Origin of the sequence: Bradyrhizobium centrolobii (genome assembly GCF_001641635.1) — a bacterium.
Lineage (GTDB): Bacteria > Pseudomonadota > Alphaproteobacteria > Rhizobiales > Xanthobacteraceae > Bradyrhizobium > Bradyrhizobium centrolobii.
In genome coordinates, this window is sequence record NZ_LUUB01000022.1 from 57,672 (window position 1) to 104,546 (window position 46,875).

55 protein-coding genes and 1 pseudogene (1 of these 56 cut by a window edge) are annotated in these 46,875 nt (G+C 63.8%); 19 read left to right on the forward strand and 37 right to left on the reverse strand.

The window, feature by feature from the left end:
* Positions 1-118 carry the 5' portion of a hypothetical protein gene (locus AYJ54_RS48855; protein ID WP_136623405.1) on the reverse strand. 173 nt of this gene lie to the left of the window's left edge, so only the first 118 of its 291 coding nucleotides appear in the window; it begins with the start codon at positions 116-118; its stop codon lies off the left edge, out of view.
* 142 nt (positions 119-260) lie between these two features.
* Between AYJ54_RS48855 and AYJ54_RS03055 the strand changes: the two genes are divergently transcribed.
* Entirely contained in the window at positions 261-1,865 is a 1,605-nt protein-coding gene (locus tag AYJ54_RS03055) for a glycoside hydrolase family 26 protein (RefSeq protein ID WP_063696397.1), read from the forward strand.
* 354 nt (positions 1,866-2,219) lie between these two features.
* Here AYJ54_RS03055 and AYJ54_RS53380 read toward each other — a convergent pair whose 3' ends face one another.
* Positions 2,220-2,444, reverse strand: coding sequence for a translocation/assembly module TamB domain-containing protein (locus tag AYJ54_RS53380; protein WP_063696398.1), 225 nt, complete (start codon positions 2,442-2,444; stop codon positions 2,220-2,222).
* Positions 2,431-2,859, reverse strand: a complete 429-nt coding sequence (locus AYJ54_RS46635; RefSeq protein ID WP_063696399.1) for a translocation/assembly module TamB domain-containing protein — start codon at positions 2,857-2,859, stop codon at positions 2,431-2,433. The genes AYJ54_RS53380 and AYJ54_RS46635 overlap by 14 nt, the downstream gene beginning before the upstream one ends.
* A gap of 407 nt (positions 2,860-3,266) precedes the next feature.
* Between AYJ54_RS46635 and AYJ54_RS03070 the strand changes: the two genes are divergently transcribed.
* Together AYJ54_RS03070 and AYJ54_RS03075 are read left to right on the forward strand one after the other, a co-directional pair.
* Entirely contained in the window at positions 3,267-3,545 is a 279-nt protein-coding gene (locus AYJ54_RS03070) for a hypothetical protein (RefSeq protein ID WP_063696400.1), read from the forward strand.
* 187 nt (positions 3,546-3,732) lie between these two features.
* Entirely contained in the window at positions 3,733-4,467 is a 735-nt protein-coding gene (locus AYJ54_RS03075) for a metallophosphoesterase family protein (RefSeq protein WP_063696401.1), read from the forward strand.
* Positions 4,468-4,512: 45 nt separating this feature from the next.
* On the opposite strand, the gene AYJ54_RS03080 is transcribed toward AYJ54_RS03075, so the two are convergent.
* From AYJ54_RS03080 to AYJ54_RS51090, 5 genes are all read right to left on the reverse strand, one after another.
* Positions 4,513-4,935, reverse strand: a complete 423-nt coding sequence (locus AYJ54_RS03080; protein WP_063696402.1) for a hypothetical protein — start codon at positions 4,933-4,935, stop codon at positions 4,513-4,515.
* A gap of 50 nt (positions 4,936-4,985) precedes the next feature.
* Positions 4,986-5,270: a hypothetical protein gene (locus AYJ54_RS03085; RefSeq protein ID WP_063696403.1), complete on the reverse strand. Its 285-nt coding sequence runs from the start codon at positions 5,268-5,270 to the stop codon at positions 4,986-4,988.
* The gene (locus AYJ54_RS53385; RefSeq protein WP_283808625.1) at positions 5,263-5,388 is read right to left on the reverse strand and encodes a hypothetical protein; all 126 of its coding nucleotides are present in this window, start codon (positions 5,386-5,388) and stop codon (positions 5,263-5,265) included. Before AYJ54_RS53385 ends, AYJ54_RS03085 begins: the two co-directional genes overlap by 8 nt.
* Before the next feature lie 168 nt (positions 5,389-5,556).
* Positions 5,557-5,727, reverse strand: a complete 171-nt coding sequence (locus tag AYJ54_RS50515; RefSeq protein ID WP_161491799.1) for a hypothetical protein — start codon at positions 5,725-5,727, stop codon at positions 5,557-5,559.
* 158 nt (positions 5,728-5,885) lie between these two features.
* On the reverse strand, positions 5,886-6,041 hold the full coding sequence (locus tag AYJ54_RS51090; RefSeq protein WP_201724115.1) for a hypothetical protein: 156 nt from the start codon (positions 6,039-6,041) through the stop codon (positions 5,886-5,888).
* Positions 6,042-6,608: 567 nt separating this feature from the next.
* On the opposite strand from AYJ54_RS51090, the gene AYJ54_RS51675 reads away from it, so the two are divergent.
* The 6 genes from AYJ54_RS51675 to AYJ54_RS03110 all read left to right on the forward strand — a co-directional run bounded on the left by AYJ54_RS51675 (position 6,609) and on the right by AYJ54_RS03110 (position 10,128).
* A complete protein-coding gene (locus tag AYJ54_RS51675; protein WP_161491800.1) occupies positions 6,609-6,767 on the forward strand; it encodes a hypothetical protein in 159 nt (52 codons plus the stop codon).
* A 275-nt stretch (positions 6,768-7,042) separates the two neighbouring features.
* Entirely contained in the window at positions 7,043-7,216 is a 174-nt protein-coding gene (locus AYJ54_RS51100) for a hypothetical protein (RefSeq protein WP_201724117.1), read from the forward strand.
* Positions 7,217-7,738: 522 nt separating this feature from the next.
* Entirely contained in the window at positions 7,739-7,903 is a 165-nt protein-coding gene (locus AYJ54_RS50525; protein ID WP_161491801.1) for a hypothetical protein, read from the forward strand.
* Positions 7,904-8,068: 165 nt separating this feature from the next.
* A complete protein-coding gene (locus AYJ54_RS54280) occupies positions 8,069-9,097 on the forward strand; it encodes an EAL domain-containing protein (RefSeq protein WP_283808626.1) in 1,029 nt (342 codons plus the stop codon).
* Positions 9,052-9,657 carry an EAL domain-containing protein gene (locus AYJ54_RS54285; RefSeq protein WP_283808627.1) on the forward strand — a complete coding sequence of 202 codons (606 nt, stop codon included), beginning with the start codon at positions 9,052-9,054 and terminating at the stop codon, positions 9,655-9,657. Before AYJ54_RS54280 ends, AYJ54_RS54285 begins: the two co-directional genes overlap by 46 nt.
* Before the next feature lie 105 nt (positions 9,658-9,762).
* A complete protein-coding gene (locus AYJ54_RS03110) occupies positions 9,763-10,128 on the forward strand; it encodes a VanZ family protein (protein WP_063696642.1) in 366 nt (121 codons plus the stop codon).
* A 62-nt stretch (positions 10,129-10,190) separates the two neighbouring features.
* Here the strand turns inward: AYJ54_RS03110 and AYJ54_RS03115 are convergent, their stop codons facing one another.
* The 13 genes from AYJ54_RS03115 to AYJ54_RS03175 form a co-directional block, all read right to left on the reverse strand.
* Entirely contained in the window at positions 10,191-10,619 is a 429-nt protein-coding gene (locus tag AYJ54_RS03115) for a CHRD domain-containing protein (protein ID WP_063696407.1), read from the reverse strand.
* A gap of 186 nt (positions 10,620-10,805) precedes the next feature.
* Positions 10,806-11,090, reverse strand: coding sequence for a hypothetical protein (locus tag AYJ54_RS03120; protein ID WP_063696644.1), 285 nt, complete (start codon positions 11,088-11,090; stop codon positions 10,806-10,808).
* A gap of 126 nt (positions 11,091-11,216) precedes the next feature.
* A complete protein-coding gene (locus AYJ54_RS03125) occupies positions 11,217-11,663 on the reverse strand; it encodes a hypothetical protein (protein ID WP_063696645.1) in 447 nt (148 codons plus the stop codon).
* A gap of 152 nt (positions 11,664-11,815) precedes the next feature.
* Positions 11,816-13,549, reverse strand: a complete 1,734-nt coding sequence (locus tag AYJ54_RS03130) for a hypothetical protein (protein WP_063696408.1) — start codon at positions 13,547-13,549, stop codon at positions 11,816-11,818.
* Positions 13,550-13,554: 5 nt separating this feature from the next.
* Positions 13,555-14,646, reverse strand: a complete 1,092-nt coding sequence (locus AYJ54_RS03135; RefSeq protein WP_063696409.1) for a protein-glutamate methylesterase/protein-glutamine glutaminase — start codon at positions 14,644-14,646, stop codon at positions 13,555-13,557.
* A 16-nt stretch (positions 14,647-14,662) separates the two neighbouring features.
* A complete protein-coding gene (locus tag AYJ54_RS03140; RefSeq protein WP_063696410.1) occupies positions 14,663-15,517 on the reverse strand; it encodes a CheR family methyltransferase in 855 nt (284 codons plus the stop codon).
* A 138-nt stretch (positions 15,518-15,655) separates the two neighbouring features.
* Complete coding sequence (locus AYJ54_RS03145) at positions 15,656-17,464, reverse strand: methyl-accepting chemotaxis protein (protein WP_063696411.1); 1,809 nt, start codon at positions 17,462-17,464, stop codon at positions 15,656-15,658.
* 60 nt (positions 17,465-17,524) lie between these two features.
* Positions 17,525-18,013: a chemotaxis protein CheW gene (locus AYJ54_RS03150; RefSeq protein ID WP_063696412.1), complete on the reverse strand. Its 489-nt coding sequence runs from the start codon at positions 18,011-18,013 to the stop codon at positions 17,525-17,527.
* Between the two features lie 60 nt (positions 18,014-18,073).
* A complete protein-coding gene (locus AYJ54_RS03155) occupies positions 18,074-19,771 on the reverse strand; it encodes a methyl-accepting chemotaxis protein (RefSeq protein ID WP_063696413.1) in 1,698 nt (565 codons plus the stop codon).
* Positions 19,772-19,825: 54 nt separating this feature from the next.
* Positions 19,826-20,287 carry a chemotaxis protein CheW gene (locus AYJ54_RS03160; protein WP_063696414.1) on the reverse strand — a complete coding sequence of 154 codons (462 nt, stop codon included), beginning with the start codon at positions 20,285-20,287 and terminating at the stop codon, positions 19,826-19,828.
* Positions 20,287-22,368 (reverse strand): chemotaxis protein CheA, encoded by a 2,082-nt coding sequence (locus tag AYJ54_RS03165; protein ID WP_063696415.1) that lies wholly within the window; start codon positions 22,366-22,368, stop codon positions 20,287-20,289. Before AYJ54_RS03165 ends, AYJ54_RS03160 begins: the two co-directional genes overlap by 1 nt.
* Positions 22,365-22,730, reverse strand: a complete 366-nt coding sequence (locus AYJ54_RS03170) for a response regulator (RefSeq protein WP_063696416.1) — start codon at positions 22,728-22,730, stop codon at positions 22,365-22,367. The genes AYJ54_RS03165 and AYJ54_RS03170 overlap by 4 nt, the downstream gene beginning before the upstream one ends.
* Positions 22,730-23,053 (reverse strand): STAS domain-containing protein, encoded by a 324-nt coding sequence (locus AYJ54_RS03175; protein WP_063696417.1) that lies wholly within the window; start codon positions 23,051-23,053, stop codon positions 22,730-22,732. The genes AYJ54_RS03170 and AYJ54_RS03175 overlap by 1 nt, the downstream gene beginning before the upstream one ends.
* Positions 23,054-23,322: 269 nt before the next feature.
* Between AYJ54_RS03175 and AYJ54_RS03180 the strand changes: the two genes are divergently transcribed.
* The 5 genes from AYJ54_RS03180 (at position 23,323) to AYJ54_RS03200 (ending at position 28,575) form a co-directional block, all read left to right on the forward strand.
* Positions 23,323-24,462, forward strand: a complete 1,140-nt coding sequence (locus AYJ54_RS03180) for a response regulator (RefSeq protein ID WP_063696418.1) — start codon at positions 23,323-23,325, stop codon at positions 24,460-24,462.
* 179 nt (positions 24,463-24,641) lie between these two features.
* Positions 24,642-25,310 (forward strand): hypothetical protein, encoded by a 669-nt coding sequence (locus tag AYJ54_RS03185; protein ID WP_063696419.1) that lies wholly within the window; start codon positions 24,642-24,644, stop codon positions 25,308-25,310.
* 18 nt (positions 25,311-25,328) lie between these two features.
* Complete coding sequence (locus tag AYJ54_RS03190) at positions 25,329-27,479, forward strand: adenylate/guanylate cyclase domain-containing protein (RefSeq protein ID WP_063696420.1); 2,151 nt, start codon at positions 25,329-25,331, stop codon at positions 27,477-27,479.
* 265 nt (positions 27,480-27,744) lie between these two features.
* Positions 27,745-28,038 carry a GYD domain-containing protein gene (locus AYJ54_RS03195; protein WP_063696421.1) on the forward strand — a complete coding sequence of 98 codons (294 nt, stop codon included), beginning with the start codon at positions 27,745-27,747 and terminating at the stop codon, positions 28,036-28,038.
* A 180-nt stretch (positions 28,039-28,218) separates the two neighbouring features.
* On the forward strand, positions 28,219-28,575 hold the full coding sequence (locus tag AYJ54_RS03200; RefSeq protein WP_063696422.1) for an Mth938-like domain-containing protein: 357 nt from the start codon (positions 28,219-28,221) through the stop codon (positions 28,573-28,575).
* Positions 28,576-28,616: 41 nt separating this feature from the next.
* Here the strand turns inward: AYJ54_RS03200 and pobA are convergent, their stop codons facing one another.
* On the reverse strand, positions 28,617-29,789 hold the full coding sequence (gene pobA, locus AYJ54_RS03205) for a 4-hydroxybenzoate 3-monooxygenase (RefSeq protein WP_063696423.1): 1,173 nt from the start codon (positions 29,787-29,789) through the stop codon (positions 28,617-28,619).
* A gap of 51 nt (positions 29,790-29,840) precedes the next feature.
* On the opposite strand from pobA, the gene AYJ54_RS03210 reads away from it, so the two are divergent.
* Positions 29,841-30,746 (forward strand): helix-turn-helix domain-containing protein, encoded by a 906-nt coding sequence (locus AYJ54_RS03210; protein WP_063696647.1) that lies wholly within the window; start codon positions 29,841-29,843, stop codon positions 30,744-30,746.
* A 32-nt stretch (positions 30,747-30,778) separates the two neighbouring features.
* Here the strand turns inward: AYJ54_RS03210 and AYJ54_RS03215 are convergent, their stop codons facing one another.
* The gene (locus tag AYJ54_RS03215; protein ID WP_063696424.1) at positions 30,779-31,162 is read right to left on the reverse strand and encodes an SPW repeat protein; all 384 of its coding nucleotides are present in this window, start codon (positions 31,160-31,162) and stop codon (positions 30,779-30,781) included.
* Between the two features lie 505 nt (positions 31,163-31,667).
* On the opposite strand from AYJ54_RS03215, the gene AYJ54_RS03220 reads away from it, so the two are divergent.
* Positions 31,668-32,282, forward strand: coding sequence for a LabA-like NYN domain-containing protein (locus AYJ54_RS03220; RefSeq protein WP_063696425.1), 615 nt, complete (start codon positions 31,668-31,670; stop codon positions 32,280-32,282).
* A 24-nt stretch (positions 32,283-32,306) separates the two neighbouring features.
* Here the strand turns inward: AYJ54_RS03220 and pcaG are convergent, their stop codons facing one another.
* On the reverse strand, positions 32,307-32,933 hold the full coding sequence (pcaG, locus tag AYJ54_RS03225; protein ID WP_063696426.1) for a protocatechuate 3,4-dioxygenase subunit alpha: 627 nt from the start codon (positions 32,931-32,933) through the stop codon (positions 32,307-32,309).
* A 4-nt stretch (positions 32,934-32,937) separates the two neighbouring features.
* Positions 32,938-33,732, reverse strand: coding sequence for a protocatechuate 3,4-dioxygenase subunit beta (gene pcaH / locus AYJ54_RS03230; RefSeq protein ID WP_063696427.1), 795 nt, complete (start codon positions 33,730-33,732; stop codon positions 32,938-32,940).
* Positions 33,733-33,837: 105 nt separating this feature from the next.
* Between pcaH and AYJ54_RS03235 the strand changes: the two genes are divergently transcribed.
* Both AYJ54_RS03235 and pncB read left to right on the forward strand, forming a co-directional pair.
* Positions 33,838-34,758, forward strand: coding sequence for a LysR family transcriptional regulator (locus AYJ54_RS03235; protein WP_063696428.1), 921 nt, complete (start codon positions 33,838-33,840; stop codon positions 34,756-34,758).
* Positions 34,759-34,837: 79 nt separating this feature from the next.
* Complete coding sequence (gene pncB, locus AYJ54_RS03240; protein ID WP_063696429.1) at positions 34,838-36,142, forward strand: nicotinate phosphoribosyltransferase; 1,305 nt, start codon at positions 34,838-34,840, stop codon at positions 36,140-36,142.
* A gap of 302 nt (positions 36,143-36,444) precedes the next feature.
* On the opposite strand, the pseudogene AYJ54_RS54290 reads toward pncB, so the two are convergent.
* From AYJ54_RS54290 to tcuA, 5 genes and pseudogenes are all read right to left on the reverse strand, one after another.
* Positions 36,445-36,555 (reverse strand): annotated as a pseudogene (locus AYJ54_RS54290) (hypothetical protein); the annotation flags it as partial.
* Positions 36,556-36,566: 11 nt separating this feature from the next.
* The gene (locus AYJ54_RS03245) at positions 36,567-37,088 is read right to left on the reverse strand and encodes a disulfide bond formation protein B (protein WP_245328860.1); all 522 of its coding nucleotides are present in this window, start codon (positions 37,086-37,088) and stop codon (positions 36,567-36,569) included.
* A gap of 61 nt (positions 37,089-37,149) precedes the next feature.
* On the reverse strand, positions 37,150-37,308 hold the full coding sequence (locus AYJ54_RS51105; RefSeq protein WP_201724118.1) for a DUF5993 family protein: 159 nt from the start codon (positions 37,306-37,308) through the stop codon (positions 37,150-37,152).
* A 226-nt stretch (positions 37,309-37,534) separates the two neighbouring features.
* Positions 37,535-38,638, reverse strand: coding sequence for a tricarballylate utilization 4Fe-4S protein TcuB (gene tcuB / locus AYJ54_RS03250; RefSeq protein ID WP_063696430.1), 1,104 nt, complete (start codon positions 38,636-38,638; stop codon positions 37,535-37,537).
* Positions 38,616-40,016, reverse strand: coding sequence for an FAD-dependent tricarballylate dehydrogenase TcuA (gene tcuA / locus AYJ54_RS03255; RefSeq protein ID WP_063696431.1), 1,401 nt, complete (start codon positions 40,014-40,016; stop codon positions 38,616-38,618). The genes tcuB and tcuA overlap by 23 nt, the downstream gene beginning before the upstream one ends.
* A 157-nt stretch (positions 40,017-40,173) precedes the next feature.
* Between tcuA and AYJ54_RS03260 the strand changes: the two genes are divergently transcribed.
* Positions 40,174-40,857, forward strand: a complete 684-nt coding sequence (locus tag AYJ54_RS03260) for a GntR family transcriptional regulator (protein ID WP_063696432.1) — start codon at positions 40,174-40,176, stop codon at positions 40,855-40,857.
* A 9-nt stretch (positions 40,858-40,866) separates the two neighbouring features.
* Here AYJ54_RS03260 and AYJ54_RS03265 read toward each other — a convergent pair whose 3' ends face one another.
* From AYJ54_RS03265 to AYJ54_RS03295, 7 genes are all read right to left on the reverse strand, one after another.
* A complete protein-coding gene (locus AYJ54_RS03265) occupies positions 40,867-41,634 on the reverse strand; it encodes an IclR family transcriptional regulator (RefSeq protein WP_063696433.1) in 768 nt (255 codons plus the stop codon).
* Positions 41,635-41,642: 8 nt separating this feature from the next.
* On the reverse strand, positions 41,643-42,527 hold the full coding sequence (locus tag AYJ54_RS03270; RefSeq protein ID WP_063696434.1) for an NAD(P)-dependent oxidoreductase: 885 nt from the start codon (positions 42,525-42,527) through the stop codon (positions 41,643-41,645).
* Between the two features lie 58 nt (positions 42,528-42,585).
* Entirely contained in the window at positions 42,586-43,782 is a 1,197-nt protein-coding gene (locus AYJ54_RS03275; protein WP_063696435.1) for an ABC transporter substrate-binding protein, read from the reverse strand.
* A gap of 16 nt (positions 43,783-43,798) precedes the next feature.
* The gene (locus AYJ54_RS03280) at positions 43,799-44,656 is read right to left on the reverse strand and encodes an alpha/beta fold hydrolase (RefSeq protein ID WP_063696436.1); all 858 of its coding nucleotides are present in this window, start codon (positions 44,654-44,656) and stop codon (positions 43,799-43,801) included.
* The gene (locus AYJ54_RS03285) at positions 44,653-45,096 is read right to left on the reverse strand and encodes a hypothetical protein (RefSeq protein ID WP_136623409.1); all 444 of its coding nucleotides are present in this window, start codon (positions 45,094-45,096) and stop codon (positions 44,653-44,655) included. Before AYJ54_RS03285 ends, AYJ54_RS03280 begins: the two co-directional genes overlap by 4 nt.
* Positions 45,097-45,306: 210 nt before the next feature.
* Positions 45,307-46,398, reverse strand: coding sequence for a HupE/UreJ family protein (locus tag AYJ54_RS03290; protein WP_063696437.1), 1,092 nt, complete (start codon positions 46,396-46,398; stop codon positions 45,307-45,309).
* Positions 46,395-46,875, reverse strand: a 481-nt coding sequence (locus AYJ54_RS03295; RefSeq protein WP_161491802.1) for a DUF4340 domain-containing protein, incomplete at its 5' end; no start/stop codon positions are given. The genes AYJ54_RS03290 and AYJ54_RS03295, both read right to left, overlap by 4 nt.

The following is a 46,875-nucleotide window of genomic DNA, read 5'->3' on the forward strand; positions in this document are numbered from 1 at the left end:
GGCCTCGTTGCGAATCTTTGCTCGCAAGGATTCGTCTGCCCGCAGAACAGCCAAAGCCCGCTGTGTCTGGTGGCACCTGATAAGGCAAGCTTGGCTGAAATCCCTTCCGCGTCGGCATCTCAATTGCTCCATCGGCGCCGCGATTGAGCTGCCAGATACGTGGCGGAGTCGCGGCGGCTGGATGTCGAAGGACGACATCACTATTTCGCAATCGCCGTTTAGACGCGGATGAAAGAAAATAGCAGCAAGGGCACCAAGCAATGAGTCAGAACACTGCCGGCGCAACGCCGTTTCCTCTCGGCGTCTTTGTGGGAAACCCAAACTATTTTGATTCGAAGGAGGAGGCGAGTTTCGAAGCAAACTTCAACGCCTTCTCAACGCTGATGAAGAGCACGCCGCAATTCCTCGACCAGTATGGCGATCAGCGACTGCCTATCTCGGAATGGGTTGGTCAATCGAGCTGGAATGCCGCCTCGATGGCGCAGTCGCCAGTGCTCAAAGATGTTACGCCGGTGATCGGCTTGCCGATGACCTCGACGGCGTCAGGTTCTGGAACCCCTGATCAGTTCTACAAGGACTTCGCGGCCGGGAAATACGATTCCGTTCTGCAGGGCATGGTCAAGGCCTGGGCCGACAACGGCTTCACGACACAGATCTGGCGGCCCGGCTGGGAGATGAATATCGACACCATGCCGTCCTATGCCGGAAATGACGCCACAACGCGCGCTGATTGGGTCAAGGCCTTCCAGCACATCTATACGGTGTTGCACGCTGCGGGTCAGGCTGATGGGGTGAACATCCAGGTGGCATGGAACCCGAGCGTCGTGAATTACAGCCACGCCGGCAACGTGATCGAGACGGCTTACCCCGGGAATAAGTACGTCGATATCATCGCCGCTGACGCCTATGGCGATGTCTTTCCCTACGGCTCGCCGACACATCTGTATGACTGGGACAAGAGCGGGCAGGTCCTCAACTCGTCCCACCCGGTCTACGACTCGAGCGTTCAGCAATGGGCGGCGGATCCGGTCAACCTCCAGCACTACTACACCTACCCGGCCTCCAACCAATGGTCACTCGATGGCAGCGAGGGCCATGCGACCACGCTGCAGCAGCTGATCGATCTCGCCAAATCGGCAGGCAAGCCATTCGCAATTGCCGAGACCGGCGCCGGCAATACGCACGACGGCGCGGGTCTCACCGACAATCCGACCTTCGCAAAGTGGCTCGCCGACACGCTGCATCAATCGGGCGTCAACGTCAGCTTCGTGAATATCTGGGATTCGAACTCCGGCGGAAATTATCAGTTCACCAGTTCCGCCGACCACAAGCCGCTCGAGGCTGCGGCATGGGCAAAATATTTCGGCGACCCGCCCACATCCGCATCCGAATCTACGCCAACTGAGTCGTCAGCTTCTTTAGATGGCCATGTGGCTGGCGACAACACCGTGAGCGCCAGCCATCCGGCCTCGACTCAAACCACCGCTCCCGGAAGCACCGCGCCAATGTCTGTCGGCACGACCGGGATCAGCAACGCGACTAGCACCATCGCAATCGATGCTGCCCACGACAGTCTTCATTTCAATTCCACGCCCGCCGTAACCAATGGAGCGACCACTCTCTCCCTCGCGACTAGAGTCTCTGGCAACGATGCATTTGATTTCCACCAGCATGCTGGCACAAATTCCGGAACCCCGGGCAGTTTCTTGGCGGACGGGGATACTGTGCACGGTAACATGACCGCGCTTGTGAACGAATCCCACGCCACTGCTGGGCACGGCGCAGTCTTCGGTCCTTCCCTCGAGACGAGTCCAGCAAGCGCTCATAACGCGGCGCTTCACTTTAGCGACTTCGTCATTTTCTAGTTCTGCCACTCCACCGTCAGGTGACACACAACCCTGTTCGGTCAAGGCAAGAGCCAGTGTGTCCAGGTCGACCATCGGAGCGCGCAAATGCGCGCTCCCCGTCTTGAGGCATGCCGTCGTCAAAATTCATCGAAAGTTCTTCAAGAAATTTGATTGATCCGGAAGCCCGGACGTAGAGGGCAAGAGGTCCAAGCTGTGGTCGACGCCAACGGGCGCTTTGAACGGCTCGTGGCAGCGGCTTACCATTCGAATCGCGTGCCGACCCCGACGGATGTCGAGCCCTTCGCATCGACATCCGACTCGACGCGGATGTGGCGCGTCACGTCGACATTGGCCGACACCGCACGCCAACGCTCAGCCTGTCGCCGAGCGCGCGCGAGGGCCGACCATCGGACCGCCCGCCCCGGCGCCGACGTTCAGATTGTCGACCCCAAGCGAGCGGCGCATGCGGTCCACGGTTCCCTCACCACCGCTTGCAAACTGGGCCGCGGCCCCTGCGAGCTGCACGGCCTGCGAGGTCGTCAGGCTGCCCGAAGCTTTCTGAAAGAGAATGCGCGACAGGATCTCATCCTGCGGCAACTCGGGCTGCGAGTGGAAGGCGAAGACCGGCGCGGCCCGCCGGTCCCGAGATTCCGACCTGTGCGGTGATGTCGGAGGCCTGTATCTCTGCCGCGAAATCGAGCTCGGGCGCGAGATCTCCGTTGAAGGAGAGATTGCCCTTGGTGAAGGTCAACGTCTTTCCGAGCACCGCCATCTTGCCCTGGAAAAGCGAGAAAGCGCCCTTCGGCACCGGACCGTTGGTCGTGCCGCCCACGTGAACGGAGCCGCCGAGCTCCGCAGTCACCCCGCGGCCGTGGATGAAGACGTGGTTCGGCGCCGAGACCGTCACGTCGAGCCCAGCGTTGAAGAGCGCCTGGCGCCCCTTGTTGCCTTTCGGCGTCTCGGCCTCGCGCGCAGCCGCGAGGCGTGCAGCGGCCTGGCCCGAGGCATTCACATGGTTGATGCCCTCGAGAGCCCGTTCGCGATCTCTTATTGATTGAACAAAAACCACTTGATTGAACAAAGACCACGGCGTTCAACAATTCTCCACGATTCAAATACGCTCCGCGAAAAATGTTCTACCGATCGTGCGGCCCCCGTTCGGGAGGCACGGCGTGCTACCCTTGCCATTGTGGTGATGAGACGGCGTTTCGGAAACGATCCGCGAATTATACGAAGGCCTGGTGCGCCGCAATCCGCGTTGACCTCCTCTACGGAGGAAGGTCATGCGGCGATCCGACGCCGACTTTCGCGTCATTTCCGCACATTATCGCGCGAGTTTGAACGATTATTCAACTCTATCGTTTAAACCGTTGTTAGGTCGCCGCCATTAACACTCGTGGCCATTTCGAGGAGTTTTGCGTGAGTACCGTCGTTGTCTTCAGTCTGTTGATCGGATCGCTGCTGGGGGGCCGATTCCGAATCTTTATCCTGCCGCCCGCCATCATTCTTGGCGCTGCGATCCTCGGTGCAGTCTCTGCCTGGCACGGAGATGGTGCAGCTCACACCGTTGTTATGATCCTTGTCTTTGCAGCGGTGCTTCAGCTTGGCTATTTCTGCGGCGCGCTTCTGGTCCGCACTCGCGCGGCGGTCTATCGCGGCAAGGCCGCGCCGTCGCTCGACAGCCAAGGTATCGGCTAGGCAAGCCGGAGCGTGACGGGTCGACGATTCGTAGAGGCGTGCGGTGATCCGTCAGGCGCACAAATGGGCATTCGCCCCGCATGCGTGGGAAAAAAGCGGCTCACGGCGTCCCGATTTCGTCGATAGCATGATTTCGTCGATAGCATATTGACATCTCGGGCGAAGCTCTCTGAAAGACTTCAACGCCATGCTCACGACCGCGCCCCAAAATTCGCCCCGGCCGAAACTACCGAACGGCGTGCGCATCTATGCAATCAGCGACATCCACGGTTGCGCGCACCTGCTCGAGCAGATGTTCGCCGTCATCGATGCCGACATGGCGAATAGCCGGCCGTATCGCGCCATCGAGGTCTTTCTCGGCGACTACATCGACCGCGGACCGGACTCGCGTCACACCCTCGATCTCCTGATCAGGCGCAGCCGCCGCCGCAACACGGTCTTCCTCAAGGGCAATCACGAGGCGTATTTCACCTCGGTGCTGGAGGATCCCTCGCGCGTCACCGAATGGTTTCAGTTCGGCGGGCTCCAGACCATGATGTCCTACGGCGTGTCGGCCGCGCCGGGCCTCAGCAAGGACGAGCAGTCCGATCTCGTGCGCGAGCTCGCGTCTGCAATGCCCCTACAGCACGTCGCGTTCTTGCGCCAGTTGCGGCCGACGTTCACCTGCGGCGACTTCTTCTTCGTTCATGCGGGGGTTCGTCCGGGGATCCCGCTTTCCGAACAGCGCGAATCGGATTTGTTATGGATCAGGGACGAATTTCTTCAGAGCAAGAAGCGCTTCGGCAAATATGTCGTGCACGGCCATACACCGGTGCGCCAGGCCGAGCTGCTTGAAAACCGGGCCAATATCGACACGGGGGCATATGCCACCGGCAATCTGACCCTGCTGTTCATCCAGGGCGACAGCATGCTCGCGATCTAGGCGCGGCATCCCTCGCAGCGAGGCGTCCGCGCACCGCTCCAGCCGTCAATTGGTGCCGCCCATCGGCGGCCTGTATTCCGGAAAGCGACTGAGCATTGCCGCCTTGATGAATTTGAAATGGGCAATCGAGGCGCCGAGCTCCTTGAGCCTGCGCTGGCCGTTCAGGATCTCCTTGTCGAACAAATCCTGGTGATGATTGTCCAGCGGCTCCCGCTCGAGATATTCGTCGTCGCCATTGCCGAAGGTCACGGCCGCCCGCGCCAGCACGTCTTCAACCCGGCGGTTCAACCCTGACTGCTCCCGCTCGGCCGCGTGCAACGCGTTTTCAATCGCCAGCATGATGGCTTCGATGCGCGTGCGATCCGTTTCGGCGTCGCGCTCGGGGGATCGCGCACGAAACACCTGTTCCCCCCGGAAGTGATCTCTCAGGAAGTTCTGGGTGCGGGCCCGCAAGAACAGTTGGAACATGCGTGCACTTTCCGGTTGAAACGCCAGACCAGAAAATGGGCCGACGATGGTTAATAAATGTTAAAGCCCTCGGGCTGCTCCGCGCGACTTTGTGCCATCCAGGCCTTCCAGGCGCCCTCGTGCTTCTCGTACAGTTCCAGCCAACGTTGCTCCCCGGCGGCCTGCCACAGAGTATCCCCGTCGCGCGCGGCCGGCCTGCCCAGCTGACCCGTGGACGACTCGCTATCGAGCCGCTCAAACTCGAAGGTTTCCTCGAGCGTCAGACCTATCAGGACGCGCCGCCCGACCGCATCGACGAAATATCGCCGCGGAGCATTGTTCCTCGAACTAACCATGGCGCGCCACCTCTCTCGCCATCCACTGCCCGCTGAGGGTGTCGAGATGACGACCGTAGAACCAGACAAAAAGCGATGCGCCCGCGAGCGGAACAATCAGGGCAATCAGCCAGAGCATCGACCAAAGTCCTCAATCCATCACAGGGAGGGCTATCACTTCACTGCTTGCAAGATCTGCTTGGATCGCTCTTGCAAGATCCATGCGCAGTCCTGTGCGATGGCCCCGAAGACGGAGGCGATCTCGAGCAGGCAAGGACAGACGCGATCGCCGCTCGGTTGCAAATCCTCAGAATGCACGCCGCACCCGCGCCAGTGACGGGTTCTGCCGAGCCACGGTCGGACCATAGGGCCGATACAGCGGTTGACGCTCCCTCCGCATGCGGGATCGCCACGCGCGCGTCGCATAGCCTGCGACGAAGCCTGCGAAGATCGAGACGATGATCACGAATAGCGTCATTCGGAATTCTTCCCAGTTACGGAGCGCCATCTTCTTTCTAATGCGGCATTCTCAGCTTCGAGTTGTGTCGACATCATGAAGTGCGCCGCCAATTTTCTTGTCAGGCGCGAGAAATTTTGGACAGCATCATGCTCGCGAAGTGATCGCGCATTCGCGCGTCAACCGAGGAACCAGAGGAACAATCGCACCAGCAGCAGCGTGATGAAGTACACCCAGCCTGCCATCGCGATCAGCGCAACGCTGAAAAACGCGCCTTCGAATGCCCGCTCCCTGATCTTTGTAAGAGGGAGTGCCGCTCGCGCTTTTTGAAGCATCTCGGTCTTCTGATTGGCTCGTGTCGTTTGCGCGATCATAGCCGAACGAATTCGACGATCTCGTGACGACTCGTCTGAGGGAAGCGCAACGCCATTCGTCGAGATCACCGCTGAATGCATGCGTCGCGCTGGATCAATTCTCGACCCGAGACGTTGCAGTGATCGCCGTAAAATCATTCGATCAACGTTGATTGTTGTTGATTTGCAGCGCGCGGCAATGACGTCGAACGGGACGCGCTCAGACTTGCATCAAACGCTCTGCACTCCACCGCAACGCCCGGCCCGTCGCCATCATGCGCATCCTCAACCGTCCGTCTCCAATCTCTTTGGCGAAAAAGCCTCAGACCAGTGCAGCAGCCGTGATCGCGGCGGAATGCACTCTCATACGGGTCATCTCCATCGTCCGGAAATTGCCGCGCGCGATATCCGATCACGCGGAGGGGCTGACGCTGGTGCTCGAGCGCAAGGTCGGCGAGACCTACAATATCGGCGCGCGGGCCGCGCTCAACCTCGATGTAGTCGAGCGCATCGGCGATCTACTCGACGAGCCCTCGCTCGGGACCGCGGGTGCTCGCCGCAGGCCTGATCAGTCTCGTGGCGGCCCGGCCCGGTCACGACCTGCGCTCTGCCATGGCCCCGGGCAAGATCGAGCGCAAGCTCGGCTGGCGGGATTTCGAGAGCCGGCCTGCGAAACCCGTCCGCTGGTTCTGCGACAACCGGGCCTGATGGCAGAGCATCCTCGATCGCGGCTATCGGCGCGCGCGGATCGACCTCGGTTAACGAAACTCCGTGGTTATACGGAGCGTCATGCGCCGATTTCACCCCGGTAAGGTTGAGCGGTTAGCTTAATCCGCGTTGTTTGTTGCGAAGTCTATCGGATCGCCTATCCATTTTCCTCACCGGGCTTCCCCAGGCCCGGCCCCACCCAAGCAAAGCCGTCGAGCGAATATGGGTCCGCTTGGCGGCTTTGTCGTTATGTCGACGAGAGGATGATTTCGGTTATGGCGCGCAGGCCCTGGTCGTTCAAGGAAGACCGCCGGCTGATGGAGTTGGCCAAGTCTTCGACTTCGCTGGAAGAGGCGGCGAAACTTCTCGGACGCTCGCCCGATGCGATCAAACGCATGGCCTTGCGCCTCGGCCTGACGCTGAAATCCAAGAGCACCAAGAAGAACTAGCGTCCGTCGCGCCGGCCGTGCCGCAACAATTCATGGACGTCTGCGACCTCCCTCATCAATCGATGAACGAAAGACGCCAATCGACGCAGCCCGAACGCCTTCAGCGCTCTCGATCTCTCCGCGCCCGGATGTTAAGCTGCAGCGATAAGGATTGAACGTCGTCCCTTTCTGGCGGAGAACGGTCGCTCAACTGGCTTCGGTATCCCCTCGACAGTCTGTTGGAGGGATGCACCATGTGGGATGCACCATGTTGTCCCGCACATTCGCCGTAGCTTTGCTCGTGGCTCTACCTTCAGTGGCGTCGGCGCAAGTTCCTGTGCGGTTGGGATTTCCGAACGGCGCGCCATGGTGCGCCTTCGGCTTCGATTGCAGATTCCTGAATTTTCGGGGAATGCGCAGACTGGATCTATGATCCCGCACGAAACTGCCTCAAGAATCCGTACTTCGCGGCCCGCTACTCCACCGATGCCGACAAGGGCTGGTCCTACAATCGGCGTTGAACTGACCCGGTTGGCCGCCGTCATGGCAAACGCTTTCCTTATTGTGATGTCGATCTGGTTCGGCATTAGCATCCTGTTCGTGGCAGTGGGCTTGTGGGTTACCGGGCCGGAAGGCTGGCATGTTGGTGCCGCCGCCGGCCAACTCAGCTCTGCCTACGTGAAATCGCGCCTGCGCCGCCACGCTTGACGTTATCTTGATGAACGGCCGCGGGAAGGTACTTTGACAGCCGATCCGCGCCGAAGGAGCCTGTGAACCTGGGTTCATACAACCGCAGGCGTTGGTTTTAAACCTTATCTTAGCGCCTCGACGGTTAGAATTCGGGTAATCCTCTCTTAACCCCCGTCGGGCCGGATGAAATCAACACGGCCGAAATTCTCACTGGCGGCGCTCGTGCTTGCGGGCACGGCGGCGTTTGGGCTCGCCGGTCACTTCGCCGCGACGAGCTTCATTCATGATCAGCAGGTCCGTCATCTCGACGAGCTGACGGAGGTTGTCCTGCGCCGCTCCGAATTCGCGGTCGACTTCGCCGCCGCAAACCTCGATGAACTGGCAGGCCGCGGGCTTGCCAGCTGCGATCCGGCCTCGCTCCAGGCGATCCGCCTGCACGTCTATCAGCGCGCCGCGGTGAAGGATGTCCGTCTCGTCAACGCAGATGGATCGGTGATCTGCTCGGCCTATTCGGAGACGCTGGAGTTCGACAAGGGCTGGGTCGACCGTGCCGACATGCTTGCCTCACGCGGTTCGAAGCTGATGCTGTTCCGCGTCGAGCAGTTCGGTGGCGACGCGCTCGGCGTGATGCGGGACATCGGCAACAAGAAAGCGCTGGTCGCCATACTCGGCATCAACTCCAGCCTGTTCGACATCATGCCGGCGGAATTGCGGGCGCATGGCGAGGTGCTGCTGGCGCTCACGAGCGGCGCGCAACTCGGCAAGTTCATGCTCGACGCCGACAAGGCGTTGCCGCATCCGGTCGTGTTCGAAAAAAGCTCGGCGCGCTACCCGCTGCGCACGACCATCCGCATCGACCGGACCGTGCTGTCGGCATGGAACGGCCAGGCCTATTGGCCGGCGATGGCCGTCTCGCTTGCGCTGGGCGTGCTCTTCGGCGTCCTGCTGTCGCGGACGCGACGCATGGAGGGGCCCGTCGCCGATCTCGATCGCGCGCTGGCGTGCGGCGAATTCAGACCCTATTTCCAGCCGATCTTCGATCTCAGCACCAGGCAGATCAGGGGCTGCGAGATCCTGGCACGATGGCTGCGCGAGGACGGTGCGGTGGTGCCGCCGATGAACTTCATCCCGCTGGCCGAATCCGGTGGGCGCATCCAGAGCATGACGTGGCAGATTCTCGGCCGCGCGCTCGCCGAGCTTCAGCGCATCTGAAGGCCGACAAGGAATTCAAGCTCTCGCTCAACGTCGTGCCGAAGCACCTTCTGAGCGCGGGCTTTGTCGAGACCCTCCGCAGCACCGTCGCCGCGGCCAGGGTATCCGCGCGTCAGATCGTGGTCGAGGTGACCGAGCGCGACGAGCTCGACGATCTTGCGCGCGCCGCGGCCGTCGTGCGCGAGCTGCGCGACTACGGCTTCCGCGTCGCCATCGACGACGTCGGCGTCGGCCACAGCGGGCTGTCCAGGCTGAAGGGCCTGGGTGCCAACACGATCAAGATCGACAAGTTCTTCGTCGACACCATCACGGTGGACGCGTCGACCACGGCGATCGTGGAGATGCTGGTGGCGCTCGCCGGGGACCTGCACATGACGGTGGTCGCGGAAGGTATCGAGACCGAAGAACAGGTCCGCGCGCTGATCTCCTGCGGTGTCGAAGAGGGCCAGGGCTATCTCGTGGCCGCCCCCCTGCCCTTTGCGAAGTTCAACGAACTGATCGCCTCGCACCGTGCGACGGCGGCCGCAGCTCCGATCGACGATGCAGCGCTGGTGGCCTGACCGGTCTCGTCGAATCCATGGCCTTCGCCGGAGCCGATGTGGAAGACCTTAACGATATTCTCGTCTTTCGAAGCGGCGCCCGTCTCGGCCGGTTATGATGCTGCAATGCGACGAAACCATCTCATCGCGGCCATAGCGATCTGCCTCGCGCTCATTGTCTACGCCACGCTTGCGAAGCTCGCCGGCCGGCCTGCCCTCGCGGGCCACGCCGAAGCCTATTGGGTCGTCGTCATCGAGCGCTTCAGCGCCTACGGCCTGCTGGGCTTCCTTCTGGCCTTCCTGCTGCCTGGACGCGTCACGCTGGCTTGCACGCTGGTCTTGGCCGTTGCCGTTGGGCTCGAGGTGATGCAAGCCCTCACACCCGACCGCGATGCGCAGATCGTGGACGTGTTTCAAAAAGCGGCAGGCGGCACCGTGGGTGTCATCCTGGCCCAGACCATTTTGGCTTTCCTGCCCAGACCGCCGTCCTGAAGCCGAAAAGAAGGCCGCGCCGAACCACGTCGCATGACGATTGGTTGAAACGCTGCCGAGCCCTACTTCACCATCTGCCCGCGCAGCTCGCCGCCTGGATTGGCTGCGGTGTGGATGTTCGCGTACCACCTGCCGCCCAGCAGATCCGCGGCGTGCGCATCGCTCAGCGTGGCGGTGCCCTGGATCGGGCTTTGCGCTGATTTGAATGGCAGCGCGATGCCGGCGTTCTTGCCGGGTTCGCTGGGTCCATGGAAATGTGCGCCGAGCGCGGGTCCGGTGAGACCGGAATAGGTGACCGTGTAGGTCAGGACTTTGCTGGCGGTGTCGAACGTCGCCTCTGCCTTGCCGGAGCCGGAACTCGCATTTGGCGGCACTTCATTGCTGCCCTTGAGTTCCGCCTGCAGCTTGATCATTTCGGCGGCGGCGCGCCCCATCAGGCCGAGCGGAATCGCAAAAACCATCGCACTCGCCAGGCACACGGCTTTCTTCATGACGTCCTCCCCAGCCTCGACCACGTTGGGCCCTTGGTCCCGGTGTGAAACACCAGCGACCGCGCGAAATTCCGACTGATGATTTATGCCTGATTCGAAGGCAGTCGTGGCGACGATGGACCACCGGGGCTCAACCCGTCGGTCCGGAACGCCCGTTACGAGGCCCACCTTGGCGGGCGCTATGGTCTAGGCCACGCTGCGCCTGTCATATGCCACTTCCGGCGCCAACGGCTCGGCCATCCGTCGATGCGTCTCGCGCAATGCCGTAATCGCTTCGTCGAGATCGGGATCGGCTTCACGGACGGTCGCGAAGAACTTCATTGTCAGCGCATGGTTCAGCTTGACGCGCGTTGCGCCATCACGGCTCTTGCGGCGATCAAGCGACAGATGCTTTGCGTACACTCTGGCTTCCATTGCGCCGCAGCCGCACAGCGTTCCGAGCTCGTCATATGTCATCCATATCTGAGGCATGTTCTCGACCACCCTTATTTTTTGTGCCCTAGACTTAGACCCCCATCTCTAAAGGCTTTATTGGTGCGGCGCACGTCAGCTCGCCTTCGCGCCAACATCGTCAACGCAAGGCTAAGACGGGCCTCGCTACGACGTCGGAGTCCTGGGAGACATGGAGGGAAGGCGCGGACGCGACCGACTGTCGAGGCCCTTGGGCAGCTTGTCGGCATTGAGCTTCACGACGGCACATTTCGCATCGGCTATCGGCGCATCTTCCTGGCTGTAGATCAACGTCGCCTCGAAGATCACGTCGGGCGCCTCCCTGGCTGTTCCGGAGCAGGTCGCCATCGCACCCTTGCACACGCCCGACAGTTTGACCTCGACCTCGTCCAGCCCGAACACCGTCGGTGGACCTTCGGCATGCCGCCTCGTGGTCAGGACCGCCGTGAAGCGATTCTCATCGACGCGATACGAACCGCCATAGGTGAAGAAGCTGTCGCTGCCCGAGATGCGCCCCTCGGTCAGATGCACGATACCGGTGCCCTGGCCGCGCGCGGTCCTGAACCAGGCAGCATATTTGCCGTCTCTCAGCATGAAGGACATCCGCCTGAAATCAGCTCGTATTTGCGACCAACTCTGGGGCGCGACAATGACCGATCCGGCGGCCGTTCCGCCACGGTTAACGCCCTGCAAAACCAACGTATCAAATTGCTGCCAACGTCGCACGGGCGACGCAGGCAGCCGAATCAAAACAATTCTATGCCGTCATCTGCAGCTTCGGCCGCTTCGGCCCGAGGCGCCGCGGCGGTCGACGCCAGTCCAAGACCTTGCAGGAATTCGCGGTGAACGACCCGCTCGCGCTCCATCGTGTAGCGGGCGAAGAGATCACCGAGCACCGCCTCGTCGCGCGCGCGCGGTTTCGGCCGCTCCGCACCCGCGCTTGCCGTCTCGAGGCGCGAAGCAACCGCCGGCAATGCCGCAGAGCCGTCGCCGAGCGTGCTCATCAAGTCTTTCGCGGAATTCATCAGGCCTTCGAACTCGGCACCTTCATCGACCAGACGGCTCATCAGCCTGCCGAGTCGCTCGTTGCCGGCCTCCACCTCGCGCAACGCCTGGAGGATCTGCGGCTCGAGCTTGGCGAGTTGCGCGGGATCGCCCTGCACGCGAAGCTCCCTGAGATCGTTGGCCGACCGCTCGATGCCGTCAAGCACCGGGCGCAGCCGCGCTGCGCCCGCCGAGACCTGGTCGGCGGTCGACTTGAGTTCGTTGGCGATGACGACGAAGGCGCTGCCTCTGCTGCCGAGATGGCTGGCCTTGAGGCCAGCGTTCATGCCGATCAGCGTGATATCGACCGTGGCCTCGGCGAGCCCGGCGATTGCCTGCCGGAATTTGGCCAGCGTATCCTCGACGATCGCCAGCGCCTCGTCGACCGCGCGGCCGGCGCTCTCGCACGTGGCAATCAGGGTCGAGGCCTGCGCGAGCGTCTGCTTGATGCGCGCCAGGAACGAGGACGAGCCGCCATCCTCCGCTCCGAACAGCGCGCGGCCATGACCGACGACCCCGCCAGCGTCATTCAGGATGGCTGACAGCGCGCGAACGATCTGGCCGATGTCGCCACCGAACTCGCGCTGGGCGTCCCTGAGCTGGGCTGCCTGCAACTGGCAGATGGCACGCGCGCCATCGCCGCCCTCCTCCGGCGCCGGCACGAGGCTCGGCGCAAGCTCGTGCCCGGAGACCAGACGCAGACCATGGCAGACATGCTCAAGACGTTGACGCGTGCTGTCACCGGCCTGAAGCGAAATGATCGAGCTGCCGACCGCGTCGGCGATCTTCCTTGTGCTGGTGCCCGCAAGGTCGGCGAGATGACTGCTCTTGCTGCGCTGGTCGCGCAATCCGGAATAGGCCGAGGCGAGCTCGGCGCTTCCCGACACCAGCTGCTCCCGGTAGCTGCCCTCGAACTCCCTCTGCCGGGTCGACGCGGTCGCGACCGCGTCCGACAGGCGCTGCTGGTCCCGCGCGCAGCCTTCGATGGAGCCCTGCACGGCCTTGCCGAGGTCGTAGGCCTCCTGCGTGAAGGCAAGAAAGCCCTCGCGGTCGCCGTCGAGCGAGGCCGCCTCGATCCGCGCGCTGCGCGCGATGATCGTGATCATCTGGATGTGCTTGAACAGTGGCTTGAGAAGCGAAGACGCCTCCGCCGTGCTCTTGCCGATCGTGGTGAGCAAGGCGCTCTCGGCAGGCAGCGCTCGCGCCAGCTCGTTCAGCCGCGCGGCGATCTCCTGCAATGCCGTCGCGGCACCCTCGATCTCGGCGCCCGACAGTTCTCCAGAGAGCGTCGCGAGGCCCTGGTTCAGCTCCTTGAAAATGATGTGGCCGCGTCCGAGCTGGTGACCGACACGGGCGAAGACATCCTCGATGCGCGACGAGACGTCCTCGATCGAGGCGATCGCGTCGGCAAATGTGTTGGCCAGGCTTGCTGACATCGCGTTCAACCCGCCACCGCGGCATGCCCGGCCTGGTACCAGTGCATGATTTCGCGCGGGATCTGGTGCAGCGAGACGACCTTCTCGACACCGCCATGGGCGATGGCTTCCTTGGGCATGCCGAACACCACGCAGCTCTCCTCATCCTGCGCCCGCGTCGAGGCGCCGAGCTTGCGCATCTCCAGCATCCCGCGCGCACCGTCGTCGCCCATGCCCGTCATGATGACGCCGAGCGCATTGGCGCCGGCGTGCTGGGCCGCCGAGCGGAACAGCACATCGACCGACGGACGATGCCGTGACACCGGCGGACCGTCCTTGATCGCAATCTGATAGCGCAGGCCGATGCGCTGGAGCAGCATGTGACGAGCGCCAGGCGCGATGTAGGCGCAGCCCGGCAATACCGACTCACCGTCCTCGGCCTCCTTGACCCGGATCTGACAGACGCTGTCGAGCCGTTTGGCAAAGGCCGCGGTGAAGCCGGCCGGCATGTGCTGGACGATGAGAATGCCCGGACAAGTTGGCGGCAGCATCTCCAGCACATCGTTCAGAGCTTCCGTACCGCCTGTCGAGGCACCGATGCAGACGATGCGTTCCGTCGTCGGCCGCGAGCGGCCGTGCACCGGCGGCGGGATGATGGCGTCAGCCGTGAGCTTCTTCTCGACCACCCGCCTTGCCGTGCGCGGACGCACGCGCGCGCGTGCCGCCGACTTGACGGCCTCGCGCAGCCGTGTGGAGCATTCGAGCAGCGCCTGCCGCGTATCGATCTTCGGCTTCGGCACGATGTCGACGGCGCCGGCCTCGAACGCCTCGAACATCACGTTCGAGCCCTCCTCGGTGAGCGAGGAGCAGATGATCACCGGAATGGGGCGCTGCGCCATGATCTTGCGCAGGAAGGTCATGCCGTCCATGCGCGGCATCTCGATGTCGAGGATGATGACGTCGGGAATTTCGTTCTGCAGGCGGCGCGCCGCCGCGAACGGATCGGAGGCGGTCCCCATCACCTCGATGTCGGGATCATCGTTCAGGATCGTCAAAAGGATTTGGCGCACCGACGCCGAATCGTCCACGATCAGCACGCGAACTTTCCCTTTCGGCATTTGGGTTGCGCTCCGGTTAGACCTTGAAAATGGTCGGCTGAACCTGCTTCAGGCCAGGCACGGCACTGTGAATCATCGACTCCGAATGTCCGACCAGCAGATAGCCGCCGGGCCGCAAATGGCTGCACAACTGCTCGATCACCTTGCGCTGGGTCTCGCGCTCGAAATAGATCAGGACGTTGCGGCAGAAGATGATATCGACGTCACGGTCGACCGGATAGGACGCATCCATCAGGTTCATCCGCATAAAATGCGTCATGCGCCGCAATTCCGGCACCACCCGTACCTCGCCGCGCGACCTGTCGCGCGACGACAGGAAATATCGCTTCACAAAACTCTCCGGCACCGGCGCGAGCACGTCGCGGGTGTAGATCGCGGTCCTGGCGAGGCGTAGCACGGCGGTCGAGATGTCGGTGCCGAGGATACGATACTGAAATCGCGATTCGCTCCGCGTCATGTCGTCCAGGACCATCGCCGTCGTATAGGCCTCCATTCCGGTGGAGCTCGCCGAGCTCCAGATCTTCAGGTTTGCGTTCCTGCGTCCATGCAATTTGAGCAGGGCCGGGACTGCGACCTCTCTCATGAAGGTGAAATGCTGCGGCTCGCGGAAGAAATCGGTCTTGTTGGTGGTCACCACATCGATGAGATGGGTGAGCTCAGTGTCGAAGTGATCCGCCTCGAACAGGTTGTCGACATACTCGTTGAGGTCGGAAAAATTCAGCGCGCGCACGCGCTTGTGCAGCCGCCCCTCCAGCATCAGTCGCTTGCCCGGCGGCAGCTTGATGCCCACCTGGCCCTCGATCAATTCGGCGATAGTCCGGAAGTGACGGTCCGACAAATGCACGGCCGTATCCTGCAGGGCCGGCATCATGGGCACCTGCCCCGGCCCGCGATGGCCGCATGCATTGGATGTCGGGCCATACGGGCCATCTCGAAGCCTTACGCCTTTTCGCAATCACAGAAAGCGAATCGGTCCACCTGCGTGGGGTGGACCGATCCATGAAAGATATTAACGCTGGAATTCGGCGTCCCGATCGTCCTCGCCGTCCTTCATGTCAAATGCGAAGCCGCCGCCGCCGGCAACCTTCATCGCGCGCGCCGGCTTGGCCTGGGGCTTCTTGGCCGGCGGCCGATCGGCGGCCGCCATGGTGGCAGCCTTCGCACGCAGCTGATTGACCGCCCGGTCGATCGACGCGGCCGCGTGGCCCTTCGCGCCGTGCTCGATGCGGAAGTAGGCGATCGTCGACTGGAGCTGCTCGGCCTGCGAGGCGAGTTCTTCCGAGGTCGAGGACACCTGCTCGGACGCGCTGGCGTTCTGCTGGCCGACCTTGTCGAGCTGCTGGATCGCCTGGTTGATCTGGGCGGAGCCGACGTCCTGCTCGCGGCATGCCGCGGTGATCTCCTCGACGAGTTCTGCGGTCTTCTTGATGTCCGGAACGAGCTTGGCCAGCATGGAGCCGGCTTCCTGCGCCACCTTGACGGTCTCGGCCGAGAGCGTGCCGATCTCGGCCGCGGCCGCCTGGCTGCGCTCGGCGAGCTTGCGCACCTCGGAGGCGACCACTGCAAAGCCCTTGCCGTGCTCGCCGGCGCGCGCGGCCTCGACCGCCGCGTTGAGGGCCAGCAGATCGGTCTGCCGCGCGATCTCCTGCACGATCGTGATCTTCTCGGCGATCGTCTGCATCGCGTTGACGGCGCGCCCCACAGCGGCACCGCTGGCTTCGGCGTCCTTGGCCGATTGCGCGGCGATCTTCTCGGTCTGGTTGGCGTTATCGGCGTTCTGCTTCACGTTCGAGGCCATCTCCTCCATCGAGGACGAGGCTTCCTCCGCGGACGAGGCCTGCTCGGTCGCGCCCTGCGAGAGCTGCTCGGCGCTCGCGGAAAGCTCCTGGCTGCCGGCCGAGACGTTCTGGGCCGCGGTGAGGGCCTCCGACACGATCTGCCGGAGCTTTTCGACCATGCGCTCGAGCGCGAGACCCAGCGTGTCCTTGTCGGACAGCGGCTTGGCTTCGACCATGAGATTGCCTTGCGCGATCTCGTTGGCGACCGCCGCGGTGGCGTTCAGGTTCACCGTCATCGCGTTCAGCGACTTGATGAGATCACCGATCTCGTCGTTGCTGGAGGACTCGATCTTGCGGCTGAGATCGCCGATCGCCACCGCGTCAGCGAGGCCGACGGCCTGCGCGAGCGCACGGCTGATGTTGAGCGCGATCCAGGTTGCGGCGACCGCGGCGATCAGCAGCGAGGCGATCACCAGGCTGATCAGCAGCATCTCGGCGCGGGAGCCATCCTGCTTGGACTGCTCAGCCTGCTCGGCCATGTTCTTCTTGACGTTCTTGATGTAGACGTCCGCCGCTTCGACCGCATCCGCCACGACCTTGCGGCCGTCATGCATGGAGCGGTCCAACGCCTTGGACTTGTCGGTCTTGGCAAGCCTGACCGTCTCGTCCTGGTAGGCGTTCATCCTGGCAAAGGCGGCCGAGAAATTGTCCATCAGCTTCTTGCCGCTCTCGGTGGCCTGCGCGTGGATCTCGTCCTTCGACTTCGTGAGCTGCTCACGGGTCTTGGCAAGATCGGCCGCAAACTGATCATATTCCGCGTCCGACGTTGCCAGGATGGAGTTCTTCTCGGCGCGCACCTGGAGCAGGATGCCTTCCTTGAGCTCCGCAGCTTTCTCCATGCGGCCCGCACGGCTGACCAGAAGCTCGGTGGTTCCGACCAAGTCCGACAGCTTCAGGTAGCCGACCGCACCGGCGATCATCGAAAGCAGGATGACGACGCCGAAGGCGCTCGCAAGCTTGGCTTTGACGGTGAATCTCATTTCAGTCTCGTTTGGTTCGAATTGGGATGCGTACGCTCGCCACGCTTACTTTTGCAAAACTCAGGCGGCGCGAGGTGCATCCGCCGCCGCATCGCGTTCTTCCGGGATCTCGTCATTCGCCATCAGCTTGGCGAGATCGAAGATGATGACGAACTTCTCGCCCTTGCGCCCGATGCCGGCCGCGTAGTCGGACTGCCATTTCCCGCCCACCTCGGGCACGGGCTCGATGGCCTGCTCGTCGATATCGGTGACCTCGAAGACGCAATCGGCGACGAAGCCGACACCGACCAGGCGGTCCTTCATCGGCACGTCGAGGATGATGATGCGGGTGGCCTCGGTCGCCGCCACGTTCGGCAGACCCAACTTGGTCCTGAGGTCGACGATCGGATAACCACTGCCGCGCACGTCGATCATGCCGAGCAGGAAGTTCGGTGCATGCGGCAGACGCGAGATCGGCCGCATGTCAAGGATCTCCCGGACGTTGCGGATGCTGATGCCGAACGTCTCGCCGGCGAGCCCGAGCGTCAGATATTGCGAGGTTGCGGCCATGATGCGGTCCAGGATCGAAGGGTTTTTAAAGGCGGTCCGGCGCGAGGCCGGACCGGCAGGTCAGCGTTGAAACTCGGCGTCGCGGTCGTCCTCGCGATCGTCCATGTCGAAGGCGAAGCCGCCACCGCCGGCGGCCTTCAGCGCTCGTGCCGGCTGGCGCGCCGGCGCAGGCTTCTTCTTGCCGCGATCGGCCGCTGCCATGTGCGCCGCCTTGGCACGGAGCTGGCTGACGGCACGGTCGATCGGCGCGGCCGCGGCATTCTCCTTGCGCGTGGCATGCTCGATCCGGAAGAACGAGATGGTCGACTGGAGCTGCTCGGCCTGAGAAGCGAGTTCCTCCGAGGTCGAGGACACCTGCTCGGACGCGCTGGCGTTCTGCTGGCCGACCTTGTCGAGCTGCTGGATCGCCTGGTTGATCTGCGCCGAACCGACGTCCTGCTCGCGGCAAGCCGCGGTGATCTCCTGAACCAGTTCGGCAGTCTTCTTGATGTCAGGCACGAGCCTCGACAGCATGCCGCCGGCTTCCTGGGCGACCTTCACGCTTTCCGTCGACAGCGTGCCGATCTCCGCGGCGGCCGCCTGGCTGCGCTCGGCGAGCTTGCGCACCTCGGAGGCGACCACCGCAAAACCCTTGCCGTGCTCGCCGGCGCGTGCCGCCTCGACCGCCGCGTTGAGGGCGAGCAGGTCGGTCTGCCGCGCGATTTCCTGCACGATCGTGATCTTCTCAGCGATCGTCTGCATCGCCTCGACGGCACGGCCCACGGCGGCACCGCTGGCCTCGGCATCCCTGGCCGATTGCGCGGCGATTTTCTCGGTCTGGTTGGCGTTGTCGGCGTTTTGCTTCACGTTCGAGGCCATCTCCTCCATGGAAGAAGAGGCCTCTTCCGCCGACGAAGCCTGCTCGGTCGCGCCTTGCGAAAGCTGCTCGGCGCTCGCGGAAAGCTCCTGGCTGCCGGCGGAGACGTTCTGTGCGGCCGTGAGGGCCTCCGCGACGATCTGCCGGAGCTTTTCGACCATCGTGTTCAGCGACTTGACGAGATCGCCGATCTCGTCATTGCTCGAGATCTTGATCATCTGGCTGAGGTCGCCATCGGCGACGGCCCCGGCCAGCCCGACCGCACGGCCGAGACCGCGCGCGATGCTGATGGAAATCCAGATCGCGGCAATCAGGCCGATCGCGAGCGATGCCAGCACGAACGAGATCAGGAGGAACTGAGCCCGGTTGCCGTCCTCGTGCGCCTGGGCCGATTGAGCGTCCATGTTCTTCTTGACGTTGGCGATGTAAGCGTTGGCCGCCTCCATCGCCTCCGCCACGGCCTTGCGGACGTCGGTCATCGAACGCTCGGCGGCCTTCGTCCTGTCGACCTTCGCGATCTTGAGCGCTTCGTCTTCAGCCGCGTTCATGCGCGCGAAGGCGGCGGCGAAGTTCTCGACCAGTTTCTTGCCTTCCGGCGAGGCCGCTGCATGAATCTCGTCCTTCACCTTCAAGAGCGCCTCGCGCTGCTTGGCGATCTCGGCAAGGAACCTCTCGCTGTCGCTGTCGGGCGCCAGGATCAGGTTCTTTTCGGCGCGGACCTGGAAGAGAATGCCCTTTTCGAGCTCAGCGGCGCGCTCCATCCGGCCAGCGCGCGCCACCAGATCCTCCGCGGTCGCGATCATCTCGCTCAGCTTCAGATAGGCGAGACCGCCCGCCGCCATCGACAATAGCAGGACCACGCCGAACGCGCTGGCAAGCTTCGCCTTGACCGTAAACCTCATTTTCAGCCCCCAAACCCCAGGTCAAACCTCAAGTCCCGCCAGTGGGACCTCATCTCAATTCAGAATGCGTTCCATGTTGGGAACGATGACGAACTCTTCACGCCACTTGGTGATGAAGCGGATGAACTCCGGCTTCCAGTGCATGCCGACGCGCGGCGTCTGCTGCACGTCGGTCTGCGAGATTTCCGTGACCTCGTAGACCTTGTCTGCGGTCACGCCGACCAGCACCGGCTCGTTGTCGATCTCGATCTCGATGACGACGATGCGCGTATCGGCCGAATTCTCGGTCTGCGGCATGCCGAAGCGGATGCGCAGGTCCGCCAGCGGAATGACGTTGCCGCGCACATTGATCACGCTCGGAACGAAAGAGCGCGCACCGGCGACCTTGGTGACCGGCACGGGATCGATGATCTCGCGCACGAGGCCCGCATCGAGCGCGAACTTCTCCTCACCGAGGCCGATCATCACGACCTGCATCGCATCGGCCTGATGCTCGCCGGCCTGCCCCCCGTTCATCACGCTGCCTCGCTGATGTGATGCTTTTCGACTTTCGACTGCGCCATCGCGACGAGCTGCGCGACATCGAGGATCAGCGCCGCCGTGCCGTCGCCGAGGATGGTCGCGCCGGAGAAGATCGTGACGTCCGAATGGAGCTTGGACAGCGACTTGATCACGGTCTGGTGGTTGCCGATGATCTGGTCAGCGACGAGCCCGACGCGGGTCTCGCCGGTCGAGATGATGATCGTCTTCTGGTGCTTGTCCGGCCTGCCGGATGCGGTCATGAGCTCGCGCAGCCTGAGGAAGGGCACAAGATTGCCGCGCACATTGAGGAAGTTGCGGCCGCGTGACCGTTCGTCCTCGGCCGTGAGTTCGACGCATTCCTCCACCGCCGACAGCGGAATGATGTAGCGGCCTTCGCCGACGCGGATCAGAAGACCCTCGATGATCGCGAGCGTCAACGGCAGGCGCAGCGTCACGGTGGTGCCCTGGCCCGGCTGGGTCGACAGGTCGATCGAGCCGCGCATGTTCTCGATGGTGCGCTTGACCACGTCCATGCCGACGCCACGGCCGGACAGCGCCGAGATGGTCTGCGCAGTGGAGAAGCCGGGGTGGAACAGGAACTGGTGGACCTCGTGGTCGGAGTGCGCAGCACCGGCCGCGATCAGCCCCTGCTCTTCCGCCTTGGCGCGGATGCGCGCGGTGTTGAGACCGCCGCCATTGTCCTTCACGGTGACGAGCACCTGCGCGCCGGAATGAACGGCGGCGAGCTCGATCCGGCCCTGCTCCGTCTTGCCATTGGCAGCGCGGGTCGCGCTGTCCTCGATGCCGTGGTCGATGGCGTTGCGGATCAAGTGCACCAGCGGATCGGCGAGGCACTCGATCATGGTCTTATCGAGCTCAGTGTCCTCGCCCGAGGTGACGAACTCGACCGGCTTCGACAGGTCGCGCGACAGGTCATGCACCAGGCGGCGGAAGCGACCGAACAGCGAGCCGATCGGCACCATGCGCGCGCCCATCGTGGTGTCACGCAGGCTGGAGGCGAGGCGCTCGATTTCCTCGGCGATCATCTTGATCGACAGATCGGAGCCGGCGGAGGCCAGTTGCGTCAGTCGCGCCTGCGCGATGACGAGCTCGCCGACCCGGTCCATCAGCTCGTCGAGGCGCTCGGCCTGGACGCGGACGGTGGCGATGCCGCGCTCCTCGCGCTTCGCTTCCTCACGGCGCACCACGGGCGGCGCCTCACGCTTGATCTCGGATTTCGGCGCGGGTTCTTCAACGACTAGCGCCGGCGCAACTTCGACCGCCGGAGCGGGCATCTCCACCATCGCGGCCGGCACCGGCTCCTCGTCGAGGAGCTGGAACAGCGGCGCCGGCGGAGCTTCGACATGCTCGAGCGGAGAGAGCGTCAGCTTCATCTCGTCCTGGACGAACATGAAGACGTCGTCGATCGCGTCCTTGTCGCAGGCCGCGTGAAGCTTGACGTCCCACTTCAGATAGCAGTCTTCCGGCTCCATCTCGTCGAGGAACGGCACGCCGTCGGTGATCGGCACGACGAAGCAGGGGCCGAGCTTGCAGAGATCTTCCAGGAGATCGAGCGGGTTCGATCCGTTGCGCAGGATGTGGGATTCGAATTCCAGGTGAAGGTGCCAACCGGCCTGCTTTCGCTCGCCAGGGGCCAGCGACGGTGCCTCAGTGATCTCTGCGACCGGGGAGGCAGGCTGGTCGGACGACACGAAGCGCTTGAGATCGTCGAGAATCCCCTCGCCGATGATATCGTCGGTCGTCTGCGGCTCCTCGATCAGGGCCCGGATATAGTCCTTGGCGGCGAGCGCGACCGAGATCAGCTCCTGTGTCGGCTTGATCTCGCCCTTGCGGACACGGTCGAAGGCGGTCTCGAACTCGTGGGTGAAGGAGGCGACCTTGTCGAACCCGAACATGGCGCCGGAGCCCTTGATCGTGTGCAGGGCGCGAAAAGCGGAATCGACCAGCTCGCGGTCGTCGGGACGCTGGCCGAGATCGAGCAGGGCTCCTTCCAGGACCTCGAACAGCTCGCTGGCTTCCTGGCGAAAGACCTCGGTCGGGTCCATCGCGCTCATGCGCGCACCAGCTTGGCCACGACGGCGAGCAACTGCTCGGGCTTGAAGGGCTTCGTGATCCAGCCGGTGGCGCCGGCGCTTTTCGCTTCCTGCTTCACCGCGTCGTTGGATTCGGTGGTCAGGAACACGATGGGCATGCCGACCGCGCTCGGCAGCTTGCGCAGCGCGCGGATCAGCTCCAGCCCGTTCATGACAGGCATATTAAGGTCGGTGATCACGAGGTCGAGCTTGCCGGCCTGCGCCTTGGCGAGCCCCTGCGCACCGTCGCCGGCCTCGATCACGCTGTGACCGGCCGGCTCGAGCACGACCTTGATCATCTGCCGGATGCTGGGGGAATCGTCGACGGTCAGAATCGTGGCCATCAGGTGCCGTCTTTCTTTTGCGGGAAATGCTGGTCGATCATCGCCTCACTGGCGAATCCGGCGCGGCGAAGGGTGTTGCGCAGAGACTGGGAGAAAGAAGTCAGGACGACCGGACGCCCCTGGGCCGCGCCCGTCTTGGCGGTCGACAGCAGGAGCTGGATCGAGGTCACGTCCGCCTTGTCCACGCTGGAGCAGTCGATTTCGAGCCGGTCCTGCCGGCCGAACGCCTCGCGAATGAGGTCATAGACATTTCGAATGGCCGCGATGCTGCAGTCGGCGGGCAACCGCAACGACCACTTCGGCTCCGTGGGATTGAGCGCCATCGCTACCCCCGCCTTTGCTTAATATTCCGGTACACCGTTTGACGTGAATCGAATGAGCAAACTCCTAACGCCGTGCTCCGTACAACTACGGGTCACATTCCCTAGGACTTCGCGCAGCCGCATGCAAAGGTGCATGGCGTGCCGAAATCTCATGCGAAGCGCGCATATCCGCGGCAACGTTGCCGGCCGGCGCATTTGCTCCGCGTTAAATTCCATCAGGTTATGCCTTGGGTTCGTGCCTACGCCAGCGAAGAGAGCCCCGGCCGCCGATGCTGACCCAAGCGCTTCTGATTGATGACAGCCGCTCCGTCCTCAACTTCCTGAAACGTCATATCGAGGCCGAAGGCCTGGTCGAGGCCACCACCTTCCTCGATCCAGTGGATGCGCTGGCTTGTGCGCGCGAGCGCGTCTTCGACCTCGTGCTGGTCGACTACGAGATGCCGCATATGGACGGCATCAGCTTCATCCGTGCCTTCCGTACCCTGCCCGGCTGCGCCGACATCCCGATCGCGATGATCACCTCGCAACAGACGGATGACATCAAGATGGAAGCGCTGCAGGCCGGTGCAACCGATTTCCTGCCCAAGCAGCCGCAGAGCGTCGAAATGACGGTGCGCTTGCGCAACCTGATCCGCCTCGGCGTCGCCGTGCGCAAGCAGAACGATCGCGCCGCGGATCTGGCGAGCGCGGTCGCGGCTGCGACACAGAAGCTCGGCGAGCGTGAGGAGGAGATCATCCTGCGGCTCGCGCTCGCGGTCGAATACCGCGACAACGACACCGGGGAGCACACGCTGCGGGTCGCCCGATACAGCCGCATCATCGCCGAGCAGCTTGGCCTGCCGGCCCGACTCTGCCGCGACATCTACCTGGCCGCGCCCCTGCACGACGTCGGCAAGGTCGCCATTCCCGACAATATCCTGCTCAAGCCCGGCCGGCTGACCGATGAGGAGATGGCGGTGATCCGCACCCATGCGAGGATCGGCGAGCGGATCCTGGCGGACTCCAGTTGCGAGTTGATCCAGCTCGGTGCGCAAATTGCCGCAGGCCATCACGAGCGCTGGGACGGCACGGGCTATCCGAACGGCCTGAGAGCGGCCGAGATCCCGGTCGCCGCGCGCGTGGTCGCGGTCGCTGACGTCTTCGACGCCCTGACGACGCGGCGGCCATATAAAGAGCCGATGCCGCTCGAGGTGGCGCGCACCTACCTGGTCGAGAACAAGGGGCGACAATTCGACCCAGCCTGCGTCGAGGCCTTTCTGTCGCGCTGGGACGAGGTCGCGGCGATCGCTCTCGGACAAGGCGCGGCGCTGTTCCAGAAATCCGAGGCCACGCTCTCGCCCGCCATGGCAGAGACGGCCGAGAACCGCCCGGACGAAAACCGATCGCGCGAGGCTGTCCCGGCGGCCTGACATTGCCCTCGGCCGGTTTGCTCCGGCCGAACCTTCCTCATCTCGGCTTTGAACCTCTTCCTGATAATGTGCACCAATACCAAGAGTGATTCTGGTCACACTTGGTTGCGCCACCCGCTGCTAAGAGTCGAGCCAGGCGGGGATCAGTCGCGTATCAATCGAACCGGATGAGAAAGCCCATGAAAAGCCCGATCGGCGCCATTGTCGGCGTGTTTTGCCTCGCGGCGCCCGCCGTCGCGCAGACGCCGGCTGCGATCGTCGAGGACGTGCAGGGCAAGGTCGACGGCGTCGAGTTCATGGACTATGTGGCGCCCGGCAAGATCATCAAGCTCGGACCGAAGGCGGCGCTCGTGCTCGGCTATCTCAAATCCTGCGTGCGCGAGACGATCACTGAGGGCGTCGTCCTGGTCGGCGCCGAGCAGAGCACGGTGCAGCTCGGCGACGTGCAGCGCGTCAAGGTGCCCTGCGATGCCAACGCGGCGCAGCTCTCCGAGCGCCAGGCGAACCAGAGTGCGGCGACCACGTTCCGCACAATGCGATCCGACACGAAGGCGGCGCCCTCCAGGCTGCCGACGATCTACGGCGTCTCGCCGCTGGTCCAGGCCAGAAGCGGCAGCACGCTGGTCATCGAGCGCACCGACGGCAAGGAGCCCACGATCAGCGTGCCGCTGAAGGCCGATAATCTGGTCGCCGGCAAGTTCTACGACTTCGCCAAGGCCGGCAAGACCCTGGCCCCTGGCGGCACCTATCTCGCAACCCTCGGCGCGAAGCGCTACACATTCCAGGTCGACGCCCGCGCCACCTCGTCACCGACGCCGATCGTCGGTCGCCTGCTGCGGCTCGAATAGGCGATCCGCGACAGCGCGATGCGGCGGATCGGCAGGCGGGACATCATTGCAGCGATCCTGGTCGCGCTCCTTTCGGGTGCGGTCTTCACCTCCCCGCCGCTTCATGCCCTGCAAGGCCTGTCGCTCGACATCCTCACCGCGCTGCGCGGCAAGCTCCTCAGTGACCGCCGCGACCCCGCCAGCTCGCCGGTCGTCGTCGTCGCGATCGACGGCGAGACCTATGATACGCCGCCCTTCAAGGGATCACCGACGCTGACCTGGACGCGCGAGATCGGCCGGGTGCTCGCGAGCATCACTGACGGCGGCGCCAAGGTGATCGGCTTCGACGTCATCTTTCCGAGTTCGATCGAGCAGTCGGAAATCCCTTTTGGTGACGCGCCGCTCGGCGCGCGCATGAAGGGTTTTGATCGGGATTACCTGATCGCGCTGCGGCAGGCCTCCGATTCCGGCAAACTCGTGCTCGGCGAGATCCTGAGCAACGACCACCCCGACGTTCCCTACCGCGCGCAGCAACTGGCGGTGCGAAACAACATCCGCGCCCTCAACGTCCATACCGACACCGACGACGTCATCCGGCGGATGCCGCTGAGTTTTGCTGTCGATGGCAAGCCTGTTCCCGCGATGGCCGTCGAGCTCGCCTCGCGCGCGCTCGGTGCGAAGCCTGAGATCGCGCCGTCGGGCGCGATGACGTTGGCCGGCTATGCTATCCCGAGCGCGTCGCCGAACACGCTGGCGCTGAATTTCCGCGGACTGAGCCGCGATGTCCCGACGTTCTCCTTCGCCGACCTGCGCGCCTGCGCCGAGAAGGGCGATCGCGATTTCTTCCGCCGCGCCTTCGACGGCAAGATCGTGCTGCTCGGTACCGTCCTCAATTTCGAGGACCGCAAGCTCACCTCGATGCGCCTGTCCGGCGGATTTGACGGGACGCCGGCCGCACGATGCGCCCTGCCCGCCCCGGCGCGCGCCGCCCAGGCGCCGCGCAGCGATATCGCCGGCGTCTTCGTCCACGCCGCTGCGGTCCGCAATCTGATGGAACGCGATGCGGTGACGGAGCTGGGCTTTCCGCTGCGGACCACTCTCACGATCCTGTTCGCGGCGATCATCGCCTGCGCGGCCTGCGTGCTCGCACCCGCAGGGGCAGTGGCGGCATACATCGCGCTCACGGCTGTTTACGCCGCGTTGGCCGTGAGCCTGTTCGTTCACGCCTTGGCGCTGCCCCTGACGGAGCCCGCGCTGGCCGGCCTTGCCGCAGTCGCGATGATGATCGGCTACCGCTTCGTTATCGCCGACCGCGAGGAGCGCTTTCTGCGCAAGAGCTTTGCCTTCTACCTCGCGCCCGAGGTGATCGACACCATGGTTGCCTCGGGCAAGATGCCGGCGCTCGGCGGCGAGACGCGCAACGTCACCATGTTCTTCTCCGACCTCAGCGGTTTCTCCTCCATCGCGGAGAAGATGACGCCGGGCGAGCTGGTCGCGCTGATGAACGAGTATCTGTCCGCCATGACCGACATCATCGAGGGCCAAGGCGGCTACGTCGACAAATATATCGGCGATTCCATCGTCGCCATGTTCGGCGCGCCGGCCGACGATCCCGCGCATGCGCGCAACGCCGTCCGCGCCGCACTGAAGTGCCACCAAAGGCTCGCGGAACTCAACGCCGGCAACGCCGCGTTCGCGGGCCGCGACCTGTCGCACCGCATCGGGCTGAACAGCGGCGAGGCCGTGGTCGGCAATATCGGCTCGCGGCGCCGCTTCAACTACACGGTGATGAGCGACACCGTGAACGTCGCCTCGCGGCTGGAAGGCGCCAACAAATATTACGGCACTGCGATCATGGCGTCGGAGACGACGATGGCGCAGACCGGCGACGCCTTCGCCTGGCGTGAGCTCGATTCCATCAGGGTGCTGGGGCGCGGCGAGCCGATCCGGGTGTTCGAGCCGCTGGCGGAGAAGGGGGCGGAGAGCGCCGAACAGAAGAAGGCAGCCGCGGTATACGCGGAAGGGCTGGCATGCTGGCGGGCCCGAGAGTTTGGCAAGGCCGTTGAAGCATTCGAGCGCACGGCCGAGATCGATCCGCCATCAGCGCTGTTCGCGAGACGCGCCAGAGCGCTCACCACAAATCCACCGCCGCCGGCGTGGACTCCAGTCAATACGCTGGAGGGAAAATAGCGCCCCCACGCCGATCGGCCGGTCACAACCCGGAGAACCCTCTTTTTCGGGCCCATGACATGGCGTAGTGTATAGCAAGCTGCCCTTCGAGACGGGACGGGCCGACGTCGCCGGTTGCCGGAATGGGCAGCGAGCAGGCCGTCGGCAGGCATCGCAGTCTGAAAGCAGCGCTGACCTTCGTGGCGCTCCCTCAATTTCAACATGAAGCAAGTTGGCCTGGCGCGCGCGGCAGGCCACGCGCACATGCACCCCAGGGAGGATCGACATGGCGACATTCATACTGACGATCGACTGGACCGACCAGGGAATTCGGAATGTCAGGGATGCTCCCAAGCGCAGCGAAGCTGCGAAGGCGCTTGCCAAGAAAGTCGGAGTCGAGATCAAGGACATCTATCTCGTCTCCGGCGCGCATGACATTCTCGTCGTCGCCGAAGCACCGCTCGGCGACCATATCACAAAATTCGCGCTTGCGCTCGGCTCCCTCGGCAATGTGCGGACCAGCACCTCGCGCGCCTGGACCGAGGCCGAGTGGACCAAGCTGATATCCGAGCTCCCGTAAGCGGCTTCGCAGTCTCGACGGACCTGCGTCCAGTCCGGCGGATTGGCGCAGCCGTGATTTCGGCGCCCGGCGGTCGGCGCCTCGAGGAGGTGCGATCGACGGGCGCTTCTGACATCGATACCGGGCTCGTCCACCGAAGCTGAGGCGAGACTTGTGCCGACATCAAGAGGAGGTCAGGCCATGGAGATCGAAGACACGACGTTCGGCACGATCACGATTGACGGAAAGACCTATGAACACGACGTGATCATTCGTCTGTCCGGCGAAGTGGCAAAGCGGAAGAAAAAGCTGTCGAAGAAGTACTACGGCACCTCGCACGTCCTCTCGAAGGACGAGGCGAAGTTCATCTTTGAAAACGGATGCGAGCAGCTCATTCTTGGGTCGGGCCAGATGGGCAATGTGCATCTATCGCCGGAAGCGGAGGCGTATTTTGCGAAGAAGGGTTGCGCAGTCCTGCTTGAGCCGACGCCCAAGGCAATTCACACGTTCAACCACTCGCATGCCAGGAAGATTGGTCTTTTTCACGTAACTTGCTGAACCACCCACCGCCAGAAGAGCCTGGCAATACGCTGGAAGCGCTAGAACGGCAGCCCTACATAGTTCTCCGCGAGCAGGCGCTGCGCCGTCTCGGACGAGAACAGATACTCCAGCTCGGTCTGCTGCAGCCTGTCTTCGTACTCCAGCCGGTCGGGGAAACGATGCAGCATCATCGTCATCCACCAGGAGAAACGCTGCGCCTTCCAGATCCGCGCCAGCGCTTTGGCCGAATAGCCTGTGAGCCCGGAATCATCGCCATGCTCATAGTGCGCGAGCAGGCCGTGATAGAGATAGTAGATGTCGGAGGCGGCGCTGTTGAGCCCGCGCGCGCCCGTCGGCGGCACGATATGGGCGGCATCGCCGGCGAGGAACAGGCGGCCATAGCTCATCGGCTCGGCAACGTAGCTGCGAAGCGGCGCGATGCTCTTTTCGATCGACGCTCCCGTGATCAGGCGGCCGGCAACCTCCTCCGGCAGGCGCCGCTTCAGCTCGGCCCAGAACGCATCGTCCGACCAGTCCTCCACCTTGTCGGCCAAAGGAACCTGGATGTAGTAGCGGCTCAAGACCTGCGAGCGCATCGAGCAGAGCGCGAAGCCGCGCTCATGGTTCACATAGATCAGCTCGGGTGACACCGGCTTGGTGCGTGACAGGACGCCAAGCCAGCCGAACGGATAGACCTTCTCGTATTCGCGCAACACGTCCTTCGGGATCGACTTGCGGCTGATGCCGTGAAAACCGTCGGCACCGACGATGTAGTCGCAGTCGACCCGCACGATCTCGCCGTTCAAACGATACGTCACGAACGGCTTGTCCGAGGTGAGACCATGCGGCGTCACGTCCTCGGCATTGTGCACGACCTTGCCGCCGTGCCGGTCGCGCGCCTCGTAGAGATCGCGCGTCAGCTCGGTCTGGCCGTAGACCAGCACGGAATTACCGCCGGAGTGCTTGTGCAGGTCGACATGGGAGAGCACGCCGTCATGCGCGATCTCGAAGCCCTTGTGGATCTCGCCCTCGCGGTCCATCCGCTCGCCGCATTGCGCCTCGCGCATCAGCTCGGCAAAGCCGTGCTCGAGCACGCCGGCCCGGATGCGGGCGAGCACGTGCTCACGGCTGTATTTCTCCAGCACGACCGTGTCGATGCCCTTCAGGTACAGAAGCTGGGACAACAGCAGCCCGGATGGCCCACCGCCGATGATGCAGACCCGAACTTTCATTTTTACGTCCTCCCGTCTGGGAGCTTTTTGCAGATTCCGCGCCGCAAACCGATGGAGGGTTTTGCCTTTGTCTTGTACTATTCGAACATGAGAAACGCAGCCCCTGCCCCGGCCATCCGGGTCTACAACCTGTTCGGCGAATCCGGCGATCTGCCCGATGTCGTGCATTGCGAGACGATCGCGTCCCGCTCGGTGCTGCATGACTGGACGCTGGCCGTGCACCGCCATGCCCGGCTGCACCAGGTGCTGCTGATCGAGCGTGGCGGCGGCGAAGCAACGCTCGATGGGCGCGTGGTGCCCTTGAGGCCAATGCAGATTGTCAACGTGCCAGTCGGCCACGTCCATGGCTTCCGCTTCGTGCCCGGCACGCAAGGCTGGGTCCTGACCATCGCCGCGGAGATCCTCGACGAGGCGCTGCTCGCCTCGGAGGGCCTGCGCGGCGCGCTGTCGCGATCGGCCGTGGTCCGCGGCACGCCGCAGATCCGCGCCACCATGAAGCAGATCTTTGCCGAACACGCGGCGCGCAATTTCGGCCGTGCCCATGTGCTGCGCGCGCTGTCGGCGGCCATGATCGGACTTGTGGCGCGCGCGCTGACGGGCGAGAGCGGCGGCAATGGAACGGCCGAATCCGGCCTGTTCCGTCGCTTCGAGGCGCTGCTCGAGGAGCATCATCTGGAGCGCTGGAGCGTTGCGGACTATGCCGAGGCGCTGGCGATCACGCCCACGCATCTCAACCGGGTGACGCGAGCTGCGACCGGCGACACCGCCTCGCACCTGATCCTCAACCGGCTGATCCGCGAAGCGCGGCGCAACCTCGTTTACACCAACCTGCCGGTCTCGACCATCGCGTATGCGCTCGGCTTCGAGGATCCCGCCTATTTCAGCCGCGTCTATGCCGCGGCCACAGGGCTATCGCCGCGCGCCTTTCGTGCGCAGTTGCATGGCGGCGAAGACTGACGCGTCGGGTGCTAGGCCGTGCGCACCGTTTGCTAGTGATGTGCTCTCTCTTGCCGCGACTCCATTTGGTCCGGATGCCTCTTCTCGTAGTGGAGAAAGAGATCGAGCAAGGCCAGAAGCATGATGACGACGCCAAAGCCAATGCTGAAATGCATCGCGCGTGTGTGCGGGAATCCCAGCAGCCAGGGCGACACGATGAGCCAAACGCCCATCAGGACGTTGATCCACTCTTCCCAGTCGCGATAGGCGGTAATGGCAGCAAGCGATAGTATGCCTATGATTGCGCTCGTCACCCAGAGATCGATCCTGCCCTGGCTGATCGTCAGCTTGAACAGCCACGGGGATATGAAGAGTACAGCCGCGAGAAACAGATTGTAGACGTCAGGGACGGTTTCGCGCTCTTGCAACCTGCTCATGACACACCTCTCCGCGGGGCATATGTCGGGGAAGCATTCGCAAGGGCTTTGGTTCCGGACCAGCAGGCCTCGTCTGGATAGACTTTGGTCGCAGGCCGCGCCGCGAGCCGACCTCCTCACCCGAGGAGAACACTGCAAGATGAGGCCTGTTGTCGTTCGCGCCGCGACAATCAGACTTCGAGGAAGACCGTCGCCTTCGCCCTGATCGCGAAGCTGCGCGGGCGCGTCCACTTACCTTCGTATAGGGCGTCCAACCCTTTGGATACAAGCCGTTTACCTCCGTACAATTGAGCATGAAATGCGCACGCCTTAACGTGGCTGCATTGGGCGCCCTGGCGCCAGTGGCATCAACCTCCCTAACCTTGGCGCAAGACGGCCACACCCTGTCCGGTCGTCTGCGCTGCTTTTTCAGCAAGCGACCGGCGAGTTGAGCATTCCGACCGGCATGCAGAGCCCTGGCGGCTGAACCTGCTGGCTTCCATGCGGAACTGGAGATTCGTGCATAATGTCTTCGATTGAGAAGATCGCACTCTTCATCGATGGCGCCAATCTCTATGCCACCTCCAAGGCGCTCGGTTTCGATATCGACTACAGGCGTCTGCTCGGCGAATTTCACGGCCGGGGTGCGCTGCTGCGGGCCTTCTATTACACGACCGTCATCGAGGATCAGGAATACTCGTCGATCCGCCCGCTGATCGATTGGCTCGACTACAACGGCTACACCGTCGTCACCAAGCTCACCAAAGAGTTCGTCGACGCCACCACCGGCCGCCGCAAGGTGAAGGGCAGCATGGATGTAGAACTGGCGGTGAATGCGATGGAACTCGCCGAGCACGTCGATCAGATCGTGTTGTTCTCGGGTGATGGCGATTTTCGTTCGCTCGTTGAAGCCGTGCAACGTCGCGGCGTTCGCGTCACGGTCGTCTCCACGCTTACCAGCCAGCCGCCCATGGTCGCCGACGAACTGCGCCGGCAGGCCGATGTATTCATTGATTTGGTAGAACTGAAGCCAAAAGTGGGACGCGATCCGGCCGAGCGGCCGGGATCGCGCGAGATGCGTCAGCAACCGCCGCAATTCCTCACGCGCGGAACGATCAATCGAGGCGATCGGGTGGAATGATCTTGCGGGACGATCGCCGGATCGTCAGACGTCGAAGAACACGGTCTCCTCGGGTCCCTGCAAATTGATCGTGAAGGTATACACGACCTTGCCGGCGCGCTCGCCGCGCTTTGCGATCAGCGTCGACCGCCGGACCGGCGGCTCGACCAGGTTGAGCACGGGATCAGCGGCGTTGGCGGCTTCCTCATCCGAGAAATAGAGCCGCGTGTTGAGCCCGATATTGATACCGCGCGCGACGATCCAGACGTTGACGTGCGGCGCGCATTTGCGGCCCGCCTTGTCGGTGATCGCTCCGGGCTTGACGGTCTCGAAGGTGACGAGCCCGCTGTCGAAATCCGAGCCCGCGCGACCCCAGCCGCGAAACTCCTCATCGAGCGCGCCGACCGAGCGGTCGGCCGGATGGTTGTAGCGGCCGGCGGCGTTGGCCTGCCAAATCTCGAGCAGCACGTCGCGCAGCGGCGAGCCGCTGCCGTCGAGCACGCGGCCTTCGAGCGTGATGCGCTCGCCTTGCGTGTTCGGCGTCACCAGGACGTTGGAAAAGTTCTTCTCGAAGATGTCGAAGCCGGCCATGGCCGGAATCAGACCGATATGGACGTAGGGCCCGGCGGTCTGCGAGGCGGTTTCCTTGAGGTAGTTGAGCGGCTGCGGCATTGACTCAGTTTCCTTCCGGGCGATTTTCGAAATAGGTGGAGCGCTGGCCGCGCAGCACGATGTCGAAGCGGTAGGCAAGCGAATCGAACGGCGTAGAGGCGTTGAGGTCGAGCGGCGCGACGAGACGGTCGAGCGCGTCCTTGTCCGGGATCGTCGTCAGGATCGGGCAGACCGGGATCAGGGGATCGCCCTCGAAATACATCTGCGTGATCAGCCGCTGGGCAAGGCCCGAGCCGAACACCGAGAAGTGGATGTGGGCCGGACGCCAGCTGTTGACATAGTTGCGCCAGGGATAGGGCCCGGGCTTCACGGTGCGGAAGTAGTAGTAGCCGGTGTCATCGCTCAGCGCGCGGCCGCAACCGCCGAAATTCGGATCGATTGGCGCCAGATACGTGTCCTTCTTGTGCCGGTAGCGGCCGCCGGCATTGGCCTGCCAGAACTCGACCAGCGTGTTCGGTACGCCGCGGCCGGTCTCGTCCAGCACTCGCCCATGGACGATGATGCGCTCGCCGACGGGATCGCCGTCCTTGGCGTAGTTACGGATCAGGTCGTTGTCGAGCGGGCCGAGATCGTTGTGGCCGAACACCGGCCCGGTGATCTCCGAGATCGAGTTCTCCAGCGACAGCAGAGCCTGGCGCGGCGAGCGCAGCACCGAGGATTTGTAGCCGGGCGCATGCGCCGGCGGATGGATGGAGCGGTCGCGCTGGAAGAAGCCGCCGTCGCGAAGCGGCGGCGTGAAGGGCTCGGGGCGATTGAAGCGGGGATCCTGCAAGGCTGGAATTGGCGCCTGGGCATTCATCGGCGTTGTCTCTCCCTGTGACGCCCGGGATCCGGGCGCGCGGCTTATCGGGAGATAATGGCCTCGCCTATTCTCAAGATAAATGGATGGATTATAATCAATCTCATGAAAGAAATCGATCATTTGGCGCTCGACGGCCACGCGCTCGAGCTGTTCCTTGCCGTGCTGGAGGAAGGCTCGGTGACATCAGCCGCGACGCGTCTCGGCCTGACGCAATCGGCGGTCAGCCACGGGCTCAACAAGCTGCGGCGGATCGCGGGCGATCCGCTGTTCGCCAAATCCGGCCGCGGCATCGTCGCCACCGCGCACGCCCAGGCGCTGGCCGCGAAGGCGCGCGCACTGATCGACGAGATGCGCAGCTTCGCCGGCGGCGTCACGTTCGAGCCGGCGCACGCGCAGCTCTCGCTGACAGTCGCCGCCAATGATTTCCAGCGTGATCTGCTGCTGCCGCGATTCTTCGGACATGTCGCGGCGCAGGTGAAGAGCCTGAACCTGCGCGTGATCCCCTCGCAGTCTCCCTCGCCCGCGATGCTGCGCGAAAACCGCTGCGACCTCCTGATCACACCGCTGCCGCCGTCCGGCGTCGACATCGTGCAGAAGCGCCTGCTGAGAGATCATTACGTCTGCTACTACGATCCCGACGCGCGCGCCGCGCCGGCCGGCCGCAACGCCTATCTCGCGGCCCGCCACATCACCGTGGTCTATACCGACAATGAGCGGCTCGACTTCGACCGCCGGCTCGCGGCAAACGGCTTCCATCGCGACATCGCGATCTCCGTGCCAAGCTTTTCCGGCGTGCCATCGTTCCTGCGCGGCTCCGACATGCTGGCGAGCATGCCGAGCCTGCTGGCTTCCGGCGTGATGGCTGGCTTCGCGCAAACGCGCATTCCGCTCGCGTCCCGCACCCGGACACTCGCCGAGCTGCCGATGTTCATGGTCTGGCACCAGCGCTATCAAAAGGACCCGGCCCATCGCTGGATCAGAGGCCAGCTCGAGACGGTGGCGGCAACAGCGGCTGGAGACTGAGCCTGGGTCCCTCCGCGCGGAAACCTGCCCCTCGCCAAACCCACTGGTTGCGCCAAGGCAGCCACGCTAGAATTCCCCCATGACCGTGACCGACATTGCGAGCAGGACCTATAATCACAGCTGGCGGCTGGACCCCATCATCCGCAGCCTGCTTGATACCGACTTCTACAAGCTATTGATGTTGCAGATGATTCGGGAATCCTACCCGAATCAGCAGGTGACTTTCTCGGTCATCAACCGCTCGCGCCATGTGCGGCTCGCCGAGACCATCGACGAAGGCGAGCTGCGCGCCCAGCTCGACCATGCCCGCACCATCCGCTTCACCAAGAAAGAACTGATCTGGCTTGCCGGTAACACGTTCTACGGCAAGACCCACATGTTCTCGGCGGACTTCATCCGCTGGCTCGCCGAATTCCGCTTGCCCGAATACGAGCTGCGCAAGGTCGAAGGCCAGTACGAGCTGCATTTCCACGGGCCCTGGACCCACACCACGATGTGGGAGATTCCGGCGCTCGCCATCCTCAACGAACTGCGCTCGCGCGCGGCGATGAAGGGCCGCGGCCGGTTCGAGCTCGACGTGCTCTACGCCCGCGCCAAGGCAAAGCTCTGGACCAAGGTCGAGCGATTGCGCAAGCTCGAGAATTTGAAGCTCTCCGACTTCGGCACGCGGCGCCGGCACGGCTTCCTCTGGCAGCGCTGGTGCGTGGAGGCGGTGAAGGAGGGCTTGGGTTCGTCGTTCATCGGTACGTCCAACGTCCTGCTCGCCATGGACAACGATCTCGAAGCAATCGGCACCAACGCGCACGAGCTGCCGATGGTGGCCGCGGCGCTCGCCAAGGACGACGAGGAGTTGCGCTGGGCGCCCTATCGCATCCTCGACCAGTGGCGCCAGACCTATGGCGGCAATCTCCTGATCGCCTTGCCCGACGCTTTCGGCACCAAGGCCTTCCTGCGCGACGCGCCGGAATGGGTCGCCGACTGGACCGGATTCCGCCCCGACAGCGCGCCGCCGATCCAGGCCGGCGAAGAGATCGTCAAATGGTGGGCGACGAAGGGCCGCAATCCCAAGGACAAGCTGCTGGTCTTTTCCGATGCCATGGACGTCGGCTCGATCGAGGATACCTATCACCATTTCGCCGGCCGCGTGCGGCTCTCCTTTGGCTGGGGCACCAATCTCACCAATGATTTCGTCGGCTGCACACCGGATGGCTCGGCCAATCTCGATCCGATCTCGCTGGTCTGCAAGGTGTCGTCGGTCGATGGGCGTCCAGCCGTGAAGCTCTCCGACAACCCGGAGAAGGCGACCGGCCTGCCCTCGGAGATCGAGCGTTACCTGCGCGTGTTCGGCAACGTCGGTCGCGTGCGCACGCCCGTGCTGGTCTAGAGCATGATCCGGAAAAGTGCGCAGCGGTTTTCCGACAAGATCATACTCAAACGATAACCCAAAGCGCGATGACGATTCATCCATATCTCATCGCGATTTAGCCCACACTTGGCCAGCTTCTCTCAATCGAGTAAATCGCGCACGGTGAATTCGAGGCATCGCCGCGCGAACGCCGCGCCAGTTCCGCACTCGCGGCATTTGCAACGAACGACGCGGCAAGCCCCGACGTCATCCTGGTCTCGACGCGGCAGCGCGAAATTGCCGTAGCGCGAGGCTGACGGCCCACACCGACACGCCGCTGATCAGGAGATCTCGGCCCGCCGCTCCTGCGCGTAGCGCACCAGCGCCGCGAAGCGGTAGATGCCGTGCACGAATTTGCCATAGGGCATGATGATGAACGATGCGAGCACAGCGCTCGCCCTGGTCACTTCAGCATTAGATAGCGGACCGGGTTATCGTCGCACTGACCCGCTCCGCACTCCAGCACGGTGGATACGAGATTTGCGGCAATCAACAATGCGAAGATCGCGAACACCGCGTTCGATGCCTGTCCGTTCATGGGCGCGTCCCGGGCGTCGTCTCGCTTGCCAGACACATCCTTCAGGACGAAGAGAAGCGCAACATAGCACACGACGCCGACCGCCGCGATGAGCGCCCACGTGTAGAAGTGCAGCCCAAACAACGTCGAGCCGTATCCGGGATCGCCCGGCGCGAGATGCAGCGACACTTGCCGAATCGAGATGAAGCCGGTGACGAGGCTGCCCACGAGAATCATCGCATAGTGCGACGCGCGCTCACCGATGCGCACGTTGAACAGGAATCCAATGCCGATCGCGATGAACCCGGCCCGCTGCAGCAGGCAAAGCGGGCATGGCAACTCGCCGAGCGCAAGTTGATAGTAGAATGCGACCGTCAGGACGAACGAGATCCCGAGCACCCCGAGCATATTCAATATCGCAACGGACGATCGGCCCCTGCTCATCTTCGTCGTGTCCACCTTTACGCCGTCAGAAAGAAAGATTCAGCGAATCGGTCGCGTGGTGAAAGAACCACGCGACTGTGACGACAATCGTTGCGCTCCAGAGCAAATAACCTACTCCCGCGCGCGGACGCCAGAGGCAGGCGCAGCTTGCGAGCGCCAGCAGAAACGGCAAAAACATGTACATAAGCATGGGCTCCTTGATCGATCGCCGTCTGCGCGAGCGGGGAGCAAGACATATACGCTATCACTGCGATTCGGTGCTCCCCATACGGAGCACATCGCTAATGGCTCTCCGGCATTCGGAAATGGCTTCTTTGCCCAGCGGCGTTGAAGCTGTCGAATGGACGAGATTCCCCGGAAATTCGGTCTTTCGATAGGTCGGCCAGACCGCGCCAACCGTCGCACGTCACTCAGGAGCCAGCTTCGCCACGCCGCTCCTGCGCGTAGCGCACCAGCGCGACGAAGCGGTAGATGCCGTGCACGAACTTGCCGTAGGGCATAGTGATGAACAGCGCGAACACCGCGCCGAGATGCAGCGCGAGCAGCGGTCCCATCGCGGCGGTCTCGCGCAGGATCAACAGCGCCATGCCGGTGAGGCCCGTCAGGAACAGCATGGCGATGAAGCCGAGGTCCATGCCGTAGCGCCCCTCGTCGAGCAGTTCGGGGTCGCGCTGCATCTTGGCAACGAACAGTCCGACCGGCCCGACGATCAAACCGATGCCACCGAGCGTGCCGAGCACGACAGGCAGATCCCACCACGGATACGGCGCCTCACGCCCCAGCAGATAATGGTAGAGCGTGGCGACCGACGTCGCGGCAAAGCACAGCAGGAAGCCGTAGAAGGTGAGGTGATGATAGAGCTTCCGCCGGTCGGTCGGCCGGTCGTCCTCATTGTAGCAGCCGACGCCGCCGCCATGGAGATAGCGCAGCTCGCCGGCATCGCGCATCGCCTGGAAGATCGAGCCGCAATCGGCGCGGCCGATGGGATCGCCGATGTCGCGCCAGAACGCACGCACGCTCATGACCAGCGCGAGGATGGCATAGAGCAACGCAGCGCTGAACAGCGCCGCCATCGCGTTGTGCGGCATCAGCTCGTAGAACGCGCCGGGCCCGGTATGCACGCCGAACAGCACGCTGTGATCGTTCAGGGCGGCGAAGCCAAGGATGAAGGCCGCCATGCTCAGCGCGGCGATGATGCTGATGACGAGTCCGTTGCGCGCAAAGGTTCCGGACAACGCCCGCGGCCAGGCATAGGCCGCGTAGGACTCGGCGCGCGCCACCGACAGCGTCTTCGGGACATTGACGTTGAATTCGTGCGGCGGCGAGAACTGGCAGTCGACATAGCAGGCGCCGCAGGAGTGGCAGAGATTGGCGAGATAGTTGAGGTCGCCGTCGGAGAACGCGCGGCGCATCTCCATGGCGGGAAACACCGCGCACAGGCCCTCGCAATAGCGGCAGGAATTGCAGACCGTCATCAGACGGTCGGCTTCGTCAAGAATTCTGGTTCCGTGCATGTTTCGCCGCTTCCCGTCCTGCGATCCGCCCGAACACGCTGCCGATGGTCATGCCGATGCCGGCCGCATAACCCTTGCCGAGCACGTTGCCGGCCATGATCTCGCCGGCCGCGAACATGTTGGCCGACGGCTTGCCGTCCTGCATCAGCATGCGCGCCTCCTTGGTCACGCGCGTACCGAGATAGGTGAAGGTGATGCCGGGCCGCACCGGATAGGCGAGAAAAGGCGGCGTCTCGATGCGTCGCGCCCAATGCGTCTTGGGCGGCGTGACGCCTTCGGTGCGGCAGTCGTCCAGAATGGTGTGGTCGAAGGTGCCGGGCCGCACCGCAGCGTTGAATTCGGTGACGGTTTTTTCCAGAGCGGCCGGATCAAGCTCCAGCTTGCTGGCAAGCTCGGCCACCGTTTGCCCGGCGATCGGCGGGAACAGCGTCGGCATGAAGCTCGTGACGACGGTCGAGTCGAAGATGATGTAGGCGATCTGGTCGGGCTGCGCCGCGACCAGCCGGCCCCAGATCGCATAGCGCTTGGGCCAGATGTCTTCGCCTTCGTCATAGAAGCGCTGCGCGTGCTTGTTGACGACGATGCCGAACACGACGGAGTCGTGGCGGGTGATGATGCCGCCGTCGAATTTCGGCGCGCGGGCGTCGATCGCAACCGCATGGCACTGCTTGGGATCGCCGACCTCCTGCACGCCCCTGGCGAGCAGCATCTTCAGGATCGAGCCGCGATTATAGGGCGTGCCACGGATCAGGAAATTGTCGGCCGCCTCGCCCCAATATTGCTTCAGCCATTCGATGTTGGCCTCGAACCCGCCGGCGGCCGCAACCAGCGAGGTCGCGCGGATCTCGGTTTCGCCATTGATCGACCGCTTGACGCGGGCAGCCAGAAACATGCCGTCTTCGATCACGAGGTCAGTGACTTCGGCATCATACTCAACCTCAACGCCGAGCTGCTCGGCGGTCAGATAGAGCGCGTTCAGCATCGCGCGGCCGCCGCCGAGGAAGAAGGAGTTGGTGCGGCCGAGACTCAGCGTGCCGCCGAGTGACGGCTGCCAGCGCACGCCCTGCTCCACGATCCAGTTCAGGATGTCCTTGGACTCCCGGATCATGTGGCGGGCGAGCTCCTCGTCGGTCTGCCCACCGGTGACGCGGAGCAGATCCTCCCAGAACTCCTCCTCGGTATAGGGGCCGGTCAGGATCTCGGTCGCGGCATCGTGGGCGCAGCGCATGTTGCGGGTGTGCCGCGTGTTGCCGCCGCGATAGAACTTTGGCGCGCCCTCGAGCACGAGCACTGAAGCGCCGCTGCGCCGCGCGCTGATCGCCGCGCACAGCGCCGCGTTGCCGCCGCCGATCACCAGCACGTCGTATTTTCTGCCCATGCCGTCCGTCCGATGCGACGAAGTTAGAGACATTCTGCCCGCCGGCCGCCTCGGTCAACCCGCACCGCCATTGCGTACTTTTGTATATAAAGATATACAGAGGCGACGCAAGCGGCATCTCTGCATGGGCAGGATGCGCTTTGCATCCCGAGGGAACATGGCCAGACGCCCGGCAAAGGCAGGCGGATCGATCGCGCGCGGTGCCGGCGTGGCGCTGGGCGAAGCCGTGTTCCGCTCGCTGTGTGAGGCGCTCCAGGCCGGCAGCTACCGCGCCGGCGACCGCCTGCGCGAGGAAGAGGTCGCGCAGCGGCTGAAGGTCAGCCGCACCCCGGTGCGGGAGGCGCTCGGCCGGCTCGCGGCGCGCGGTTTCGTCGAGCCTGCCGGCGGCCGCGGGCTGATCGTGCGCAACCTCGACATTGCCGAGGTGCTCGAGCTCTACGCCATGCGCGAGATCATGGAAGGCGCCGCCGCGCGTCTTGCCGCCGAACACGCCTCTGGGCCCGAGGTCGACGCGCTCAGGGATATCGAGCAGGCTTTTGTCGAGGCCTCCGAGAACGACTCAGCCGAGATGGCAAGACTCAACCGCGCCTTCCACGAGGCCATCTGCCGCGCCGCGCGCAACCGTTATCTCGACAACGCCTCACGCGAATTGCAGGACTGGATCGCGCTGCTGGGACCGACGACCTTCACGGTGACGGGCCGGCCGACGACCAGCCACAGCGAACATCAGGCCATCATCGACGCCATCGCCGCACGCGACGGCGACAAGGCCGAAAACCTCGCGCGTGCGCACATCCGCGAAGCTCTGCGCTGCCGGCTGAAGCTGTTGCAGAAACAGTAGACGCGCCGGCTATCTCCTGACCCGGCGCGCAGGGCGTGCTCCGGCCTCACGTCCATCCGCGGTCCAAGCCGCCGCACTGTCCAGGAGCTCGGTCGGACCGCCGAGCGCGCGGGTGAGGCGAATGGCCGCCTTCAGCAACAGCGTCGACATCGTCTCGATGCTGTCCCGGGTGAAGCGCGGCTTTGGTCCCGAGAGCGACAGGGCGCCGACGCAGTTGCCGCCCGGTCCGAACACGGGACAGGCCAGCCCGGCGCAATCAGGATCACGCTCGCCGAACGACAGCGCAATGCAGCTCTCGCGGATATCGTCGTGAGTGTCGCCCTTCCCGCCGTCGAAGGCGAGGATGACCCGGCCGGCGGCGCCGCGATCGAGCGGCAGCAACATGCCGGCCTCGACCCGGTCAAGCGTCGAATGCTGGGAATCGACGCGAAAGACGCAGAGCCGACGCTTGGCATCATGCCGCACATGGAACGACGGGCTCTCGGCGCCGTCGGCGACGAGCTGGCGCAGCACCGGCATCACACGGTCGTGCAGATTGTTGGCGCGCTGATAGACCGCGCCCAGCCGGAACGGCGTCGGCCCGAGATGATAGCGGCCGTCGGAGAGCTGCACGAGGTAGCCGAACTCCTGGAGCGAGGTCATTAGGCGCAGCAGCGTGCTCTTGTACATGCCGGTGCGCCGGGCGAGCTCGGCCAGCGGCATCGGCTCGGGCGCGTCCTCGAACGCGGCCAGGATCGTCAAGGCGCGGTCGACGGCGGCGACACCGGGCGAAGCCATGCAGTCTCCTATTGGGGGAATCCGGAAGGGTCGATCAACTTTGCGATCACCGGAAAGTACGCATCGCCCATGCCCTTGTCGATCGTCTCCTCGAAGATCGTGCGCATCAGCGCCGCACCCCGTAAGTTCAGACCGGCCTCGTCACCGAGCGCCAGCGCGTAGCTCAGGTCCTTCATCGCATATTCGGTCGAGAAGGCGCGCAGCGGAAACTCCTTGGCGATGATCGCCTTCATGCCATGGTTGCGCAGCGCGAAGCTGTCGGCCGAGCCTTTGGACAGCGTCTCCAGCAACAGCTTCGGCTCGACGCCGCTGTGCTTGGCGATCGCAACGGCCTCCGCAAGCGCATTGACCGTTTCGAACAGCACCATGTTGTTGAGGATCTTTGTCACCTGCCCTGCCCCGGTGCCGCCGCAGAGGGTGACGTCCGTGGCAAAATGCCGGATCAGCGGCTCGACCCGGGCGAACTGCTCCGGCGTGGCGCCGACCATGACGCTGAGCGTGCCGTCCTGCGCGGCCTGGCGGGTCCGGGCGATCGGCGCATCGATCCAGAGCGCGCCCTTCTCCGCCAACTGCCGGGCGAATTCGCGCGTCATCCCGACCTCGGAGGTACCGAGATCGATCACGGTCTGCCCGCTCTTGATCGACGGCAGGATGCCGCCCTCGAATGCCGACAGCACATGTTTGGCACTCGGCAGGCACAGGAAGATGATTTCGCTGCCGCTGACGACATCGCCGGCGGATTTGGCCGCGGTTGCGCCATCTGCGACGATCCGTGCAAGCGGATCCGCGGCGAGATCGAACGCCAGCACTGTCCGCCCGCTCTTGCGCAGCAGGTTGCGGCAGATCGGCTCGCCCATGACACCAAGACCGATGAACCCGATCAATCCAGACATTTCTCAACTCTCCTCAAAAGCTCGCGGCGGGCAGGCGTAAGCCCACCCGCCGATATCCCTACTTGACCAGCGGACAGCCGCCCTCGCTCATCGGCCGGAACACCTCTTCGCCCGGCTTGGAGCTGACCACCCGGTAGTAGTCGTATTTGTACTTGGACTCCTCCGGCTTCTTCACCTGCACCAGATACATGGTGTGCAGCACACGCCCGTCGGGCCGGATCGCGACATCCTTGTTATACATGTCGTTCACCTTCATCTCGTGCATCTTGGCGGCGACCGCGGTCGCATCCGTCGTGCCGGCAGCCTTCACGGCGGCGAGATAGTGGTGGACGCCACTATAGACACCGGCCTGCACCATGCTCGCGACCTTGCCGTCCATCAGCGCGCCGTAGCGCTTCGACCACGCCCGCGTCTCGTCGTTGAGGTCCCAATAGAACGAAGTCGTCACCTGCAAGCCCTGGGTGACCTTCAGCCCGAGCGAATTCACGTCCGTGATGAAGACGAGGAGGCTGGCGAGCTTCTGGCCGCCGTCGACGATGCCGAACTCGCCGGCCTGCTTGATCGCGGTCTGCACATCTGCGCCGGAAGTCGCGAGCCCAACGACGTCGGCCTTCGACCCCTGCGCCTGCAACAGGAACGAGGCGAAGTCGGCGGTGTCGAGCGGATGCGCGGCCGAGCCGATCACCTTGCCGCCGGCGGCCTCGATGAACTTTGTCGCGTCGCGCTGGAGCGCATGGCCGAATGCGTAATCGGCTGTCACAAAGTACCAGGTCTTGCCGCCGGGACGCGTGATCGCGTCGCTGGTCAGTTTCGACAGCGCATAGGTGTCGTAGTTGAAGTGGAAGCTGATCGGCGAGCAGGATTTTCCTGTGAAATCGGACGAGCCGGGACCACTGATGACGAAGATCTTGTTCTTCTGCTTGGCGACTTCGAGGATGGCAAAGCCGGCGGACGAGGCCGCACCGTCCGCGATCATGTCGACGCCTTCATTGTCGAACCATTTGCGCGCGGTGGCCGAGGCGATATCCGGCTTGTTCTGGTGATCGGCCGAGATGATCTCGATCTTCTTGCCGAGGATCTCGTTGCCGAAATCCTCCGCCGCGAGCTTCGCCGCGGCGATCGAGCCACGCCCGCCATTGTCGGCGAAGACGCCGGACTGGTCGTTGAGCACGCCGATCCTGATGACATTGTCGGCCGCCGACGCCATCCCCGCCTGCGCGGCCAGAACGGCCGCCGCAATCCAACGCAGCTTCATACGAAACGCCTCCACTTTACGAATTCTGCTTGTCGAGAATGTCCTGCAGCACCGGCGCGATGTAGCGGCGGAACTGCGCGGGGTTTTCACTCATCGGGAAATGGCCGAGTCGCTCCATGATGGTGGCTTTCGCACCCGGGATGCCTGCGGCAGTCCGCAGTGTGTCCTCGGGCGTGCAGGAAAAATCGTACTCGCCGGTCAGGAGATAGAGCGGGCACTGGTTGACATCGATGGCACCGATGCGACCGCGCAAATCGCCGTCGACGCGGTAGAAATAGAGATCGCCCTTGAAGATGCCGGGGCCGCCCTGCTTGTAGCCCCACAACGTCTCGTGGCGCGGCGCTTCCGGCCCGTTCGGTGCAATAAGCCCGGACACCAGCGCGGCGCAGACTTCGCCGCCATGGACGTCGGGCCGGTTCAGCCAGGCGGTGTCGTACCAGGGCTGCTGGAAGTCGGCAGACTCGAGTCCGATCAGCGCACGAAACTCGCGCGCGTGCTCGATCGCGAGGTTGAGCACGATGCGGCCGCCAATCGAGCAGCCCATCACCACCGGCCGATCCAGCTTCAGTGCCTTGCAGAAGGCACGGATGGTCTCGGTGTAGCTCGCCGTGGTCAAGCGGTATTCATGGCCATACTGGCTGTCCGGCGGATTCGACTTGCCGTGCCAGGGCATGTCAAAGGCGATGACGCGGAAGTTCTTGGTGAACTCCTCATCGACCAGCAGATGCCGCCACTGCCGCGCATCGGAGCCTGCGGTGTGGAGGCAGACCAGCGGAATGCCGCTGCCGTTCTCTTCGAAATAGATGCGGTTGGTCTCGCCCTCGATCTCGACATGCACGTAACGGCCGACGATCGGCTCAATGAAGCCATTCATGACGCGCCCCCGAAGCCGTTTTGGCGCGGCAGCGCCAGCAAATCCTTGAAATACTGGAGATGCGCCATGAAGGGATGCACATCGCCTTCGAGCGTCGCCTGCCCGCGCTTGGTCAACGCCAGGAGGTCATGCCAGCCGGGCGCCGGCATGGCCTGCCAATAGGCGGCGAATGCCGCCGGCGTCGCGCGATAGGCAAACCGCCACGACCGCATCAGGACCGGCGCAGGCGCCATGTCCACGATCTTTCCGGCGCGGATGGCGACATGAAAGGGCTGCGTGCTCGGCCCGAGCAGGCAATCGACGTCGAGCCATCGCCCGCGCGCGGTCAGCGCCGCGTCGCGCGCCAGCAGTTCCGGAATTGCCCTGAAGCCTGCGATGACAACGTCGGGCGAAAATGACACCGGCGGATCGCTGCTCTGGCGGCCATGATCGGATTCCATTCGCTTCACCCCTTGACCATCGTTCCACTGGACAGAACGATATTCTATTTCTGACCCCGTTCTATACAGGCCTCGCGCGCGAACTCAAGTCCGCCTGGTGTCATGTCGCGCGCATCCCTGCCGTGCCACCGCCGGGCAGCAGCGCGCCAGAATGCTCGAGAGGATGAAACTGGTCCGGCAACGCCACGGCAGCCTGCGATGGCGCCGACGTCAGGCCTCGAACACGCGGCTGAACAGCCAGTAGCCGCCGAGCAGGCTGATCGCCGCGGACACGGCATAGACCAGCCCGGTCGCCCTCACCGGCTTGGCGCGGTCAGTCGCGATCAGCCGGTCGAGCAGGCCGAGCACCGGCAGCACGATCGCGACGATCGCAACCTGCCCGATCTCGACGCCGATATTGAAGGCCGCGAGCGCGGGCACGATCGCATTCGCCGGCAGGCCGATCTCCCGAAGCGCTCCGGCGAAGCCGAACCCGTGGATCAGCCCGAACAGAAAGGTCACGCGCCAGCGCCCGTCGATGTCGCGCGAGAAGAAATTCTCGACGGCGACGAACACGATCGAGGCGGCGATCGCCGGTTCCACGATGCGGCTCGGGATGACGACGAAGTCCAGCGCCGCCAGCGACAGCGTGATCGAATGGGCGATGGTGAAGGCGGTGACGATCTTGATGACGGGAATGAGGCGGCGCGCCCACAAGACGACCGCGATCAGAAAGGCGATGTGATCGTAGCCGAGAAAGATGTGCTCGATGCCGGTGAGGAGATAGCGCTGCATGGTCGACCACAGCGGCGGCGCCGGCGCCGACAGCGTGACGGTGGTATTGCCGGAATCGAGCAGCGCCTGCGCCTCGGATTTGCCTTGCGCGACCAGCACCACCTGGCGCGCGGTAGGATCCTTCTCGGTCAGCACGGTGGAGCGATAGACGATGTCGCCGGCGACATTGGCGCAGGAAAAATTGTTGCGATAGATGACGCCGTCGCCATCGGCCAGAATTGCAGCAGTTCCGGCGACGCAGGCCGCGCCGTCGGCCCCGGTCACGGCAAGATGCGCCTCTATATAGGCCAGGATTGACGTCGCGGCCGCGTCGACGCCAGCGGGATCGACCGCGTCCTCCGTCGCATCAGAAATCTTCGTGCCGACGAGCCGGTCGGCATCGCTGCCTTTGAGCGCCACCTCGACGGTCACAGTGCGGTCGGCGGTCAGCGCCACGCGGGCCGTCGAGAGGTTGACCTGATGGGCGCGGGCCGGAACGCCGAAGCCGAGCAGGATCACGCCGAGCAGCAGGATCCGCAATAAGCTCATGATCCTGCTCCGACCGCGCGGAGAAGTTCCGTCAAGCGGTGCATCTCGAACTCGGCCACGGTGACCACCGCGCCGTCGGGCGCGAGGCGCGCGTAGCGGTCGAGACTATCGGCGGACGCACCGAACTCGAGCCTTGCCAGCGGCGTAGCCGCATCGCGCGCGAAGACCAGCACGATCAGGCTCGGCAGGTTGAGCCCATAGCGGGCGAGTTGCGACGGATCGGCGGGTCCGACGCGCGTCTCGATCGCGCTGGCATCGAACGCGCGCAGTGCCGCGTCGATGATGCGCGCCTGCTCGGGATCGGCGACGTGCACGACGTTGCCGGCGGCGTGGTTGTGCTGGCCGAGATGGCGGAACCAGCTGCCGTCAGTGTCGCGTTCGAAGCGGGTCAGCTTGCCTGCAAAAATGATCTCGAGCGCCCACGCTTGCGCCATCGAGACCGGCAGCAACAGGCTCTTGCCACGGCTCGCCGCGTCC

What these genes read in the sequence shown, in the direction of transcription:
- AYJ54_RS54280 (WP_283808626.1), top strand. Translation starts at nt 8,069, where the DNA reads ATGAAATCAACACGGCCGAAATTCTCACTGGCGGCGCTCGTGCTTGCG.
- AYJ54_RS03115 (WP_063696407.1), bottom strand. Translation starts at nt 10,619, where the DNA reads ATGAAGAAAGCCGTGTGCCTGGCGAGTGCGATGGTTTTTGCGATTCCG.
- AYJ54_RS03140 (WP_063696410.1), bottom strand. Translation starts at nt 15,517, where the DNA reads ATGATGCCGGCCCTGCAGGATACGGCCGTGCATTTGTCGGACCGTCAC.
- AYJ54_RS51090 (WP_201724115.1), bottom strand. Translation starts at nt 6,041, where the DNA reads ATGCTTCAAAAAGCGCGAGCGGCACTCCCTCTTACAAAGATCAGGGAG.
- pobA (WP_063696423.1), bottom strand. Translation starts at nt 29,789, where the DNA reads ATGAAAGTTCGGGTCTGCATCATCGGCGGTGGGCCATCCGGGCTGCTG.
- AYJ54_RS03155 (WP_063696413.1), bottom strand. Translation starts at nt 19,771, where the DNA reads ATGAGGTTTACGGTCAAGGCGAAGCTTGCCAGCGCGTTCGGCGTGGTC.
- AYJ54_RS50525 (WP_161491801.1), top strand. Translation starts at nt 7,739, where the DNA reads ATGGCAAACGCTTTCCTTATTGTGATGTCGATCTGGTTCGGCATTAGC.
- AYJ54_RS51100 (WP_201724117.1), top strand. Translation starts at nt 7,043, where the DNA reads ATGGCGCGCAGGCCCTGGTCGTTCAAGGAAGACCGCCGGCTGATGGAG.
- AYJ54_RS03165 (WP_063696415.1), bottom strand. Translation starts at nt 22,368, where the DNA reads ATGAGCGCGATGGACCCGACCGAGGTCTTTCGCCAGGAAGCCAGCGAG.
- AYJ54_RS03135 (WP_063696409.1), bottom strand. Translation starts at nt 14,646, where the DNA reads ATGCCGAAAGGGAAAGTTCGCGTGCTGATCGTGGACGATTCGGCGTCG.
- AYJ54_RS03200 (WP_063696422.1), top strand. Translation starts at nt 28,219, where the DNA reads ATGGAGATCGAAGACACGACGTTCGGCACGATCACGATTGACGGAAAG.
- AYJ54_RS03145 (WP_063696411.1), bottom strand. Translation starts at nt 17,464, where the DNA reads ATGAGATTCACCGTCAAAGCCAAGCTTGCGAGCGCCTTCGGCGTCGTC.
- AYJ54_RS03130 (WP_063696408.1), bottom strand. Translation starts at nt 13,549, where the DNA reads ATGTCAGCAAGCCTGGCCAACACATTTGCCGACGCGATCGCCTCGATC.
- AYJ54_RS03125 (WP_063696645.1), bottom strand. Translation starts at nt 11,663, where the DNA reads ATGCTGAGAGACGGCAAATATGCTGCCTGGTTCAGGACCGCGCGCGGC.
- AYJ54_RS03160 (WP_063696414.1), bottom strand. Translation starts at nt 20,287, where the DNA reads ATGAACGGGGGGCAGGCCGGCGAGCATCAGGCCGATGCGATGCAGGTC.
- AYJ54_RS50515 (WP_161491799.1), bottom strand. Translation starts at nt 5,727, where the DNA reads ATGACGCTATTCGTGATCATCGTCTCGATCTTCGCAGGCTTCGTCGCA.
- AYJ54_RS03075 (WP_063696401.1), top strand. Translation starts at nt 3,733, where the DNA reads ATGCTCACGACCGCGCCCCAAAATTCGCCCCGGCCGAAACTACCGAAC.
- AYJ54_RS03120 (WP_063696644.1), bottom strand. Translation starts at nt 11,090, where the DNA reads ATGCCTCAGATATGGATGACATATGACGAGCTCGGAACGCTGTGCGGC.
- AYJ54_RS03185 (WP_063696419.1), top strand. Translation starts at nt 24,642, where the DNA reads ATGAAAAGCCCGATCGGCGCCATTGTCGGCGTGTTTTGCCTCGCGGCG.
- AYJ54_RS03180 (WP_063696418.1), top strand. Translation starts at nt 23,323, where the DNA reads ATGCTGACCCAAGCGCTTCTGATTGATGACAGCCGCTCCGTCCTCAAC.
- pcaG (WP_063696426.1), bottom strand. Translation starts at nt 32,933, where the DNA reads ATGCCGCAGCCGCTCAACTACCTCAAGGAAACCGCCTCGCAGACCGCC.
- AYJ54_RS03220 (WP_063696425.1), top strand. Translation starts at nt 31,668, where the DNA reads ATGTCTTCGATTGAGAAGATCGCACTCTTCATCGATGGCGCCAATCTC.
- AYJ54_RS03265 (WP_063696433.1), bottom strand. Translation starts at nt 41,634, where the DNA reads ATGGCTTCGCCCGGTGTCGCCGCCGTCGACCGCGCCTTGACGATCCTG.
- AYJ54_RS03270 (WP_063696434.1), bottom strand. Translation starts at nt 42,527, where the DNA reads ATGTCTGGATTGATCGGGTTCATCGGTCTTGGTGTCATGGGCGAGCCG.
- pcaH (WP_063696427.1), bottom strand. Translation starts at nt 33,732, where the DNA reads ATGAATGCCCAGGCGCCAATTCCAGCCTTGCAGGATCCCCGCTTCAAT.
- AYJ54_RS03215 (WP_063696424.1), bottom strand. Translation starts at nt 31,162, where the DNA reads ATGAGCAGGTTGCAAGAGCGCGAAACCGTCCCTGACGTCTACAATCTG.
- AYJ54_RS03170 (WP_063696416.1), bottom strand. Translation starts at nt 22,730, where the DNA reads ATGGCCACGATTCTGACCGTCGACGATTCCCCCAGCATCCGGCAGATG.
- AYJ54_RS03110 (WP_063696642.1), top strand. Translation starts at nt 9,763, where the DNA reads ATGCGACGAAACCATCTCATCGCGGCCATAGCGATCTGCCTCGCGCTC.
- AYJ54_RS03210 (WP_063696647.1), top strand. Translation starts at nt 29,841, where the DNA reads ATGGAGGGTTTTGCCTTTGTCTTGTACTATTCGAACATGAGAAACGCA.
- AYJ54_RS03275 (WP_063696435.1), bottom strand. Translation starts at nt 43,782, where the DNA reads ATGAAGCTGCGTTGGATTGCGGCGGCCGTTCTGGCCGCGCAGGCGGGG.
- AYJ54_RS51105 (WP_201724118.1), bottom strand. Translation starts at nt 37,308, where the DNA reads ATGTACATGTTTTTGCCGTTTCTGCTGGCGCTCGCAAGCTGCGCCTGC.
- pncB (WP_063696429.1), top strand. Translation starts at nt 34,838, where the DNA reads ATGACCGTGACCGACATTGCGAGCAGGACCTATAATCACAGCTGGCGG.
- AYJ54_RS03175 (WP_063696417.1), bottom strand. Translation starts at nt 23,053, where the DNA reads ATGGCGCTCAATCCCACGGAGCCGAAGTGGTCGTTGCGGTTGCCCGCC.
- tcuA (WP_063696431.1), bottom strand. Translation starts at nt 40,016, where the DNA reads ATGGGCAGAAAATACGACGTGCTGGTGATCGGCGGCGGCAACGCGGCG.
- AYJ54_RS03055 (WP_063696397.1), top strand. Translation starts at nt 261, where the DNA reads ATGAGTCAGAACACTGCCGGCGCAACGCCGTTTCCTCTCGGCGTCTTT.
- AYJ54_RS03190 (WP_063696420.1), top strand. Translation starts at nt 25,329, where the DNA reads ATGCGGCGGATCGGCAGGCGGGACATCATTGCAGCGATCCTGGTCGCG.
- AYJ54_RS03245 (WP_245328860.1), bottom strand. Translation starts at nt 37,088, where the DNA reads ATGCTCGGGGTGCTCGGGATCTCGTTCGTCCTGACGGTCGCATTCTAC.
- AYJ54_RS03260 (WP_063696432.1), top strand. Translation starts at nt 40,174, where the DNA reads ATGGCCAGACGCCCGGCAAAGGCAGGCGGATCGATCGCGCGCGGTGCC.
- AYJ54_RS03235 (WP_063696428.1), top strand. Translation starts at nt 33,838, where the DNA reads ATGAAAGAAATCGATCATTTGGCGCTCGACGGCCACGCGCTCGAGCTG.
- AYJ54_RS03085 (WP_063696403.1), bottom strand. Translation starts at nt 5,270, where the DNA reads ATGGTTAGTTCGAGGAACAATGCTCCGCGGCGATATTTCGTCGATGCG.
- AYJ54_RS03195 (WP_063696421.1), top strand. Translation starts at nt 27,745, where the DNA reads ATGGCGACATTCATACTGACGATCGACTGGACCGACCAGGGAATTCGG.
- AYJ54_RS03080 (WP_063696402.1), bottom strand. Translation starts at nt 4,935, where the DNA reads ATGTTCCAACTGTTCTTGCGGGCCCGCACCCAGAACTTCCTGAGAGAT.
- tcuB (WP_063696430.1), bottom strand. Translation starts at nt 38,638, where the DNA reads ATGCACGGAACCAGAATTCTTGACGAAGCCGACCGTCTGATGACGGTC.
- AYJ54_RS03290 (WP_063696437.1), bottom strand. Translation starts at nt 46,398, where the DNA reads ATGAGCTTATTGCGGATCCTGCTGCTCGGCGTGATCCTGCTCGGCTTC.
- AYJ54_RS03285 (WP_136623409.1), bottom strand. Translation starts at nt 45,096, where the DNA reads ATGGAATCCGATCATGGCCGCCAGAGCAGCGATCCGCCGGTGTCATTT.
- AYJ54_RS03280 (WP_063696436.1), bottom strand. Translation starts at nt 44,656, where the DNA reads ATGAATGGCTTCATTGAGCCGATCGTCGGCCGTTACGTGCATGTCGAG.
- AYJ54_RS53385 (WP_283808625.1), bottom strand. Translation starts at nt 5,388, where the DNA reads ATGCTCTGGCTGATTGCCCTGATTGTTCCGCTCGCGGGCGCATCGCTT.
- AYJ54_RS03150 (WP_063696412.1), bottom strand. Translation starts at nt 18,013, where the DNA reads ATGGCCGCAACCTCGCAATATCTGACGCTCGGGCTCGCCGGCGAGACG.